This is a genomic window from Kitasatospora sp. NPDC004669 (assembly GCF_040609455.1).
Taxonomy (GTDB): Bacteria; Actinomycetota; Actinomycetes; order Streptomycetales; family Streptomycetaceae; genus Kitasatospora.
The window spans coordinates 57,672-108,642 of record NZ_JBEXKB010000030.1 but is presented as its reverse complement, the minus strand read 5'-3'; the positions used below and the strand labels follow the sequence as shown (position 1 = coordinate 108,642).

General features: G+C 75.2%; 37 protein-coding genes and 2 pseudogenes (1 of these 39 running past the window's edge). 23 read left to right on the top strand and 16 right to left on the bottom strand.

Features of this window, described 5'->3' with window-relative positions:
• Positions 1-130 precede the first annotated feature (130 nt).
• Positions 131-1,597, bottom strand: coding sequence for an LCP family protein (locus ABZW30_RS24430; protein WP_355673306.1), 1,467 nt, complete (start codon positions 1,595-1,597; stop codon positions 131-133).
• A gap of 379 nt (positions 1,598-1,976) precedes the next feature.
• On the opposite strand from ABZW30_RS24430, the gene ABZW30_RS24425 reads away from it, so the two are divergent.
• The 3 genes and pseudogenes from ABZW30_RS24425 to ABZW30_RS24415 all read left to right on the top strand — a co-directional run bounded on the left by ABZW30_RS24425 (position 1,977) and on the right by ABZW30_RS24415 (position 2,938).
• On the top strand, positions 1,977-2,351 hold the full coding sequence (locus ABZW30_RS24425; RefSeq protein WP_355673305.1) for a hypothetical protein: 375 nt from the start codon (positions 1,977-1,979) through the stop codon (positions 2,349-2,351).
• A gap of 85 nt (positions 2,352-2,436) precedes the next feature.
• Positions 2,437-2,520, top strand: a pseudogene (locus ABZW30_RS24420) (hypothetical protein); the annotation flags it as partial.
• 58 nt (positions 2,521-2,578) lie between these two features.
• Entirely contained in the window at positions 2,579-2,938 is a 360-nt protein-coding gene (locus ABZW30_RS24415) for a PLP-dependent transferase (RefSeq protein WP_355673308.1), read from the top strand.
• 109 nt (positions 2,939-3,047) lie between these two features.
• Here ABZW30_RS24415 and ABZW30_RS24410 read toward each other — a convergent pair whose 3' ends face one another.
• Complete coding sequence (locus tag ABZW30_RS24410; RefSeq protein ID WP_355673304.1) at positions 3,048-4,793, bottom strand: GAF domain-containing SpoIIE family protein phosphatase; 1,746 nt, start codon at positions 4,791-4,793, stop codon at positions 3,048-3,050.
• 353 nt (positions 4,794-5,146) lie between these two features.
• Between ABZW30_RS24410 and ABZW30_RS24405 the strand changes: the two genes are divergently transcribed.
• Positions 5,147-6,367 carry an ROK family protein gene (locus tag ABZW30_RS24405; RefSeq protein WP_355673303.1) on the top strand — a complete coding sequence of 407 codons (1,221 nt, stop codon included), beginning with the start codon at positions 5,147-5,149 and terminating at the stop codon, positions 6,365-6,367.
• Between the two features lie 16 nt (positions 6,368-6,383).
• Here the strand turns inward: ABZW30_RS24405 and ABZW30_RS24400 are convergent, their stop codons facing one another.
• Positions 6,384-7,559 (bottom strand): S1 family peptidase, encoded by a 1,176-nt coding sequence (locus tag ABZW30_RS24400; protein WP_355673302.1) that lies wholly within the window; start codon positions 7,557-7,559, stop codon positions 6,384-6,386.
• Positions 7,560-7,850: 291 nt separating this feature from the next.
• Here ABZW30_RS24400 and ABZW30_RS24395 point away from each other — a divergent pair, with 291 nt between their 5' ends.
• The gene (locus ABZW30_RS24395; protein ID WP_355673301.1) at positions 7,851-8,354 is read left to right on the top strand and encodes a hypothetical protein; all 504 of its coding nucleotides are present in this window, start codon (positions 7,851-7,853) and stop codon (positions 8,352-8,354) included.
• 1 nt (position 8,355) lies between these two features.
• On the opposite strand, the gene ABZW30_RS24390 is transcribed toward ABZW30_RS24395, so the two are convergent.
• The 5 genes from ABZW30_RS24390 to ABZW30_RS24370 form a co-directional block, all read right to left on the bottom strand.
• Positions 8,356-9,006 (bottom strand): transcriptional regulator, encoded by a 651-nt coding sequence (locus ABZW30_RS24390; protein ID WP_355673300.1) that lies wholly within the window; start codon positions 9,004-9,006, stop codon positions 8,356-8,358.
• Positions 9,007-9,126: 120 nt separating this feature from the next.
• Entirely contained in the window at positions 9,127-9,525 is a 399-nt protein-coding gene (locus ABZW30_RS24385; RefSeq protein ID WP_355673299.1) for a hypothetical protein, read from the bottom strand.
• 115 nt (positions 9,526-9,640) lie between these two features.
• Positions 9,641-10,204, bottom strand: coding sequence for a DUF6817 domain-containing protein (locus tag ABZW30_RS24380; RefSeq protein ID WP_355673298.1), 564 nt, complete (start codon positions 10,202-10,204; stop codon positions 9,641-9,643).
• Positions 10,205-10,275: 71 nt separating this feature from the next.
• Positions 10,276-11,151, bottom strand: a complete 876-nt coding sequence (locus ABZW30_RS24375; RefSeq protein WP_355673297.1) for a 2-dehydropantoate 2-reductase — start codon at positions 11,149-11,151, stop codon at positions 10,276-10,278.
• An 89-nt stretch (positions 11,152-11,240) separates the two neighbouring features.
• A complete protein-coding gene (locus ABZW30_RS24370) occupies positions 11,241-12,491 on the bottom strand; it encodes a hypothetical protein (protein WP_355673296.1) in 1,251 nt (416 codons plus the stop codon).
• Between the two features lie 58 nt (positions 12,492-12,549).
• On the opposite strand from ABZW30_RS24370, the gene ABZW30_RS24365 reads away from it, so the two are divergent.
• The 7 genes from ABZW30_RS24365 to ABZW30_RS24335 all read left to right on the top strand — a co-directional run bounded on the left by ABZW30_RS24365 (position 12,550) and on the right by ABZW30_RS24335 (position 21,366).
• Positions 12,550-12,774: an IPT/TIG domain-containing protein gene (locus ABZW30_RS24365; protein ID WP_355673295.1), complete on the top strand. Its 225-nt coding sequence runs from the start codon at positions 12,550-12,552 to the stop codon at positions 12,772-12,774.
• Positions 12,775-12,854: 80 nt separating this feature from the next.
• Positions 12,855-13,268 carry a MarR family transcriptional regulator gene (locus ABZW30_RS24360; RefSeq protein ID WP_355673307.1) on the top strand — a complete coding sequence of 138 codons (414 nt, stop codon included), beginning with the start codon at positions 12,855-12,857 and terminating at the stop codon, positions 13,266-13,268.
• The gene (locus ABZW30_RS24355; RefSeq protein WP_355673294.1) at positions 13,265-14,719 is read left to right on the top strand and encodes an MFS transporter; all 1,455 of its coding nucleotides are present in this window, start codon (positions 13,265-13,267) and stop codon (positions 14,717-14,719) included. The genes ABZW30_RS24360 and ABZW30_RS24355 overlap by 4 nt, the downstream gene beginning before the upstream one ends.
• A 162-nt stretch (positions 14,720-14,881) precedes the next feature.
• The gene (locus ABZW30_RS24350) at positions 14,882-16,048 is read left to right on the top strand and encodes an AAA family ATPase (RefSeq protein ID WP_355673293.1); all 1,167 of its coding nucleotides are present in this window, start codon (positions 14,882-14,884) and stop codon (positions 16,046-16,048) included.
• Positions 16,045-16,491 carry a hypothetical protein gene (locus ABZW30_RS24345; RefSeq protein WP_355673292.1) on the top strand — a complete coding sequence of 149 codons (447 nt, stop codon included), beginning with the start codon at positions 16,045-16,047 and terminating at the stop codon, positions 16,489-16,491. The genes ABZW30_RS24350 and ABZW30_RS24345 overlap by 4 nt, the downstream gene beginning before the upstream one ends.
• A gap of 103 nt (positions 16,492-16,594) precedes the next feature.
• Positions 16,595-18,262 (top strand): hypothetical protein, encoded by a 1,668-nt coding sequence (locus ABZW30_RS24340; protein ID WP_355673291.1) that lies wholly within the window; start codon positions 16,595-16,597, stop codon positions 18,260-18,262.
• Complete coding sequence (locus ABZW30_RS24335; protein WP_355673290.1) at positions 18,262-21,366, top strand: bpX6 domain-containing protein; 3,105 nt, start codon at positions 18,262-18,264, stop codon at positions 21,364-21,366. The genes ABZW30_RS24340 and ABZW30_RS24335 overlap by 1 nt, the downstream gene beginning before the upstream one ends.
• A gap of 57 nt (positions 21,367-21,423) precedes the next feature.
• On the opposite strand, the gene ABZW30_RS24330 is transcribed toward ABZW30_RS24335, so the two are convergent.
• Positions 21,424-22,218, bottom strand: coding sequence for a TioE family transcriptional regulator (locus ABZW30_RS24330; RefSeq protein WP_355673289.1), 795 nt, complete (start codon positions 22,216-22,218; stop codon positions 21,424-21,426).
• A 96-nt stretch (positions 22,219-22,314) separates the two neighbouring features.
• Here ABZW30_RS24330 and ABZW30_RS24325 point away from each other — a divergent pair, with 96 nt between their 5' ends.
• Positions 22,315-23,460 (top strand): erythromycin esterase family protein, encoded by a 1,146-nt coding sequence (locus ABZW30_RS24325; RefSeq protein WP_355673288.1) that lies wholly within the window; start codon positions 22,315-22,317, stop codon positions 23,458-23,460.
• Between the two features lie 7 nt (positions 23,461-23,467).
• Here ABZW30_RS24325 and ABZW30_RS24320 read toward each other — a convergent pair whose 3' ends face one another.
• Positions 23,468-24,412, bottom strand: a complete 945-nt coding sequence (locus ABZW30_RS24320; RefSeq protein WP_355673287.1) for a LysR family transcriptional regulator — start codon at positions 24,410-24,412, stop codon at positions 23,468-23,470.
• Between the two features lie 72 nt (positions 24,413-24,484).
• Here ABZW30_RS24320 and ABZW30_RS24315 point away from each other — a divergent pair, with 72 nt between their 5' ends.
• The 9 genes from ABZW30_RS24315 (at position 24,485) to ABZW30_RS24275 (ending at position 40,590) form a co-directional block, all read left to right on the top strand.
• Positions 24,485-25,138 carry a maleylpyruvate isomerase family mycothiol-dependent enzyme gene (locus tag ABZW30_RS24315; RefSeq protein ID WP_355673286.1) on the top strand — a complete coding sequence of 218 codons (654 nt, stop codon included), beginning with the start codon at positions 24,485-24,487 and terminating at the stop codon, positions 25,136-25,138.
• Between the two features lie 190 nt (positions 25,139-25,328).
• Positions 25,329-26,420 carry a PP2C family protein-serine/threonine phosphatase gene (locus ABZW30_RS24310; RefSeq protein WP_355673285.1) on the top strand — a complete coding sequence of 364 codons (1,092 nt, stop codon included), beginning with the start codon at positions 25,329-25,331 and terminating at the stop codon, positions 26,418-26,420.
• 416 nt (positions 26,421-26,836) lie between these two features.
• Complete coding sequence (locus ABZW30_RS24305; protein ID WP_355673284.1) at positions 26,837-28,204, top strand: MFS transporter; 1,368 nt, start codon at positions 26,837-26,839, stop codon at positions 28,202-28,204.
• A 67-nt stretch (positions 28,205-28,271) separates the two neighbouring features.
• Positions 28,272-29,543, top strand: a complete 1,272-nt coding sequence (locus tag ABZW30_RS24300) for a non-ribosomal peptide synthetase (RefSeq protein WP_355673283.1) — start codon at positions 28,272-28,274, stop codon at positions 29,541-29,543.
• Between the two features lie 186 nt (positions 29,544-29,729).
• On the top strand, positions 29,730-32,816 hold the full coding sequence (locus tag ABZW30_RS24295) for an amino acid adenylation domain-containing protein (protein ID WP_355673282.1): 3,087 nt from the start codon (positions 29,730-29,732) through the stop codon (positions 32,814-32,816).
• 73 nt (positions 32,817-32,889) lie between these two features.
• Complete coding sequence (locus tag ABZW30_RS24290) at positions 32,890-34,065, top strand: acyl-CoA dehydrogenase family protein (protein WP_355673281.1); 1,176 nt, start codon at positions 32,890-32,892, stop codon at positions 34,063-34,065.
• Positions 34,066-34,092: 27 nt separating this feature from the next.
• Positions 34,093-35,895: a non-ribosomal peptide synthetase gene (locus ABZW30_RS24285; RefSeq protein ID WP_355673280.1), complete on the top strand. Its 1,803-nt coding sequence runs from the start codon at positions 34,093-34,095 to the stop codon at positions 35,893-35,895.
• 73 nt (positions 35,896-35,968) lie between these two features.
• On the top strand, positions 35,969-37,768 hold the full coding sequence (locus ABZW30_RS24280) for a non-ribosomal peptide synthetase (RefSeq protein WP_355673279.1): 1,800 nt from the start codon (positions 35,969-35,971) through the stop codon (positions 37,766-37,768).
• The gene (locus ABZW30_RS24275) at positions 37,765-40,590 is read left to right on the top strand and encodes a condensation domain-containing protein (protein ID WP_355673278.1); all 2,826 of its coding nucleotides are present in this window, start codon (positions 37,765-37,767) and stop codon (positions 40,588-40,590) included. The genes ABZW30_RS24280 and ABZW30_RS24275 overlap by 4 nt, the downstream gene beginning before the upstream one ends.
• 282 nt (positions 40,591-40,872) lie before the next feature.
• Here ABZW30_RS24275 and ABZW30_RS24270 read toward each other — a convergent pair whose 3' ends face one another.
• From ABZW30_RS24270 to ABZW30_RS24260, 3 genes and pseudogenes are all read right to left on the bottom strand, one after another.
• Entirely contained in the window at positions 40,873-42,195 is a 1,323-nt protein-coding gene (locus tag ABZW30_RS24270; protein WP_355673277.1) for a VWA-like domain-containing protein, read from the bottom strand.
• Positions 42,192-43,411 (bottom strand): annotated as a pseudogene (locus tag ABZW30_RS24265) (MoxR family ATPase). The gene ABZW30_RS24270 and the pseudogene ABZW30_RS24265 overlap by 4 nt, the downstream one beginning before the upstream one ends.
• An 89-nt stretch (positions 43,412-43,500) precedes the next feature.
• Positions 43,501-44,862, bottom strand: a complete 1,362-nt coding sequence (locus ABZW30_RS24260) for a hypothetical protein (protein WP_355673276.1) — start codon at positions 44,860-44,862, stop codon at positions 43,501-43,503.
• A 344-nt stretch (positions 44,863-45,206) separates the two neighbouring features.
• On the opposite strand from ABZW30_RS24260, the gene ABZW30_RS24255 reads away from it, so the two are divergent.
• The gene (locus ABZW30_RS24255; protein WP_355673275.1) at positions 45,207-45,890 is read left to right on the top strand and encodes a polysaccharide deacetylase family protein; all 684 of its coding nucleotides are present in this window, start codon (positions 45,207-45,209) and stop codon (positions 45,888-45,890) included.
• A 116-nt stretch (positions 45,891-46,006) separates the two neighbouring features.
• Here ABZW30_RS24255 and ABZW30_RS24250 read toward each other — a convergent pair whose 3' ends face one another.
• The 3 genes from ABZW30_RS24250 to ABZW30_RS24240 form a co-directional block, all read right to left on the bottom strand.
• Positions 46,007-46,501, bottom strand: a complete 495-nt coding sequence (locus ABZW30_RS24250; RefSeq protein ID WP_355673274.1) for an anthrone oxygenase family protein — start codon at positions 46,499-46,501, stop codon at positions 46,007-46,009.
• Between the two features lie 181 nt (positions 46,502-46,682).
• Positions 46,683-49,496, bottom strand: a complete 2,814-nt coding sequence (locus ABZW30_RS24245) for an RNA repair domain-containing protein (protein ID WP_355673273.1) — start codon at positions 49,494-49,496, stop codon at positions 46,683-46,685.
• Positions 49,496-50,971, bottom strand: partial view of an RNA ligase family protein gene (locus ABZW30_RS24240; protein ID WP_355673272.1) — the 3' portion only. The gene runs 276 nt beyond the window's last position; 1,476 of the gene's 1,752 nt are visible here — the last part of the coding sequence; its start codon lies off the right edge, out of view; it ends in the stop codon at positions 49,496-49,498. The genes ABZW30_RS24245 and ABZW30_RS24240 overlap by 1 nt, the downstream gene beginning before the upstream one ends.

Here is a 50,971-nt window from a genome sequence, read left to right as displayed (position 1 = left end):
GCCTTCGGCGCCACCCGCCGGGCCGGCGGCAAGGCGGCCGACGACCCGCAGCTGGCTGCGCTGGTCGCCTCCGGAGACCGCGGACCTCGGTCCGCGGGCGCCCCGCTGTCGTCCGTTCCGCGGTCGCGGCTCAGCCGTAGGAGATGTTGGCGCAGGGGTCGTCGTCCGCCGAGCGGGCGGTGCCGCTGACGCTGGAGGGCAGCGGGGCCGGGGCACCGGGCGCCGAGGCGGCGGGGGCCGGGTTGGCGGCGGCGAAGTCGTGGCCGACCACCACGCTCAGGCCCTTGCCGCCGGGCTGGACGGTCGCGCCCGGGAAGAGCTTGGCCACCGCCTCGGCGGCGGTGCGCTCGCCGGTGCCGTACTCGACCACGGTGGTGCTGCGGGGCTTGCCGGGCGCGTTGCCGACGGTGCTCACGGTGTAGCCGGCGCCCTTGACGGTCTCGGCCGCCTTGCCGCCGACGCCGGACTCGCCGGTGCTGTTGAGCACGGCGACCTTGGTCTCGGCGTTCTTGGCGTTCGCGCTGGGGGTCGGGGTCGCCGCGGCGGGCGGGGTGCTGGGGGCGGCGGTGTCGGGGGCGTCCGGGTGCTGGGCGCTGGCGTCCTGGCCGTCGATGGTGCGGTCGGCCTTGAGGGCGGCCCAGAGCTCGTCCACGTCGGGGTGGACCAGGGCGACGCGCGGGCCCTCGTACCGCCACGGGGCGGTGATGAACTTGATGTCGTGCAGGTCCACGTCCTTGATCGACATGGCGAAGGACATCAGCTTGGCGGCCGAGCCGAGGTCGGGGTCGACGGTCAGCGACTTGGTCGCCGCGTCGGCCAGCGGCAGCAGGGTGGTCGGGTCCATGCCCTGCGACTTGACCTGCTTGATGAGGGAGGAGAGGAAGGCCTGCTGGCGCTTGGTGCGGCCGATGTCGGAGCCGTCGCCGATGCCGTGGCGGACCCGGACGAAGTCCAGTGCGGACTGTCCCTCCACCTTCTGCTTGCCCTTGGCGAAGATCAGCTTGCCCTTGTGGCCGAGGTTGGGGTTGAGGTCTCCCTCGTGGATGTCGTTCGGCAGGCAGACGTCGACGCCGCCGACCGCCTTGGTCATGGTGGCGAAGCCGTTGAAGTCCACCACGATGGTGTGGTCGACCCGCAGGTTGGTGAGCTTCTCGACGGCGTTCTGGGTGCAGGCCGGGTTGCCCTGCTCGGTGTTGCCCACCGCGAAGGCGCTGTTGAACATCACATTGGTCTGTTCCTTGGTCCACTTGCCGTTGGGGAGCTTGCACGGCGGGATGTTGACCAGGGAGTCGCGGGGGATCGAGATGCCGACGGCGTGCTTGTGGTCGGCGTAGACATGCAGCAGGATCGCGGTGTCCGAGCGGGCGCCCTCGTCCCCGCCGCCGCCCAGGTCGCTGTTGCCGTTGCCGCGACTGTCGGAGCCGATCATCAGGACGTTCACCGGGGTGCGGCCCTGGGCGTCCGGGGCGGCGGCCTCTGGGCGGTCCTTGCTGAGGGCGTCGCGGTCGAAGGTGGTGATGTTGCTGTTCAGGCGGTAGTAGAGGGCGCCGCCGCCGATGAGGAGGAGGGAGGTGCAGCCGGCTGTGACCCAGAGCACCTTCTGCTTGGTGCTGCGTTTGCGCTTGGGTTTGGCCCGGCTCGTCGGACGGTCGTCCGATATGTCCTTGTCTGTGGCGGTTTTCCGACCTGCGGCCCGTCGCCCGCCGGGGCGGTGCGGTGAATTCTCGGCTTCGGGGGAACCCCTGCGACCCGACACGGCGTCATCCTCCACAGTTGCCACGGAACCCCCGTTGAAGCGGTGGATTCGCGTGGCCCGGGGTCGGAGCCGATCCGGGCAGGCCCGTCGCTAAACTTTTACACCGCTGTAGAACTTCAGAGGAGCATACTAAGCGTAGATGAGAAAATCACTGGTCAGGCCAGGGGAACCGGTCGACTGTGACTCATCCGCGCTGCTCCGGACCTGTACGAGGAGCACGATGACTCACCGGATCGCACGTTCGATAGCCGGCGCCCTGGTGGCACTGCTGGCTGCCGTGGGCCTGAGCGCCGCGGCATCGAGCGCGACGGCGGTGGCCGCACCCCGGACCGTCGCGGCCGCCGCCGCCCCGGGCACCGCGGCCGTCGCGGGGGGACCGGTTGCCGCGAACGCCGCCCAGGGCGTCCGTTCCGAGGCGGCCGCGCCCGCCTTCGCCGCGCACCTCGCGGCCAAGCAGGAGAAGAAGAAGTCGGGCTTCTTCGCCAAGCTCGGCAAGTTCCTGCTGGTCGTGATCATCCTGATCATTCTGTTCATCATCCTGGTGATCTGGGGCATCATCCACCTCGTGAAGCGGATCTTCCGCCGCAGTCGCTGACCTGCGGCAGCCGCTGACCGGTCGAGCCCGAGTGGCCCGGTCCAGGTGCCCCCTTCGGCGCCCGGACCGGGCCACTCGGCCGTGATTGGCCCTGTCCGGGCCGGGCGCCAGCGCGGACCCGTTCGCCGCCTGGCCGACCCTGCGGGGCCTGCAGACCCTCGCCCTGCGGGTCCGCCGCCACTGCGACACCGCCCTGGACCTGGCCACCCGCCTGGCCGCCCACCCGCCTGGCCGCCCACCCGGCGGTCTCCGCCGTCCACTATCCGGGCCTGCCCACCCACCCCGACCACGACCGCGCCCGCCGCCTCCTGCCGGACGGCCACGGCGGCGTCGTCGCCTTCGACCTGTCCGGCGGCCGCGAGGCGGCCCGCACCTTCACCGAGTCCGTCGGCCTGGCCTCGCTGGCCCCCTCGCTCGGCGGCGTCCACACCCTGGTGCTGCACCCGGCCAGCGCCTCCCACCGGCAGCTCTCGGACGCCGAGTTGGCGGCGGCGGGCATCGGCCCGGGGACGGTGCGGGTCTCGGTGGGCATCGAGCACCCGGAGGACCTGTGGGCGGACGTGGAGGGGGCGCTCGCGAAGCTGTGAGGGCCGCCGCGACGGCGGTGGGTGCGGGCGGCGGCGCCGACCCCCGCCATCCGGTCCTCGAGCACCTCGGGGCGCGCGCAGTGGAGGTCCTGGCGGCCGGCTGAGGTCCTCAGCGAACCTTGGGCCGGGCCGCGAGCAGGGCGATGTCGTCCTCGGCGGCGGGGGCCGGGGGCGGGGCGAGGGAGTGGAGGACGGCGTCGAGGAGGTCGTCGAGTTCGCCGGTGGCGGGGAGCCGGAGGGCGGCGAGGCGTTCCAGCGAGACGTCGATGTCCTCGCCGCGGCGCTCGACCAGGCCGTCGGTGTAGAGGAGCAGGGTCTGCCCGGGGGTGAGCGGGTGGGTGGCCTGCTCGTAACCGCCGAGGCCGGTGCCGAGCGGCGGTCCGGTGGGGACGCGCAGAAGTTCGGTGGGGCGGTCCGGGGTGACCAGGGCCGGCGGCAGGTGGCCCGCGCTGGAGAGGGTCCAGCGGCTGCGGCCCGGGTCGGCGAGTACCAGCAGGCAGGTCGCCGGCCGGGCGGAGTCGTTGGCGGAGATGACGTTGTCGAGCTGGCGCAGGATGCGGTGCGGGGGCAGGTCCATGCCGGCGATGTCGCGCAGTGCCGCGCGGTAGTGGCTCATGTCGACGGCGGCCTCGACGCCGTGCCCCATCACGTCGCCCATGGCGAGCAGGGTGCGGCCGAAGGGCAGCCGGACCGTCTCGTACCAGTCGCCGCCGACCACCGTGGCGCTGCCGGAGGGCAGGTAGCGGGAGGCGAGGGAGAGGTTCTGGTGCGGGTTGCCGGGTTCGCTGAGCAGGGCCCGCTGCAGTTCCAGGGCGATGCCCTGGGAACGGGTGTAGCGGCGGGCGTTGTCGATGCCGGTGGCGGCGCGCGCGGCGAGGTCGCCGAGTAGGGCGGCCTCGTCGGGGGTGAAAGCGGGGGTGGCGGTGGTCCGGCCGAGGGTGAGCAGCCCGACGACGCGGCCCCGGGCGGCGAGCGGTAGCACGAGGAGCGAGGCTGCACCGGCCGGGCAGGCGTCCTCGGGGGCTGGCTCGGCGAGTACGGTCACCCCGCACGCCAGGCTGCGGGCGGCGGCCGAGCCTTGGCGGTGGCGGACGGACTCGCCGGGGCGGGCCAGTTCGGCGACGGCTTCGTCCAGTGCGGGTACGGCCCGTACGGCGGCGCGGTGCAGCCGCTGGCCGCCGCCGCGGCCGGGGCGGGAGGGTTCGGCCTCGGGCGGCAGCACGTCGACGACGGCGAGGTCGGCGAGGCCGGGCACGGCGAAGGCGGCGAGTTCGGCGCAGGTGGTGTCGACGTCCAGGGTGCTGCCGATCCGTTCGGTGGCGGCGTCGAGCAGGGCGAGCCGGGCGCGGGCCTGTTCGAGTTGGCGCAGCTGCTCACGGGCCGGGTCGGGGTCGTCCAGCACGACGACGATCACACCGGTGGTCCGCCCGGCGTGCCGCAGCGGTCGGTAGCGCACCCGCAGGCCGGGCGGGACGGGGGAGCCGGCGCCCTCGGGGCCGCCGGTGACCTGCTCGCGGTCGTGGCCGTCGGCGAGCAGTCGGTGCAGGGCGGCGGCGGCCCCGGCGAAGGCGGTGGTCTCGGCGGTGCGGCCGAGCAGGTCGGCGCGGCGCAGTCCGGTGACGGCGGTGAAGGCGGGGTTGAGGTACTGCCAGCGCAGCCGTTCGTCGAGCAGGGCGACGGCGACCGGGGCGGCGGCGAGCACCTCGCGGAGCAGGTCCGGGTCGTCGTCGCGGTGGTCGCCGCCGGTGACCGGGCCGAGGCTCGCCGCGAGGGACGCCGTGGTCGCCGCCAGGGACCGGGTGTCCGGTGCCGCGGGTGGGGAGCCCTCTGCTCGCTTGCCGTGCCGGGAGTGCATAGGCCCATGATCACGCGCCGGGGCGCGGCACGCCCACAACAGGGTGAAACCTTGACCGGCCGGAGACGCCGTCGCCGAGAGCGAGCTAGTTGCGTGCACGCACACACACTTCTTGAGTGCGTACACATGCACATAGTCGCATCGGATCCGGGACACCGCCCGGAAGCCAGGAGGAGAAGCCCGTACGAGGCGTACTGCGCGGCCGGGTTCGCCGTCGAGGGCTTCATGGAGTCACTGGCCCCGCGGCGCCGGGTGATCACCGGTCATACTTGGGCGGCGGCGCTCGGCACCGGACGCCGCGGGCCGTGCCGGGCCCGCCCGACCGACGCCGTAGCAGCAGACCAGAGGTGCCGATGAGCCCCCACCAGCCGACCAGTCGTCCGGCGGCCGGGGCCCCCGGGGTGCCGTGGAACCGGCAACGGCTGCGTAGCAACAACGAGTGGCTGCTGCTGGAGCTGCTGCGCACCGGCGGCGGCTCCTCACGTGCCCAACTGGCCCGGGACACCGGCCTGTCCAAGCCCACCGTCTCCGCCGCCCTGGCCGAGCTGGAGCAGGCCGGGCTGGTCCGCGAGGCAGGGAGGCTGGCCCCCGAGCGGGGCCGTACCGCCGTGCTGTACGAGGTCGACCCGACGGCCGGTCATGTGCTCGGGGTGGACATCGGCCGGGCCCGGCTGCGGGTCGCGGTCGCGGACCTCGCCGGTACCGTCGTCGCCTGCCGGGACGTCGCCAACCGCGGCCGGAGCGCCAATGCCGTCGCGGACGCCGTGGTGGCCGCCGCGCGCGACGCGACCGCCGAGGCGGGCCTGACTGCCGCGGACATCGTGCACGCGGTGATCGGCACCCCGGGCGTGTGGGACGAGGGACGGCGCGGTGTCCGCTACGCCACCAGCCTGCCCGGCTGGGGCCGGCCGGGGCTGTTCGACCGGATCGGGGAGGGCCTGGGCACGGCCGTCACGGTGGCCAACGACGCCAACCTCGCCGCACTCGGCGAGTACACCCTCGGCGCGGGGCGCGGCAGCCGGATGTTCGCCTACCTGCTGGTCGGCACCGGGCTCGGGGCCGGCGTGGTCAAGGACGGCGAACTGCTGCTCGGCGCGCACGGCGCGCTGGGCGAGATCGGCCTGGTGCCGCTGCCCGCCCGCCCGGGCGAGCCGGCCGCGACCATCGAGCAGGAGGCCGTGGCCGACGCCGTGGTGCGCGCCGCCCGGGACCTCGGGCTGACCGGGCCGGGCGGGAGGCAGCTGACCGCCAAGCAGGTCTTCGAACGGGCCCGGGCCGGCGAGGACGCTGCGGTCCGGGTGGTGGAGCGGGAGGCGGAACGGCTCGCCTACGCCGTCGCCGTGCTGTCCGCGGTCCTGGACCCGGACCTGGTGGTGCTCGGTGGCGGCATCGGCGGCAGTGCGGACCTGCTCCTGGAACCGCTGGAGCAGGCCCTGCACCGCCTCGCCCCGATGCGTCCGACGCTCGCACCGAGCCTCCTGGGGGAGGAGGCGGTGCTCCTCGGCTCGGTCTCCACGGCGCTGGAGGCCGCCCGCCCCGAGGTGTTCGAACGCCTGACGGCGGGGCTGCGCTGACGACCGGTCGGTGGGATCAGCCGGTGGCCAGGGTCAGGCCGTAGGTGCTGAGGATCGGGTTGACCGGCTGGAAGTAGGTCTCACCGCCCGAGGTGCAGTCGCCGGAGCCGCCGGAGGTCACGCCCTGGGCCTGGTCGCCGGAGATGAACGACCCGCCGGAGTCGCCCGGTTCGGCGCAGACGTCGGTGCGGGTGAGGCCGTAGACGCTGCCCTCCTGGTAGTTGACGGTGGCGTTCTGCTCCTCGACGGTGCCGCAGTGCCAGCCGGTGGTGGAGCCGGAGCGGCAGACCGAGCCGCCGATCGGCTGCTCCGAGGAGCCGGCCACCGTCACCGTGCCGCCCGCGTAGTCGCTGACCTGCGGCTGGGCGGTCCAGCCCGGGTCGGCCGCGACCCATGAGTAGTCGTTGCCGGGGAAGGTCGATCCCTGGAAGGCACCGATCGAACTGCCGTCGGAGGCCGTGGCGTTGGAGCCGGGCTGGCCGCAGTGGCCGGCGCTGACGAAGCCGGGCCGGCCGCCCTGGGTGACCGGGAAGCCGATTGAGCAGCGGGCCGCGTTGTCGATGTAGTAGGCGTCCCCGCCGCGCAGGTCGGCGAGCGGCTTGGGCGCGGCGGTGGCCCGCTCGACCCGGACCAGCGCACGGTCCACGCCTGAGTGGTTCAGGAAGGTCTCGGTGCGGGCGTCGTCGGCGGATCGCACCACGACGGTGTTGGCCCGGACGTCCACGTACCAGACAGGGGTGGCCTCGGGTGCGGCGGCGTCGGAGGCGCGGTCGAGCGCGTCCTTGGTCCGGTTCAGAGCCGTGAGCGCGTGCCGGACGACGGTGGCCCGGCCGCCGTGGGCGGTGATGGTCCGGGCGGCGGAGGCGTCCGTGGTGGCGACCACCAGCTCGGCCTGCGGACCGTCCACCCAGGCGCCGGCCCAGCGGTCGCCGAGCGCCCGGGTGAGCGCGCCCTGGACCTCGGCGGCCCGGCTCTCGCGGGCGAGCCGGTCGGCGGCGGCCTGCGGGGCGAGGCCGAGGTCGCGCTGCATGGCGTGCAGCAGGGCGGGCGAGGCGGCGGCCGTCCGGGTGGGGGCGGCGGCCAGGGCCGCGGCTATGGACGGGTCGTCAGCGGTGGCGCTGACGGCGGGGGCCGCGGTGAGTGCGACGGTCGCAAAGGCGGCGGCGACCGCGAGCGCACGGAATCGGAGCATGGGGGATCTCCTCGTTCGGTGTGGGGGTTGCCGGAACCGTAGCGATCCGCGCCCGGTGGCCGGAACATGTCATAACGCCCCGCGCTACGGCGCTATACCCCTGCGCGCGTGCGGATGCTTAGGGGCTCCGCGGTCGTGTCGCGACGGAGGGTGACGGCAGTCCAGGGGTGATTGCGCCCGGTAGTCGGAAGATCTCGATCTGCCAACGAGTGGGGAAACCGTGCGTGCGGCGTGTGCGGGGTCTGCTTGAATCGCACGCCTCATCCAAACGGAACGGAGCGTTCTCCTCCCATGCCTTCACGGATACCCGGCCGCCGCCGGGCGGCCGGTCTGGCCGGTTTCGCCGGACTCGTCCTCACCATCGGTCTGACGCTGACCGGTTGCGGCCCGTCGTCGGCCGACGACGGGGCCAAGGCCTCGTCCTCGCCGACCGTCGCGGCCGGCCCGAGCGCGGCCACGCCGACGGCCCCGGCGCCGCCGGCCGCCGCCACCCCGGCCGCGACCGACCCGGCGCCGCCCTCGACCGTCGCGCCGCCCGCGGCCCCGCCCACCCATCCCCAGTCGACTCCGCCCAAGGCGCCGCAGCCGAAGGTCACCACCGCGCAGCCGCCGACCGACCCGGAGCACACCGTGGCAGTGGGCGGGGGGCCGTGCGAGATCCGCTCCAGCGCGGGCAACTGCTATGCGGCCGGGCAGTTCTGCCGGAACGACGACCTGGGCAAGAGCACCCACGACGCCGGCGGGCGGGTGATCTACTGCCGTATGGTCAGCGGAAAGCCGCACTGGCAGGCGTGAGTCAGCCGCTCAGGGTGTCCCAGAACAGGTGCTCGTAGGCCTGGAGCAGCAGACCGTACTCCCGGGCGGTGGCCAGGGTTCGTTCGTCCAGCGGGTCGGGCCCGAGGGCGTCGGCGGCCCGCTGCTCCAGCTCGGTCGCGGGCTGGGCGAAGAAGTCGAAGAACGCGCAGGCGCCGTCGGAGAGGCCGTAGCGGTGGCGCAGGGCGTGGGCGACGGTGGCGCAGTAGCCGCCCCAGGCCGCGAAGTTGGCCACCATGGCGGCGGCCGCGGCGGCGGGCCGGCTGTTCAGGGCGAGCCAGGCGAGGTAGGCGGGGTAGGCCTGGCAGCCGGGAAGCGGCGGACGGGCCGCCATCGCCCGTTCGTCGAGGCCGCAGGCGGCGGCCAGGGCCGGCAGGGTGCGCAGTGCGGCGCTCTCGCCCTCGGCCAGGGTGGCGAACCAGGCGCCGAGCGGCCGGTCGGCGCAGCGGGTGGCGAGCAGCAGCAGACTGCGCCGGTCCGAGGTGATGATCCGGTGCTGCTGGGCGGTGAGTTCGCCCACCGTGGTGAGCGGGGCGGTGCCCTCGGTGAGCGTCGCGACCAGCGCCGGGGTGGTGTCGCCGGGGGCCAGATCGGCGCGCAGTCGCTGGATCTGGTCGAGGATCGGATTGTTCACCGGTGCCTCCGGGGTGCGGTTCGGTCCGGTGCCCATTCCTATCGCTTGGCGGCTTCCGGGCGGCGGCGACAGGCCGGGAGCGTCGGATGCCCGGCGCTCCCGGCCTGATCGCAGTGGTGGTCAGGCCCCGGCGCAGGCCTTGGTCAGATCGCCGGCGGCGTCGCCGATCGGCCCGAAGTCGGGCTGCCTGCCCTTGGAGACGGCGTCCGCGGCGTCGCCGGCGGCCTTGGACAGCTTGTCGGCGGCGGCGTCGACCTTGCCGCCGCCGTCGTGGCGGATCGCCTTGGCGTCGTCGGCGATCTTCTTCAGGGCCTCGACGGTGTGCTTGCGCCGGCTGTCGTCGGTGATCTGGCCGACGTTGAGTGCCGAGTCGGTGAGGTCCTGGACATCGCCGGTGAGGCTGATCGCCCGCTTTCCGCAGTCGAGTGCCTGGTCGGCGTTCTTGCACGCGGTGAACAAGGGGGCCGCCACGAGTAGCGCGACTGCGGCGACGGCCAGGCGGTACGGCTTCTTTGTCATGTCTTTATCCCTCCCGTCCTCAAGAACGCCCGGCCGCGGTGCGGCGGTTCCGGTGCGGCGAGTGAACGGTCGGCAAATCCTGGACCGATGAGAAGTGATGACGCTTCGTCACATCTCATTGCGGGCCGATCCGGTCCAGACAGGCCTGCCAGGCGGCGGCGGGCAGCAAGTCCCGGACGCGGGCGAAGAATTCGTACAGGCTCGGCCCGTGGCGCTCGGCCAGTTCGGAGTTGTGGGTGAGTACGTCGAGCTCGTTGGCGACCGTGATGGCCAGGAAGGCGCGCAGGTCCTCCTCGGGCGGGGTGTGGTCGTCCCCGGTGAACCGGTCGTGGAACAGCGGTTGTTCGTCCCGGCCCAGGCGGGGGTAGACGGCGGCGCGGCCGCAGCTGGCGTACAGGTAGACCAGCGCCTCGGCGCGGTGGCCGACGAGCTCGACCAGGGTGTCCCGCTCGTCCAGCCCGAGCAGGGCGCCGTCGAACCCGTCGGTCCCGTACGCGGCGTGGCAGAGCCCGGCGGCCTGGACGGCGGAGTCGGTGCCCCACTCCGCCAACAGTGCCGCCACCCGGGCCAGATGTTCCAGCAGGGTGCCGCCCGGATGCGGGATCCGGTCGGCCTCGTGGGCACACAGGAAGTCCTCGATGTGGCTCCACGCGGGAGCGCTGCGGTGGTCGGCTGACATCACCTCAGGAGTTCTACTCGTGGAGTCAGCCGCCCCGCAACCGGAATCGCGGGGTCTGCCGGAAGTGTTCGTCAGGCCAGCTCGCGCACCAGCCGGGCGATGGTCGGGGTGTCGACGCCCTGCGCCTCGGCGGCCCGCAGCACGGCACCGCCGATCGCGTCGAGCTCGGTCGGGCGGCCCGCCTCGACGTCGCGCTGCATCGAGGACCTCATCGTCCCGGGGATGCGGTCGAAGGAAGCGAGCAGGGTCTGCGGGTCGGCCGGGGCGCCCACCGCCTTGGTGATGGCGGTGATCTCGTCCAGCACGGCGAGGAGTTCGGCCCGGTGCTCGCTGCGGACGACACCGATCCCGTCGGCGTGCCGGGTGGTCAGCAGGGCGAACGGGGCGAGGAAGGACAGCTTGCTCCAGAGCATCGCCGTCTCGTCCTCGCGCAGGGTGACGTCCAGCCCGGTGTGCCGCAGCTGCTCGGCGAACTCCTCGACCGAGGCCGCCAGTTCGATGGTGGCGAACGGGCTGGTGTGCTCGATCCGGCCGGGCGCGGTACGGGTGGCCTCGACCCGGATCGTCCCGGCCGTGACCCGGGCGGCGGGGTAGCGCTCGCGCAGCAGCGCCATGTGGTCGAGGCCGTTGAGCAGCGGGACGACGATCGCCCCGCCGAGGACGTGCGGCGGGATCCGGTCGAGTGCGGCGGTCAACGCCGTCGCCTTGACGGTCACGAAGACGGCGTCGACCGGTTCGTGCAGCTCGGTGGCGGCCTCCACCCGGGTGGTGAACTCGCCGAACTGGGCGCTGTCGACGTGCAGGCCGTCCCGGTTGAGGACGGCGGCGGTCTCCTCGCCGGCCAGGCAGACGACCCGGTGGCCGTCGCGTGCCAGCAGGCCGCCGATCAGGCCGCCGACGCCGCCGGGGCCGAGTACGGCGACGGTGAGGGGGGTGGTGGTGGACATGGTGACTCCTTCGGCTGTCTGTGGAGGCCTTGGACAACAGGTGGATCGGGTGCGGCTATGGATTGGGTGCGGCTATGGATTGGGTGCGGCTACACCGCGACGTCCCAGAAGAAGCGGCCCTCCAGGCCGTCCGGGCTGAGGAAGCCGAAGCCGTCGCCGTAGTCGAAGTCGAGGAAGAACGGATCGTCCTCCTCACAGGCGTCCGAGAGGGAGAAGAGGTACCGCCAGTCCGGGCCGACCTCGGCCCGGCCGCTCGGGAAGGAGGGGATACCGCCGAGGTGGTCGTGGACGTGCGGGCCGTCCGGGAACGGGGCCTCGGGGCCCTCGCCGCGCAGGTACCGCTGGAAGGCGGCCCGTCCGTCCATCGACCGGTTCAGGTCGGCCGACAGCGGCACCAGGTCGAGGTGGAACTCGACCGGGGTCCGCTCACCGCCGGGCTCGCGCCGCCAGAGCGTACGTCCCCGCGTGCCGGGAGGGCCGATGACGGCGAAGGGAGGGATCCGCCCGCCAGGCTGGATGAGCAGCAGGCCGTCGCCCGCCTCCGGATCGCGGCCGCCGATGGGGGCGTCGTCCGCGGCGAGGAAGAGGTAGGCGAGCCGCGGCTCCTCGCCCGGGACGGGGAACTGGCCGATGAACACCAGCGGTTCACCGGTGGTGGGGGAGAGCGGCCAGGCGGGTTCGGCCAGCCAGTAGGGCCGGCCGCCGAGCTTGGGGACCGGGGCCGTGATCGGCTGCCCGGCCCGGCGCGGGGAGAGTTCCAGACGGGGGAGGAAGGCGGCGTCGTGCGGACCGGTGGCGGTGCCGGTCGGGTACGTCGTTACGCGGTGGCCCCGGGGGGCGGTGCTGTGGAGGGAGGCGTGGTCGAAGTGGAAGGGCGGCTGGCGGCGCGGCTTCCGGCCGGGCGCCAGGGGCGGGCGGTGTCGGACGTGCCGGGACAGGTGAAGGGTGTCGTACCGCAGACTGCCGCCGTCACTCGGATCGGGCACGGGCAGGCCCTCGGCGCGCAGCGCCTCCACCAACTCGTGGGCGGGCCAGCCGAACAGATCGATCCCGTGGTACCCGACCGGGCAGACGGGCCGGTCGTCGTTCGGGTTCCGGCCCACCGTGACGCCCTGTAGGCCGTCACCGTCGCCCGAGGAGAGTGTGACCGCCACTCCGGGCAGCTCGAAGCCCAGCGCCCAGAGGGAGCCGCAGACGAAGGTGGGGCGCACCCCGTCCGGCAGCAGCCCGCCGTGCGGGGCCAGCAGCGCGCGCACCTGCGCCTCGGTGACGCCGAAGCGCAGTTCGGGCAGTGGGGCCGGCAGACGGACGCCGTGGCCGGGCAGCAGGTCGATGGTCACCTGATCATGATCCCTCCTGGGCGGGTCGAGGGGAGCCCGTTTACCGAGGCCGGACGCGATGGGGCAGTTCGCCTATGGCGGACCCGCACCTGTGGAGGTCGGTGCGGTCGGCCCGACCGGCGGAAAGGTCGGTACCCCGGTCACCATCGGCGGATCGGGCTTCGCCGATGGCGCCACCGTGCACTTCAAGGACAGGGCATCCGATTCGGTCGCGTTCGTCTCCACGAAAAATATACAGCGAGACTGGACAGTCCAGACTGATGAAATTACCGTGGAACCGTGACCGAGAAGCGAACCTCTCCAGCCGCCCTCGAAACCCCCGCCGACCCCACGCATCCCGTCGGCCCCGCGGACTCCGCGGCCGTGGCCGCCCGGGAGCTGCGTGCCGTCTTCAGCCGGCTGCGCCGTACCCTCCTGGAGAAGATCCAGGGCGCCAGCGATCTCACCCCCTCCCAGACCGCCGTGCTCAGCAGACTGATCGGCGAGGGCCCGGCCTCGCCCAGCGCGCTGGCCGCCGCCGAGCGGGTCCGTCCGCAGTCCATGGCCGCCACCCTGGCCGCACTGGAGGAGCACGGGCTGGTCGGGCGGCGGCCCGACCCCGAGGACGGACGCCGCCAGCTGGTCAGCCTGACCGAGGCGGGCCTGGCGTGGATCGCGGACAGCCGTCGGGCGCGTGAGGAGTGGCTGGCCCGGGCCCTCCAGGAGGAGTTCACCGAGGCCGAGCGGGCCGCCGTGCTGGAGGCGCTGCCGCTGATCGATCGGTTGAACCGGCGATGACCGGCCCGTCGACCCTGCTCGCCCGGCTCCGGGGCCGCCGTCGGTCGCCGGGTGGTCAGCTGCCCGAGCGTCACGATGAACAGCCCACCCCGGGCGGCGAGTTCAACCGTCGGCTGCTCGCGCCGATGGTGCTCGGTTCGGTGCTCAACCCGATCAACTCCTCGATGATCGCGGTGGCCCTGGTCCCGGTCGGCGCCGCCTTCGGTGCGCCGCCCGCCGAGACCGCCTGGCTGGTCACCGCGCTCTACCTCGCCACCGCCGTCGGTCAACCGGTGATCGGGCGGCTGGTGGACGACTACGGACCGCGCCGGCTCTACCTGGCCGGAACGGCCCTGGTCGGTCTGGCCGGAGTGCTCGGTGCGCTGGCACCCTCGCTCGGGGTGCTGGTCGTCGCCCGGGTGCTGCTCGGTCTCGGCACCTCCGCCGCCTACCCCGCCGCGATACACCTCACCCGCAGCGAGGCCGAGCGGACCGGGCGGAGCAGCCCCGCCAGTGTGCTGACCGTGCTCGCCGTCGCCGGTCAGACCGTCGCGGTGATCGGTCCCACCCTCGGGGGTCTGCTGATCGGGCTCGGCGGCTGGCGGACGGTCTTCGCCGTCAACGTCCCGCTGTCGCTGATCTGTCTGGCGCTCGGCGCCGCCCGCCTGCCCGCCACGGCGCCGCGCCGTGGCCGGGAGGACCGGCTCGACCACGCCGGGATCGCGTTGTTCGCGATCCTCCTGCTGACGCTGATGCTGTTCGTGATGAAGCCCCGCACCGCGCTCTGGTACCTGCCGGTGCTCACCGTCCTGGCCGCCGTCGGCTTCGCGGCGCGTGAGACGCGGACCCGCAACCCCTTCATCGACCTGCGGGCGCTCGCCCGCAACCGTCCGCTGATCGCCACCTATCTGCGCCAGGTCCTCGGCAGCACCGGCACCTACGCCTTCCTCTACGGCTACACCCAGTGGCTGGAGGAGGGCCGCGGCCTGAGCGCGGCCTCCGCCGGGCTGGTCCTGCTGCCGCTCTCGCTCACCGGCCTCGCGTCCGCCGCCGTCACCGGCCGCAGTGCGGCCGTGCGTGGCAAGCTGGTGGTCGGATCGGTCTTCCAAATGGCCGCCTGCGCCGCCCTGTTGCTGCTGGGTTCGACCAGTGGAGTCGCACTGCTGATCGCCGTCGGCGTACTGGCCGGCATCCCGCAGGGGCTGATCGGACTCGGCAACCAGAGCGCCCTGTACCACCAGGCCGACCCGGCCGCCATCGCCTCCGCGGCCGGGCTGCTGCGCACCTTCATGTACCTCGGCGCGATGGCGGCCTCGGCGGCGAACGCCGCCTTCTTCCCGGACGGCGCCACCACGGCCGGGCTGCACCACCTCGCGCCGTTCATGCTCGGCGGTGCGGCCCTGCTCTTCGTCGTCATCCTCCCCGACCGCTCGCTCGGCCGGGTGGGAACCGCTGCCGTGAAACCGAACTGACGGAGAGTGATTCCCGGTCGACCGCTACCGCACCCATGAGGGCCCGGACGGCCGGTACACGATCGCCCTGCACCGCTCCGGCCGACGCGGCGAGGCCCTGGAGGCCTGCCAGCGGAAACCCGCTGGTAGGCGCCGCCCGGGCCGCCGTAGACTCCCGTGCTCGTGACCGAGACCATCACCACCGCCCCGCCGCCCGGCCCCGCCGCCGCCCCGCCCTCCGACGCCGAGCTGATAGCCGCCGCCGTGGCCGCTGCCGGAAGGGGCATGGTCGGGCGCGAGACCGTGGCCGAGGTGGTGGCGTTGTGCGCGGTCGCCGGTGAGCACCTGCTGGTGGTCGGCGCCCCGGGTACGGCCAAGTCGGAGGCGGTCCGGCGGGTCGCGGCGCAGCTCGGCGGCCGGTACTTCGAGTACCTGCTCGGCCGCTTCACCGAGCCCAACGAACTGTTCGGCCCCGTCGACCTGCGCCGACTCCGGGAGGGGCGGGTCGAGTTCGAGACCACCGGAATGCTGCCCGAGGCCGAGATCGCCTTCCTGGACGAGATCTTCCTCGGCTCCACCGCTGTCCTCAACACCCTGCTCGGCCTGCTCAACGAACGGGTCTTCCGACGCGGCCGCACCACCCTCGCCAGCCCGCTGCGGATCTGCGTCGGCGCCGCCAACCACCTGCCCGAGGACCCGGCGCTGGCCGCCTTCGCCGACCGCTTCCTCGCCCGGGTCTTCGTCGAGCCGGTCGCGGACGCCCGCCTGGAGGAGCTCCTGGAGTCCGGCCGCCGCCCGGCCGCCCCCACCGCCACCGGAGACCTGCTCGGCGCGCTCGACCGGCTGGCGGTCGCCGCCCGCGACTGCGACCTGGACGCCGTCACCCCGCTGCTGGCCACCGCCCTGCGCCGACTGCGGGCGGCGGGCGTGCCGATCAGCGACCGACGCGCCGTCCGCTCCCAGAACCTCGTCGCGGCCGCCGCCGTCCTCGACGGCCGCACCGCCGCCTCCGCCCGCGACCTGTGGGTGCTCCCGCTGATCGCCCCCACTGCCGACAGCCAGACCCTGGCCCGCGAGACCCTGGCCGATCTGATCGACCAGGCCGCCAACCGCAGCCTGACGCACACCGCCGAGGAGCTCTCCCGCAGCACCGCCGCCCGCGCCGAACGGCTGATGCGCACCGGCGCCGCGCTGCTCGCCGAGCACGGCGGGCTGCCGGACGGTCCGGACTCCCGGCTGCGGCTGGAGGCCGTACTGCGCGAGATCGACGCCGGCTTCGACCCGGCGGACCTGCCGGCACCGCTGGCCGGCATCCGGGCGGGCCTGGTCGCGGTGGTCGCACCCTCGTGACCCGTGTTCCGCTCCGCTGGGAGCGCCGCGAACCCCCGCTGGAGGCCGTGGCCGTGCTGGCCCTCGGGCCTGCGGTCCCCGTCCTCGCGGCCGCGGCGCGGTCCCGGATTCAGTCCGGTCGCCGACTCGCGGTGGCGGCCGACGAGGGTGCGCTGCTGGTCCTCGGCGAGGTGGCGGACCTGCCGTGGGCCGACGGCGCCCGCTACCTCGGCTCGGAGGGCGGAGTGCTGGTACCGACCACGGCCCGCCCCCAGCCGTCGGCCGCGCTGTGGCGGGCGGCCCTCGGGGCGACGGAGGAACAGCTCTGCGTGCTGGTCCCCGGGCACGCGCTGGTCACCGACCCGCCGGCGCCCGGCTGCGACCCGACGGGGCTGGACCCGTACCTGGGCGGCGCGGCTCAGGAGAACGGCATCACCGCGTCCGAAGGAGGACCGAGCGCATGATCGACCGGACCGAGCACCGCGAGAAGCGCCATGACGAGCCGGAGGCCGCCTTTCTCGCGTCCTCGGACGAGCAGCACCGGCACGACGGCAACGGAGCCCCGGCATGACCACCGCGCTCGCGCCGTGGGCCGCGACGCTCTCCGCGCTCACGCCCGAACTCGCCACCGCGCTGGGCCCGTTGCTGCGTCGCCTGGACGCGCTGATCGGCGAGCGTGAGTTTGTCGCCGGGGCCGAGGGGGAGCCGGACGGGTACGGCGGGCTGGCGCGCAGCGGGCGGCCGGAGCAGCTGCTGCCCTCCGAGTGGCTGCTCGCCGAGGAGGTCCCCGAGGAGTTCCTGCGCCGCTGGAGCGACAACGAACTGCTCCACCTGGCACCCGAGTTGAACGAGCCGGTCAGCCGGGGCCAGGTCGTCGCGCTGGTGGACGCCGGCCCGGCGCAGGCGGGAGCCGCCAGGCTGGTCCAGTTGGCCGCGCTGCTGGTACTGCACCGACGCGCCGCCGCCCACGGCAGCGAGCTGCTGGTCGGCGTGCTCGGGGATCCGCCCGGGCAGCTGATCGGCGGCGACCTCGCCGAGCTCCTGCCGCGCTGGCTCAAGGCCCGGCGGCACGGCGACCCCACCCCCGAGGACGTCCGCTACGCGGAGCGGGCGCTGGACGCCGCCGCCCGGACCTGGCTGCTCACCTCGCCTCGCCTCGCGGCTCAACTGCCCGCCCGGAGGCGGACGGTGTCCAGTGAGGAGGCCTCCTGGAGCGCCGACGGGGTCGGGCAGGTCCGGGTCCGGGTGAACGGCGAACCGGCCGTGGAACTCCCGCTGCCCCCGGCGAGGATCGCGGTACGGACCCTGCGCGGCGCCGAGTTCGGCAACTCGGCGGACCTGAGCGCGCCGCTGCCCGGCATCGGGGGCGCGCTGCCCGCCTTCACCACCGGCGCCAGCACCCTGCTCGCCCGGGGCCGGGAGTCCTCCGTGCTGATCGCCCTGGGACTGGCGGGCGGTGGAGCCGTCGACGGCGCCGCGCGGCCGCGCCGCCACCAGCTGCCCGGCCCGGTCGTCGCGGCCGGACGCCAGGGCGGGCGGCTGCTGGTGCTGTACATCCACGCCGACCGGCTGACGCTGCATGTGAGCGGCCGCGCGCTGGGCGACCCCGACCGCTACAAGGCCAGGACGGTGGACGTCGACCTGCCCAGGACCGGCTCCGCCGAGTTCGCCGAGCTGATGGCACAGCCCGTGCTGCCGCTGGTGCGCGAGGGCGACGACCTACTGCTGCCGCTGGCCGGCCAGTGGCGGCGGATCGCCCCCGGTGGCCGGGTGGGCACCGACGGGCCGGTGGTCTCCACCGAGGGTGGGCGGCCGTTCTGCCGGGCACGCGAGCCCAGGCTGTCGGCCACCCCGGTGCCGCGCGCGGCGGCCGAGGCGGAGCACCTGGTGCACGGCGCGGGCTCGGTCGGCTGGTCCGCCGACGGGCGGGAGTGGGAGGTGCGCGGCATGAACGGGAGCCGGCGGATCGTCCTCGGGGACGGGGCGGCCGAGGTGATCGGGCTGGTCGAGGACGGCACCGAACCCGTGCTGATCACCCGCACCACCGCCGCCGGGCTGGTCCGTTCCGTCCGCGCCGACGGCGTCCGGACGCTCACCGGCCTGTCCGGCGGCTCGACCGCCCCCGCCGTCCACCCCCGGCTGCCGCTGATCGCCGCCGAACCGCGCCCGGGCCGGGTGGTGGTGGCCCACGCGGTCAGCGGGCGGTCGCACGCTGTGATCAGGAGCACCGACTGATGAGTTCCTCCGTGACATCGCCCGTCGACGCGGTCGGGTTCGTGCTCGACGTGCCGGTGATCGGCGCCGCCGAGGCGGCCGAGCGCATCCTCGCGCACTGGCAGGACGGCGCGCGGCTCTCCGAACTGCCGGACGGTCGCTGGCTGTTGACCCTGGCCGAACCGGTTCGGACCCGCGTCGACCGCGCGCCCGGCGAGCCGCTGCGAGCTGCCGGTGGGGCACTGGTCGCGGCCGGGGCGTCGGGCGGCTCCTCGGGTGAAGTCGCCCTGGCTGTCGGTGGTGTGACGGAACGTCATGTCATGTCCGGGCTTCGCGCTTTGGACCCGTCGGACTGGCTGGACCTGAGCGGCCTCACCCTCCACCGGCTGGCGCCGGTCGGAACCCCCGTCGTGGCGGACACGGCCGAGACCGACCTCCCGCGCCCGCCCGCCATGGACCTGCGGGCCGCGGCCGGCATCGCCGAGCCCAGCGAGCGTGCCGGACGGCTGCTGGGCGAGCGCCGCGGAACGGCGGGGCGAACGCGACCGTCCTGGCAGCTGCTCGTCGTCGGCGTGGTCGTGTTCCTGGTGCTCTACCTCGCGCTGACCACCTACGACAGGTCCACCACCGTCCCGATCATCATCCCGGTCGGCATCGGCGCGTTCGTCGGGCTGTCGGTCGCGCCGTACGCCCGAACCCGGAGCAGCCGTTACGGCCGTAAGGGCCGGACCGGCCGAAGCGTCCGGACCGGCCGAAGCGTCCGGACCGTCCGGAGCGGGCTCGCCGAGGCCCGTCGCGGGCGGGTCGCGGCCGCGACGGCGCAGCGACCCGCCGGGGGACGCGAGTGGTGGTCCTTCTTCGTCCCCGCCCTCCTGTGCCTCCTGTTCGGCGTCGCCGGGCTCATCACCACGGGATTCGCCGGCGGACTGCTCCTGCTGACGCTCCTCGGGGCCTGCGGGGTCGCCGTGTCCGTGCTGCCGCGGATCCCCGTCGTCGCCGAGCGCGCCCGCTCCGCCCAGGAGGAGCGGGTGAAGGCCGCCCGCGCCGCCCGGCGGGCGCAGGCGGCCGCCCGCAGAGCCGGCTCCGGAACCGCCCCGGCGCGGCAGCGCCCGTCCCGGCGCCCGCGCGGACAGTGGCTGGCCATGCTCGCCCTGCGCACCCCCGTCGGCCCGCTGTTCCAGGAGCGGCACGTCCGCTACCTGGACCAGCTCACCCGCTCGTTCCGGCGGCGCCGCTGGGAGGACGCCCTGCGCGACGCCCTCCCGCTGGCCGAGGGCACACCGCGGTCGGGGCTGCTGTCCTTGCGCCTGCCCGACCGGTACGCGGGCGAGCTGCGGCCCAGCCCGCAGGAGCGCGGCGGGACGCCGATGGCCTCGCCGATCAGCGGGCCGACCGTCCACCAGCTCCTCACCGACCTCTACCGGGAGGCCGCCGAGGCACTGGAACGGGAAGGGCGGATCGACGAGGCCGCCTACGTCCTCGCCGACCTGCTGGCCGCGCCCGCCGAGGCCGTCGCCCTGCTGGACCGGCACGGCCGTTCCACGCAGGCCGCCGAACTCGCCGAGGGGCGCGGGCTGGCGGCGGAGCTGGTGGTCCGGCTCTGGTGGCGGGCCGGTCAGCGCGAGCGGGCCGTACGGATCGCCCAGCGGCGCGGCGCCTTCGCCACCGCCGTCGAGCGCCTCACCGAGACCGACCCGGCGGCCGCCCGCGAACTGCGCACCGCCTGGGCGGAGCACCGCCGCCGGGCGGGCGACCGGCTCGGCGCGGTCGACGCCGCCTGGCCGGACGAGACGCTACGCCCGGGGCTGGTCGGCGATCTGCGGGAGGCGCTGGAACTGGGCGGGGCGGCGCGCGGTCGCGCCCTGGTCCACCTGCTGGCCCTGGGCGAGGACGTCACGGAACCCGTGCGGGCACTGCTGGCAGCCGAGGCCGCCGAGCGCGCCGAGGGCACCGACGGGTCGGGCGCCGAGCGCGCCGCCGCCCTCACCGCCCTCGCCGACCTGCGGTGCGCCGACCCGGTCCTGGACCGTGAACTCGCCACCGCCGCCGTACGCTCCCTGGTCCGCACCGACGGGCTCGCCGGACACCGCGACGCGCGCGGCGCCGCCGCCGTGCACACCCGGCTGTCGAAGCGCGCCGACCCGCTGGTCGCCGCCGACCTGGCGCAGCCGCGACCCGCCCGAGCCGGCGGCGGCCCGCTGCTGGTCACCGCCGCCGACCGCCCCGGCACCCTGCCCGTCCTGGACGCGGCCCGCCTGGACTCAGGAGCCGTGCTGGTGGCCTGCGGCCAGGCGGGCGTCCGGCTGGTCGGCCCGGACGGCCGCACCCGCGCTCGCTGGGATGTGCCCGCCGACCAGCTGGTCCTCGCCGACCACGGCGGCACCGCGCTGCTGGTCGCCCGCTACGGCGAGGTCCGCGAGCTGTTCCGGCTCGACCTCGCCACCCGCAAGGTCGAACGCTGGACAGCGCTGCGGGTACGTCAGCTCGTCCCCTCCTACGACGGCCGCCACCTGCTCGCCGTCGACCAGGACGGCATCGCCGTGCTCGACACGCTCACCCCGCGCCCGACCGTCGTCCACCGCGAACTCGGCGGCGACCAGGTCACCTTGAGCCGGATCGCCCGCACCCCCGACAGCTGCGCGGCCCTGGTGCGCACCCGGGCCGGCGCCCACGCCGCCGAACTGACCGAACTGTGGCGCTGGGACCAGCCGGGCTGGGAGCTGCGCGCCCGTACGGCGGTCAACCCGACCGACGCCGTCGGCGCCGCGACCCTCGCCGACGGACGCATGCTCGCCGCCGCACCCAGCGACACCCCAGGCCGGAGCGTGCTCCGCTGGAGCGGCAGCGGCACGGCCGAACAGACCGTCCCCGGCCGGGTCGTCCTCGCCGCGGACGGCGCCCACTGGCTGTTCGCGTCCCCGTCCGAGGGCGGCCTGCGCGTCACCGTCGGAGCGGCCACCGGCGCCGCCTTCACCGCCGTCGTGCCCGGGGCGGCGGCCACGCCGATGGGCCTGCGGGCGCACGGCGGCGCGATCACCTGTTGGCACCGCACCGGCCGGGTGCTCGCGGTCAGCGCGGACGGTACGCGGCTGCTCGCCAACCTGCGCGTCACGGTGGCTCGGTGACCTGCTTCAGGGCTGTGCTCGTCCGTCGTGCGAGTAGGCTCCGACCCCGACGCGCGGTCAGGGCCGAGCCGGTTCCTCCGCCGCCGGGCACAGCGCCCCGTCGCAGGGGTGTGGAGCCGCCTGTCGGGCGGGGTCTCCTCGGCGCTGTGCGAGGCCGCCGGTCCCGAGGGCGAGGTAGGCGTCGAGGCGGGTGGCGGCGGTGAGCATCGCGCGGCCGCGGGTGGTGAGGCGGTGGTGCCAGGCGTCGAGGGCGTCGGCCAGGGAGTCCGTTCCGCCCGCCGTGCGGACCTGCTCCAGCACGGTGGCGATGTGGGGCAGTGGGTAGCCGCCGCGGCGGAGGAGATGGGCGAGTTCGGCGTCGCGGACGTCGTCGGGGCCGTAGCGGCGGTGGCCGGTGATGCGGTCGCGGGGTGGGGTGAGGATGCCGGCGGCCTCCCAGGTGCGCAGGGTGGCGGGGGTCAGGGCGAGGCGGTGGGCGAGGTCGCCGATGCCGAGCGGGCCGGGGACGCGTGGGGGTCGCACCGTGGGCTCGGCCGTCAGGTGGTCGACGGCTCGGCGAACGGCGGTGAGGGTCTCGCGGTCGCGCAGGAGTCGGGCGTGGCCCTGGTCGACGGCGGTCAGGGCCTCGTCGAGGCGGTCGGCGTGGACGGCGGTCATGATCCGGCCGCCGGTGGCGTGCCCGTACGCGGCGACCAGGGCGAGGTAGGCGCGCAGGGCGGCGGCGTGCGGTTCGGTGTAGATCCGGTAGCCGCTGGGGGTGCGCTCGGCGGGCGGGAGGAAGCCGTCGCGTTCGTAGTTGCGGACGGCCTGGGTCGAGAGGCCGTGTTCGCGTGCGAGGTCGGCGGGGCGCATGGTGGTGTTGGCCTCTCGTTTGAGACTTTTCCCCGTGGTTGAGGGGTGCTGTCGCTGAAAGTCTCAACCGAGCCTTCAAGGATACGCTTGAGGTCCATGAGTCAGGACATCCGAGACTTCCTCACCCCCTCCTGCGAACTGCTGGCGCTCGGCGAGCCGACGCACCAGGAACCGGCCTTCGGGCGGGTCCGCAACGAACTCTTCGCCCGACTGGTCGAGCGGGGCTACCGGTCGATCGCCCTGGAGACCGACCGGGTGGCCGCGCTCGCCGTGGACGACTACGTCCAGGGCGGCCCGGGCACCCTCGACGCGGTGCTGGCCGAGGGCTTCACGCACGGCTTCGGCACCCAGCCCGGAAACCGCCGACTCGTCGCCTGGATGCGGGAGTTCAACCGCGACCGGGAGCCCGGGGAGCGGCTGGCCTGCCACGGCTTCGACATTCCGACCGAGAACACCATGGCCCCCAGCCCCCGCGGCTATCTCGAACACGCCCGCGACTACCTCCAACTCGATGTCGACATCGCGGCGTTGACAGGCGAGGACGAGCGTTGGAGCCGCGAGGAGGCGGTGCTGGACGCGGCGAGCTCGCCCGGCGCCACGGCCGAGGCCGGGACGCTGCGCCGCGTCGCCGACGACATGCTGATCCAACTGTACGTACGGGCACCCGAGTTGATAGCGGAAGGCTCGCGTGCCGACTGGCTCCGGGCCGGGACGCACCTTCAGGCCGGGATCGGGCTGCTGCGCTACCACGCGCAGGCCGCGATCCAGGGCCTCGGGCCGAGCGACCGGGTGGCCGGCCTGCTCGGGCTGCGGGACGCGCTGATGGCGCAGAACCTGCTCGACATCCGCGCCGTCGAGGCCGAGCACGGGCCGACCCTGGTGTTCGCCCACAACCTGCACCTCCAGCGGGCCCCGAGCAGTTGGGCGGGAGGGGCGCTGGACTGCCGCTGGAACGGTGCGGGCCGCATCGTCGGCCCGCTGCTGGGCGAGCGGTACGTCTACGTCGCCGGGAGCCTCGGGCGCAGCGAGGTGCTCGGCTTGGGCGAGCCGGCGCCCGGGACGTACGAGGCCCTGCTGCAGAGGCCGGACAGGGCATGGGGGTTGGTGGCGGCCTCGGCGCTCGGCGAAGCCCGTGCCCGTACCGACACGGCCCCGCAGCAGGGCTACCTCTTCGACCGTTCGACCCTCCTCGGGGCGGCCGCCGTGCTGCACATCGGCGATGGCGCGGCGGCGGCCGGGTAGGGGTTCGTCAAGGTCCCGGGTAGGCGGCGCGCAGGTGGTCCAGCAGGGCGGCGGTCGGCGGTGCCGGCCGTCGCCCGCTCGGCCAGGCCAGGGCGATCCGCACGCGTGGGACGGGGTCGGTGAGCTGCCGGATCCGAAGGTCGGGGGAGGGCCCCGGGTCCGGCAGCACCGCCACGCCGAACCCGTGCGCGGCGAGTTCGGCCAACTGGGGTGGGGCGGCGGCCTCGACGGTCACGGTCGGGCTCGCCCCCACCTCGGCGAGGGCGCGTTCCAGGGCCGTCCGCAGGCCGGTGCCGCGCGGTGTGCTCACCAGGGCGTGCCCGGCGAGCGCGGAGACGGGCAGGGGAACGTCCTGGGCGGCGGCGAGCGGATGCTCCTCGGGGCACACCGCGACCAGCGGTATCTCCAGCACGGTGTGCAGGTCGAGCCCGGTGAGGCTCGTCCAGCCGTCGTCTCCCTCCTGCCCGCGCGCGGCGGTCGGCAGGCCGATCACGGCGAGGTCCAGCCTGCCCTCACGCAGAGCGGCCAGCATCCGCGCGGTGGTGTCCTCGGCGAGCGAGAAGTCGATGCCGGGGTGCTCCTGGCGGAAGGCGGCGAGCGTGGTGGCGAGCCCCGGGAAGGTGCCCAGAGCGGACGGCGGGGTGAGCGCCGCCCCGGCGACCATGCCGAGCCTCACGTGCCCGCGCCGCAGCCCGCCGAACTCCTGCGCCGTCTGCCGGGCGGCCGCCGCGGCGGAGAGCGCGGCCCGGGCGTGCGGCAGCACCGCCTCGCCGACCCGGGTCAGCCGGACGGTGCGGCCCGAGCGATCGAGCAGCGGGTGCCCCAACTCCCGCTCCAGCTGCCGGATCTGGGCGCTCACTCCGGGCTGGCTCAGGTGCAGCAGTTCGGCCGCCCGGGTGAAGCTGCCGTGCTGGGCGACGGTGACGAAGTACTGGAGCTGCCGGAGTTCCATAACTGTTGATCATAGGTGGCAGAACTGCCCGGTCTTGGACGTGCGGACGGCGGGCACTGCAGGCTGAGGGCCATGGAGAGCGTGCGGCAGGACCAGGGTGTGGAATGGATCCGCGAGCAGATCGCGGCGGAGCGACGGGAACTCGCAGGGGTGTTCACCGGCTTCACGGCGGAGCAGTGGAACTCGCCCTCGCTGTGCGACGGTTGGCGGGTGCGGGAGGTGGCCGCCCACGTGAGCACCGGTTTCCGGCACTCAAGGGCTCGGACGGCCTGGGAGCTGGCCCGCTCCGGCGGGAACATCCATCGGATGGCGGACCGCGTCGCCCGCCGGGACGCTGCCGCCCTCACCGACCGTGAGCTGTCCGCCGCCCTGGCCGACCACGCGCGGCACCCCTGGCGGCCCCCGGTCGGCGGCCGGATCGCGGGTCTCGCCCATGACGCGGTCCACGGCCTAGACATCACCGTGGCCCTCGGGATGCCCGCGCGCCTTCCGCTGCCCCGCGCCGCCGCGCTGCTGGGCGCGGTCTCGGCGCGGAGCGTGCGCTTCTTCGGTGCCCGGCTGGAGGGTGTGCGGCTGCGGGCGACGGATGTGGAGTGGTCGTACGGGGAGGGGCGCTCGGTGGTGGAGGGCCGGGCGGAGCACCTGCTGCTGGTGGCGTACGGGCGGCGGGTGCCGCGCGGGCTGCTGGCGGGGGAGGGGGCGGAGCGGTTCGGGTGGGGTCGGTAGGGGGCCGCGCGGGGCGCGAGCAGTACTACCGTACGTAGCTGAATGGCCACTCCTCGGGGGCGGCCCCCGGTCCGCCCGTCGCGTGGGTTCCGTCGTCCCTTCCGCCGCCTGACCTGCGCCCGCCACCCGGCGTGCCTACGATCGGAAGCACCCCTTCCGAATGCATGGCGAGACGGAAGTCAGGTCGCCGATGGCCCCGAGGTCCGCGCAGTGGCCGCCGTACGTGCGGGTCGCGCCGTGGTTGCTGATCGCCGGTGGGCTGGTGTGGAACTCGCTGGAACCGGCCTCCTACTGGGGTGATCCGATGCTGGCGGCGGCCGCCGTACTGGCGGGTGCGCTGCTGACGCTGCGGGACACGGTGGCCGTCGGGGTGGCGAACGTGACCGGGATCCTGCTGGTGTCCGCGCAGGACGGGTCGATCGGGACCCGGGCCGGCTATCTGGAGCTGTTCAACACGCTGTTCGCGGCGCTGCTCGGGGTCGGGGTGAACCGGGTGGTGTCGCGGCACGGGCGGCGGCTGGCCCGGGTGCGGTCGGTGGCGGAGGCGGCGCAGCGGGCGGTGCTGCCGGAGCCGCCGGGGCGGGTGGGGGAACTGGAGGTCGCGGCCTGTTATCGGGCGGCCCAGGACGAGGCGCTGATCGGCGGGGACGCCTACGCGCTGCAGGCGACCCCGTACGGCGTGCGGGTGCTGATCGCGGACGTGCGGGGCAAGGGGCTGCATGCGGTGGGGGCGGTGTCGGTGCTGCTGGGCGCGTTCCGGGAGGAGTCGCACCGCGCACCGGACCTCGGTGTGCTCGCCGACGCCCTGGAGCACTCGCTGACCAGGGAGAGCGCCCACCTGGGCGAGGAACTGCGGCTGGAGGGGTTCATCACGGCGCTGCTGGTGGAGTTCCCGCCGGGGGAGGCACTCGCGCGCACGCTGGACTGCGGGCACCCCGGGCCGTACCTGCTGGGCGGTGCGCCGACGGTGTGCCGGTGGGACGCGGCCGACCCGGGGCTGCCGCTCGGGATGGGAGCCCTGGGCGTGGCGCGGCCGGAACCGGAGACCCGGCCGCTCCCGCCGGGGTGCACGCTGCTGCTGGTGACCGACGGGGTGACCGAGGCCCGGAATTCGGCGGGGGAGTTCTACGACCCGGTACTCGGGCTGGCCCCGCTCGGTCCGTTCGCGGGGCCGGGGGAGGTGCTGGACGCGCTGGTGGCGGACGTGGCGCGGTGGACGGGTGGGCCGCGAGACGACGACATGGCGGTGCTCGCGGTCACCCGCCGAATGACGACGGGGTGACCGACCGAACGGACACGGGGTGACCCGCCATAGCGCACGCCGGGGCGCCGATCAGTCACATGCTTCACGGCTCGGCTCGGTCACGCGAGTATCACGATGAAGTTACGGAAGGTGGGTACTCCATGGAATCCGGCCAAGTTGAGTGACGTCCTCCGGTGGCCGGAAACCGGATGTCCGAATATCGGACGGTGAAATGGACCACTGCTCCCGTAGGCGGTGTGGGTCCCCTGTCGGGCCGCGCTGCCTTGGTCGACGGGCGGGTGCGGCGTCGCGGCGGATCGGCGCCGGGGCATAAGGGGCCGTATGGGAGGCGCAAGGCAGGTCAGGGCAGTGGCGGGATCCGGCCGACCTGCGGTTCGTCCGGAAACGGTTCCGCCGGTTGCCGCGTATCGAAGAGGTGGCCGAGAGTCGCATGGATGAACGAGACGCTTCGCCCCCGCCAGGCCCGTCTGCTGGACCACCGCGACTTCCGGCTCCTGTTGGCCGGAGCCGCGGCGGCCCAGACGGGCAGTCAGGTCACCCTGGTCGCCCTGCCGTTGGTGGCGGTGGTGGTGCTCGACGCCACACCGTTCGAGGTCGGCCTGTTGACCGCCGCCGAGACTGCCGCCTTCCTGCTGGTGGGCCTGCCCGCCGGGGCCTGGCTGGACCGGATGCGCAAGCTCCCGGTGCTGATCCGCGCCGACGTGGTGCGCTGCATCGCCGTCGGCTCGATCCCGCCGGCGGCGGCGCTCGGGGTGCTGACCATGCCGCAGCTGTACCTGGTCGCGCTGGTCACCGGGGTGGCCACGGTGTTCTTCGACGTGGCCCACCAGTCCTTCCTGCCCGCCGTCCTGCCGCGCGAGCGACTGGTCGGCGGCAACGGGGCGCTGGAGACGGTCCGGTCCTCGGCGCAGATCGCCGGGCCGGGCCTCGGCGGCGGGCTGGTCCAGCTGCTCGGCGCGCCGCTCGCCATCGTGGCGGACGCCTGCGGCTACCTCGCCTCCGCTCTGCTGCTCGCCCGGATCCGGGTCGAGGAGGCGCGGCCGGAGCCCGAGCCTGGGCGCTCGCTGCGGGCCGAGGTGGCCGAGGGCGTGCGCTTCGTCCTCGGGCACCCGCTGCTGCGGGCGATCGCCACCGCCACCGCCGTTTCCAACCTGTTCGCCGCCGTGCTGATGGCCGTGCAGACGGTGTTCTGGGTGCGGGTTCTCGACCTGTCGCCCGGCGCCATCGGCGCGCTGCTGTCGGCCTCCGCCCTCGGCGGACTGGCGGGCGCGCTGTGCGCGGGGCAGCTGTCCCGCTGGGTCGGGCAGGCCCGGCTGATCTGGCTGTCCACCGTGGTGACCGCGCCGTTCGCGGTGCTGTGGCCGCTGTCCGAGGGCGGCGCGGGTGCGTGGCTGTTCGGTCTGGCCGCGGGCGTGGTGCTGTTCGGCGCGGTGGCCTACAACGTCGCCCAGGTGAGCTTCCGGCAGAGTGTCTGCCCGCCCGAGCTGCTCGGGCGGATGAACGCCACCATGCGCTTCCTGGTTTGGGGCACCATGCCGATCGGCGCCCTCGGTGGCGGGCTCGTCGCCGACCGAGCCGGGCCGCGCGCCGCCCTGTGGCTCTGCGCGGCGGGATTCCTGCTGGTGCCGGTGCCGCTGCTGCTGTCGCCGCTGCGGCGGATGCGTGACCTGCCCAAGGCGGAAGCCGGGGCCGCCGTGACCGCGGAGGTCCAGGGTGCTGCGGCCGCGGTAGCCCAGGACGCCCAGGAGACCCAGGACGCCCGGAGCGCCGAGCAGCCCGCTGCGAGCCCGACCACTTCGTGACCCCTGACCCCTGACCCTGCCCCTCGACCGAGCACCCGAGCCGAGACCGGAAACCGGAGACCGTTCCGTGCACGCCAGCATCACCGCCGCCTACCTCGCCCGGTACCGCTCCGCCGCCGCCGACTCCCCGGTGGAGCTGCTCCCGCTGACCGGCGCCCAGCGGCGGTTCCTGATCACCCGACGACTCGCGCCGCTGACCCGCTCCGACATCGTCCCGCTGTTCTTCGCCTACCCGCGCGGCACCCTCGACCTGGCCCGGCTGGGGCGTGCGGCCGCCGCGGTCGCCGCCCGCCACCCCGCACTGTGCGGCGGCTTCGCGACCGTACGCGGTACACCCGTGCTGCGGGCCGGCGGGCCCTCGGTCGAGGTCGCCCGGATCGCCGTCGCACCGAACGGAACCTCCGGCGGCGGCGCCGAGGCGGCGCTGCGCGCGGCCCTGCTGGACTGGCCCCTCGACGGGCCCGCGCTGCGCCTGATGATCGCCCAGGAGCCGGACGGAGAAGAGGAGTTGCTCGCCCTCGCGCTGGACCACGCGGCCTGCGACGAACAGTCCCTCGGGGTGCTCGTCGGCGAACTCACCGAGGCCTACCGGCGGGATGAGCCGCCAGCTCCCGGCCCTGACCCGCAGGAACTGGCCGATTTCCGGGAGGCCGTCGAACTCCAGCTGGCCGCCGAGGAGGCCGCCGCCGGCGAGGCCGCCCAGGCCCACTGGGGGCGCCGGCTCGGCGCCGTCACCGGGGCCGGCGGCGGCGCGGCCACGGCCACCGGGATGCTCACCGAGCGGCTACCCGCCGCCGAGGGCGCCGCCCGCAGCGCCGTCTTCCCCGCCCTGCTGGACGCCGTCGGCGCCGCCGCCCAGCGGCTGCACCGCGCGGACGGCCCGCTGGCGCTCGGCTATCCGTGGGGCGGCCGCCCGCCCGGCGCGCCCGCCGCGCTCGGCTGTTTCCTCAACACCCTGGTGCACGCCGTGCCGACGCAATCCGCCGCCGACCTGGAGACGCTCTGCGACGACTGGTGGGACGACCTCGACCACGCCGGCACCCCCTTCGACGAGGTGGTGCGCGCGGCCCGCGCCGCCGGCTCCCTCTGGTCCGGCGCGCTGGACGCGATGCTCACCCTGGAGGACCTCCAGCGGCGCCCGCCGCTGGTGCTCGGCGGCGTCCCCGGCCGGGAGGTCCACCTCGCCGGACGGCCGCTCGCCGCGCCGCTGGCCGTCGCCGCCGCGCACGGCGACGAGCTGCTGGTCCGTCTGGCCTGGGACAGCGAGCGTTTCCCCGCCGCGGACGCCGAGGCCGCCTTCGAGCAGCTGCTCGCCGTGCTGCGCCACCACCTCTCCTAGGCCCGGCCCCTCCAGCAGGCCACCCGTTCCGACAGGCCAGTCCCTTCCGACAGGCCAGTCCCTTCGAACCTCGGGCCGCACCCTCACCCCGGTACGGCCCGGCCCCCACCGGCCGCCGCGGGACCACCCCACACCTGCGCCCGGCCACCGCAGTGCCAACACGCCCACCACACAAGGGAATCACCCATGTTCGCACTCTCTCCCTCGCAGGAGATCGTCTGGCTGCACGAGCAGATGCTGCCGGGCAGTCGCGCCTACAACTTCACAGCCGTGCTCGACCTGTGGGGCACCCTCGACCGCGACGCGCTGCATGCGGGCCTCGCCGCCGTCCTAGGTCACCACCCGGGCCTGCGGCTGGAGTTGGTCCCCCGAGCGGAAGGCCTGCCTGGCCAGCGGGTCGCCGAGAACTGCCAACCGGTGCTGCGTCACAGCGACTTCACCGCCGAGGCCGACCCGGAGGCCGCCTTCCGCCGGCTGCTCGCCGCCGAGGCCGAGGAGCCGCTGGACACCGAGTGCGCCCCGGTGCTGCGCTGGCACCTGGTCCGACTCGGCGAGGACCACCACCGGCTGATCCACGTCGAGCACCACCTCGTCCACGACGGTCACTCCTTCGCCATCCTGCTGCGCGACCTGTTCACCGTCTACCGCGCCCACGTCCTCGACCAGCCGTACGAGCTGCCCGCCGCCCCCTCGTACGAGCAGCACGCCCGCCGCTCCGTCGACCCCGACACCCGCGAGCGCGATCTCGCCTTCTGGACCCGGGAGTTGGCCGACGCCCCGCGTGAGGTCACCCTTCCCGGGCTGGCCAAGCCGGGCGTCGAGCGCCGCCACCGCGGCGGGCAGCTGCGCCAGTCGATCGGGGCCGACCTCGCCGAGCGGCTGCGCGAGCGCAGCAAGGCCGACGGCCACACCCCGTTCAGCACCCTGCTCACCCTGTTCGCGGAACTGTTGCGCCGCCACAGCGGCCACCGCGAACTCGTCATCGGCACCGCCGTCGGCAACCGGCCGGAGGGCTTCGAGAGCACCGTCGGCATGTTCGTCAACACCGTGCCGCTGCGCCTGCGGCTCGACCCGGCCGCCCCCGGCACCGAAGCCGTGGACGAGGCCACCGACGTCCTGTTGCGCGCCCTGCCGCACCAGGACCTGCCGGTGCAGGAGCTGACCCGCCGCCTGGGGCTGCACACCGGCGGCGCCGACAACCCGCTGTTCAACGTGATGTTCAGCGCACACGACGCTGCGCTGCCGGACGTCCAGGCGCCCGACCTGGAGGTCTCGCTCTACGAGGGCTTCAACACCGGCACCACCCGCTTCGACCTCGACCTGGTGCTGCTGCCCGACGACCGCCGGGTGGTCGGCGAGAAACACGGCGCCGCCGGGATGACCCTGGTCTGGGACTACGACGCCGACCTCTTCGGCGAGGCCGGGGCCGTGCTGCTGGCCGACCGCCTGCTGGAACTGCTGCGCAGCTACCTCGACCGGCCGCAGGCGCCGCTCGCCGAGCTCGCCCCCGCGGCCGAGGCCGAACCTGCCGTCTCGGTCACCCCGGCCGGGCTGGACCCGGCCGCAGCCCACGACCCCACCGCGCTCGCCCTGCTGGCCGGCGCCGAGCGGATCAGCTACGGCGAACTCGACCGCCGCGTCGGTGAGTTGACCGACCGGCTGCGCGCCGCCGGGGTCACCCCCGGCCAGCCGGTGGCCGCCGTGCTGCCGCGCGGCACCGACAGCGTGGTCGCCCTGCTCGCCTGCCTGCGCCTCGGCGCCGTCTACGCGCCGCTGTCCACCGAGGACCCGGCCGCCCGGCTCGGCCTGCTGCTGGAGCGACTCGCCCCCGCGCTGGTCCTGGCCACCCGGCAGAGCGCGCTCGCACTGCCCGCCGAGGGCGTCACCCCGGCGCTGCTGGACGGCCCCGCGTTCCCGAAGGCCGAGCCCGCAGCCGTGTTGGAGGGCGCCGCCTACGTCATCCACACCTCCGGCTCCACCGGTGTGCCCAAGCCCGTCCTGGTCGGCCGTGAGGCGCTCGCCGGGTACGTCGCCGCGATCGCGGCCCGCTACGAACTCACCTCCACCGACCGGGTGTTGCTGTTCGCCCGGCCGTCCTTCGACGTGGCGCTGGAGGAGGCGCTGCCCGCCCTCGCCGTCGGCGCCGCGCTCGTGCTGCCGCAGCGCGAGGTGCCCACCGGGCCCGAGCTGGTCGCCGTGCTCGCCGCCCGCGGCGTCACCGTCGCCAACCTGCCGACCAGCTACCTGCTGGGCGTGCGCGAGGACCTGCGCGAGGCGCTGCGGGACGGCCGTTGGACGCCCCGGCTGCTCGTCCTCGGCGGCGAGCGCCTGCCCGCCCGCGCGCTGACCGGCCTGACCGAGTCCACCACCGTGCTCAACGCCTACGGCGTCACCGAGGCCACCGTCACCTCCACCGTCCACCGGGTCACCGAGGCCGACGTCGCCGAGGACGGCGAGATCCCGCTCGGCACCGAGATCGACGGCGTGCGGATCCACGTCCTGGACGAGACCCTGCGCCCGCTCCCGGCCGGCTGTGTCGGTGAACTCGTCGTCGGCGGCCACCTGTTGGCCGAGGGCTACGTCGGCCTGCCGGAGCCCACCGCCGCCCGCTTCACCACCGTCCCCGCTCTCGGCGGCGCCCGGGTCTACCGCACCGGCGACCGCGGCTACCGCGACACCGAGGGACGACTGCGGTTCCTCGGCCGCGCCGACAACCAGGTCAAGCTGCGCGGCCACCGGATCGAACTGGAGGAGATCGAGGCCGCCGCCTCCGCCGAACTCGGCGGCCGCTCCTGTGCCGTGCTGCTGCACACCGACCCGCAGACCGGCCCCCGCCTGGTCGGTTTCCTGGAGGGCGCCGACCGCCCCGACCAGGCCGCTCTGCACGCGGCGCTGGCCCGCCGGCTGCCCGGCGGACTCGTCCCGGCCACCTGGACGGCCGTCCCCTCGATGCCCACCCTGCCCGGCGGCAAGCCCGACCGCGCCGCCCTCGCCCGGCTCGCCGACGAGACCCCCGAGCAGCAGGAGAGCGCGCCCAGTGCCTTCGCCGACCCCGGCCAGGAACTGATCGCCGCCGCCTGGCGCGAGGTGCTCGGCCACGACCGCTTCACCGCCGACTCGCACTTCTTCGAGGTCGGCGGCCACTCGCTGCTCGCCGCCCAGCTGGCCGCCTTCCTGGAGCCGCACCTGGGCAGCCGCCCGCCGCTGCGCACCCTGTTCCGCCACGCCGTGCTGGCCGACCAGGCCCGCGTCCTCGCGGGGGGCTCCAAGTGAGGGAGCGGAGCGAGCGAACCATCAAGAGGCGCGCGTTTCGCGAAGCGACCGCCGAGCGCAGCGAGGTGAGCGCATGAGCGCCCCGTCCGCCGTCCTCGAAGCCGGCCACCGCGAACTCGTCGACGCCTTCGAGAGCTTCGTGCGCCGCGAACTCGTCCCGCTCGCCGCCGAGTTGCCGGAGACCGCCGACCAGGTCCCGGCCGACCTGCGGGCCTATGTGCGCAAGCGCTCCGCCGCGCTCGGCTTCTACGCCGGGGACTACCCCGAGGAACTCGGCGGCGCCGACATGCCGTTCACCGCCGTCGTGCTGCTGCACCACGCCGCCGGGCGCAGCGGCTGCGTGCTCGCCCCGTACGCGCTGGCCGGTTCCGACGGCCCCAGCCCGCTGCTGCGGCACGGCACCCCCGAGCAGATCGAGCGCCACCTCGTCCCGCTGGTGCGCGGCGAGCAGACCCGCTGCCTGGCGCTGACCGAGCCGCAGGCCGGTTCGGACGCGTTCCGGCTCACCACCACCGCCGTGCGCACCGGTGACGGCTGGGTGCTGAACGGGCGCAAGACCTTCGTCAGCAACGCCGAGCACGCCGGGATCGCGCTGGTGGTCGCCGCCACCGACCTCGGCGACGGTGCCGGGCCCACCGCCGGGGCCACCGCCTTCGTGCTGCCGATGGACCAGCCCGGACTGCGGATCGGCCAGCGCTACGAGGGCATGTCCGGCGAGCCGCTGTTCGAGTTGCTGCTCGACCAGGTCAGCGTCGGCCCGGAGGCCGTCATCGGCGGCGAGGAGGGCATCGCGGCGGCCACCGCCCTCGCCATGGACAGCCTCTCCCGCGGCCGTCTGGTCGTCGCCGCGATGTGCAACGGCATCGCCGAGTACGCGCTGCGCGCCGGCGTCGAGTACGCCCGTGAGCGGCGCGCCTTCGGCCGGGTGATCGGCGAGTACCAGCACGTGCAGGAGCACTTGGTGACCACCCGCGCCGAGGTGGAGGCGTCCAAGCTGCTCACCCTCGCCTGCGCCCGACTGGTGGACGAGGGCACCGAGGCGCCCGAGAACGCGGCACTCGCCAAGCTCACCGCCTCCGAGACGGCGGTGCGCGCCGTGGACCGCTCGCTCCAGGTGCACGGCGCCACCGGTTGGGTGCGCGGCCACCCGCTGGAGTTCCTGTACCGCTATGTCCGGATGACCACGATCATCGAAGGGACCTCAGAGGTCCAGAAGGTGATCATCGCCCGTTCCATGGGCCTGAACTGACGACTAGTCACTTATCTGGAGTCGATGATGGAATCCCTGAGCATCGGGCACGGCCGTCCGCACCAGGACGGCGGGGTCCTTGACCTGTTCACCGGCTGGGTGCACCGCACCCCGCACGCACCCGCCCTGATCGACGGCGAGCAGAGCTACAGCTACGCCGAGCTCGACCGCCTCGCCGACGCCGTCGCCGAGACCCTGCGCGGCCGGGTCGGCAAGGGCGACCTGCTCGGCGTCTGCCTCGGCCACTCGGCCGCGCTGGTCGCCGTCACCCTGGCCGCCGCCAAGCTCGGCGCCGTCCACCTGCCGCTGGGCCCGCGCCCGGGCGAGCGGCGGCTGCAGGCCGTCGCCGAGCAACTGCGGCCGGCTTGCCTGGTCGGCGAGCCGGGCGTCCTGCCGGCCGGCGGCGAGCGGCTGTCGCTGGACCTGCCCGCCACCGGCGCGGTGGAGGCCGTACTGGCCTCCGGCGACCAGGCTGCCGTCCCGGTCGGCACCCACTACGCGGTGCTGACCTCGGGCTCCACCGGCACCCCCAAGGCCGTCGCCGTCACCGAACCGGCGCTCGGCGCGCTGCTGCACTGGTACCGCGAACTGACCGGCCTCGGCCCCGGCACCCGGCACAGCCTGCTGATCGGGGTCGCCTTCGACCCGCACCTGATGGAGCTGTGGGCCGGCCTCACCTCCGGCGCCGCGCTGGTCGTCGCCCCCGAGGCCGTCCGGTGGGACTCCGGCGCGCTCACCGACTGGCTCGGCGAGGCCCGGATCACCGTCACCGTGCTGCCCACCCCGCTGGCCGAACCCGTCCTCGGCCGGCCCTGGCCCGCCGGGCTGGCGCTGCGCCACCTGACCGTCGGCGGGGACCGGTTGCGCCGCGTCCCCGGGCCGGACGTCACCGCGACCGTCCACAACGCCTACGGCCCCGCCGAGGCCACCGTCACCACCACCGTGCACACCATGGCGCCCGGCGGCGACCACGGGGACGGCGCGCCGCCGATCGGACTGCCCGTCCCGGGCGCGGTCGTCCTGGTCACCGACGAGCAGGGCCGCCCGGTGCCCAGAGGAGTGGCAGGCGAGCTGCGGATCGGCGGCCGGGGCCTGGCGGCCGGCTACCTCGACCCCGAGCTGACCGCCCGCCGCTTCGTCGAGGTGCCGCCCGGCGTGGACGGCATCGACCGGGTCTACCGCAGCGGCGACCGGGTCGTGATGCGCGCCGACGGCGTGCTGGAGTTCCACGGCCGCCTGGACGACCAGGTCAAGGTCAGCGGGGTGCGGATCGAACCCGCCGAGGTCGAGGCCGCCTTCGAGCGCGACCCGCGGGTACGCCGGGCCGTGGTCGCCGCCGAGGCCGCGGTGACGGGCGGCGCACGGCTGGTGGCCTTCGTCCAGGCCGAGGACGGTGCGCAGGTCGAGGCCCTGCTGGACGCGGTGCGGCCCTGGCTGCCCGAGCAGGCCGTGCCCTCGGCCGTCCGGCTGGTCGACCGCTACCCGCTGGACGCCAACGGCAAGGTGGACCGCGCGGCGCTGCTCGCCGCCGAGGCGCCGGTCGCCGTGGGCGCGGGGGGCTCGGGAGTCTCGGAGGTCGAGGAGGGCGACACCCCGGTCGAGCGCACCGTGCTGAAGCTCTGTCGCGAGCTGATCGGCCGCGCCGACCTCGGTCCGGGCGACAACTTCCTGGCGTCGGGCGGAAACTCGCTCGCCGCCGCCCGACTGCTGGAGTCCCTGGAGGGGGAGTACGGCGTGCGGCTGCGCGCCGCCCTGCTGCTGCGCCAGCCCGACCTGCGGGCGATCGCGCGGCTGGTCCAGGAGCGGATGCCCAGCACCTCGCTCGCGTAGGCCCTGACCGTCCACCCCGCCTGAGCACGGGCGCCCCGGCCTCGCCGCCGGGGCGCCCGGAAGGGAACCAGCCATGACGCTCACCGTCCCCGCCATCCCCACCGTCTCCACCCTCCCCGCCCTGATCGCCCGGCACGCCGAGCGGCACCCGAGCGCGCTCGCCGTGACCGACGGCTCCACCTTCCTCACCTACCGCGAACTCCTGGACGCCTCCGGCCGGTTGGCCGCCGTCCTCGCCGCGCGCGGGATCGGCCCCGGCAGCGCCGTCGGCCTGCTCTGCGCCCGCTCGGCCCGCCTGGCCGTCGCCCAGCTCGCCGTCTGGCGGGCCGGCGGCCACGTCCTCCCGCTCGACCCGGCCTACCCGCGCCCGCGCATCGCCGAGATGGCCGCCGACGCGGACGTGCGCCTCGTCCTCGGCGACAAGACGCTGCTCGCCGAGGTCGGACTGCCCGAGGAACGCACCCTGGTGCTGACCGAGCGCGGCACCGAGGCCACCGGGGAAACGGTGCCGGACGCCGCCGAGGCGGCCGCGCCCGCCCTGCTCTACTACACCTCCGGCTCCACCGGCCGCCCCAAGGGCGTGCTCGTCCCGCACGGCGCCGTCGCCGACCTGGTCACCGCCCCGGACGCGGTCGCCCTCGGCCCGCGCGACCGGGTGCTCCTCCACTCCACCGTCTCCTTCGACGCCGCCACCTTCGAACTGTGGGCCCCGCTCGCCCGGGGCGCCGCCGTCGCGATCTCCCCTGCCGAACGGCCCTCCACCGAGGAACTCGTCCGCGACGTCGAGCGGTTCGGCGTCACAACCCTCCTCCTCACCACCGCGCTCTTCCACCACCTGGCCGCCAAGCAGTCCCGGATCTTCGGCGTGCTGCGCACCGTGGTCGTCGGCGGCGAGGCGATGTCCGCCGAGCACGCCGGGGCGGTGCTGCGGGCCTTCCCGTGGCTGGAGCTGTGCAACGGGTACGGGCCCACCGAGGCCACCACCTTCACCACCCTGCACCGGGTCACCCCGGCCGACTGCGACAACGGTGCCGTCCCGATCGGACGACCCTTCGGCGACGCCCGTGTCCTCGTCCTGGACGAGCGGCTCGCGCCGGTGGAGCCCGGCACGGTGGGCGAGCTCTGGATCGCCGGCGGGCGGCTCGCCCAGGGCTACCTCAACCGGCCCGAGCTGACCGCTGAGCGCTTCCGTACGCTCCCGGGCCAGGGCCGCGCCTACCGCAGCGGTGACCTGGTGCGCCAGCGGCCGGACGGCGTACTGGAGTTCCACGGACGAACCGACGACCAGGTCAAGGTCCGGGGCTTCCGGATCGAACCCGGTGAGGTCGAGCACGCGCTGCTTCAGCTCCCCGAGGTCGCCGAGGTGGCCGTGGTGGTCCGCCGCGCCGGGCAGCCCGACGCCGCGCTCACCGCCTGCCTGGTCCTCGCCGAGGGCGCCCGACCGAGCGTCGAGACCCTGCGCACCCGGCTCGCCGAGCGGCTGCCCGCCCACCTGGTCCCCACCGCCTGGACGGTGCTCGACGTGCTGCCGCTCACCGGCAGCGGCAAGGTCGACCGGCGGGCGCTCGCCACCACCCCCGACCCGGCCGCCGCCTCCGGCCCGGTCGAGGCCGTGCTCACCCCGATCCAGCAGGCCGTCGCCGAGGCGTGGAGCCGCGCCCTGGAACGTCGGATCACCGACCCGGCCGCCGACTTCCTCACCGAGGGCGGCCACTCGCTGCTCGCCATGTGGATCGTCGACGACCTGCGCGAGGACCTCGGCGTCGAACTGTCCCTCGCGGACTTCCTCGGCCACCCCACCGTGGCGGGGCAGGCCGAACTGCTGGAGCGCGCCCTGCGGGCCGCCGACGACACCTCCGGAGCCGACCGATGAGCACCACCGACCAGAGCGACCTGTTGCGCCGCGCCCGCAACCGCCGCGCCGCCACCGCGCCCGGCCGCCCGGCGGCTGCCCCGGCAGCCCCGACAGGCCCGGCCCCGCTCTCCCACGCCCAGCAGCGGATGTGGCTGATGGACCACCTGGGCCAGGGCGGCGCCCTCTACAACGTCCCGCTCGCCACCCGACTGCGCGGCCCGCTCGACCCGGCAGCCCTGGCCGCCGCGCTCACCGCCCTCACCGAGCGGCACGCCGTGCTGCGCACCTGCTACCCCCGCCGGGGCGACCAGCCGTACCAGCGGATCGAACCGGCCGCCCCGGTGCCGCTGCCGATCGTGGACGCCGACGGCACGGACCGGCTCGCCGTCGAGGCCGCCCGGCCGTTCGACCTCGCCACCGGCCCGATGCTGCGCGCACTGCTGCTCCGGCACGGGCCCGAGGACCACACCCTGCTGCTGACGATCCACCACATCGCGGTGGACGGCGGATCGCTCCCGGTGCTCGCGGCCGACCTCGCCGCGCTCTACACCGCGGCTCGTGACGGCGTCGAGCCAGGGCTCCCGTCGCCGGGTATGCCGTACGCCGAGTACGCCCGCCAGGAGCGTGCCCGCGACGCCGAACTCACCGCCGCCGCCGACGCCCGCGCCGCCCACCTGGCCGGCGCCCGGCCGCTGCCGCTGCTGCGGCCCGTCCCGCCCGGCACCCGCGAACGCCGTGCCGCCCTGCACGCCGCACCGCTCGACCCCGCCACCGTCGAGGGACTGCGGCAGCTCGGCGCCCGGCACGGCGCGACGCTGTTCGCCGTCGTGCTCGCCGCCGCCTTCGCCACCCTGCGCACCGCCTCCGGGCAGAACGACCTCACCCTGGGCTGCGCCAGCGGCCACCGGGCCCGGCCCGAGCTGCGCCGGACCGTCGGCCTCGGCGTCAACACTCTCGCCGTGCGGGCCGAGCTGGCCGGGGAGGAGACCTTCAGCGAGGCGCTGGCCCTGGTGCGTGGCGCGCTGCTCGACGCGCAGCAGCACCACCAGGTGCCCTTCGACCTGGTGGTCGAGCGGCTCGGCGCGGCCTCGCGCGGCGCGGACGGCACCCCGCTGCTGTCGGTCAGCTGCGACCTGGTCCAGCCCGTCACGCCGCTGGAACTTCCCGGGCTGGCCGCCGAGAACATCGAACTCGACCTCGGGCTCGCCAAGTTCGGCCTCGCCCTGCTGCTGGAGGACGGGCCGCAGCCGCGCTGCCTGGTCCAGCACGACCGGGACGCGCTGGACGAGACCACCGCCGCGCGGTTGCTCGACGCCTTCGCCGCCGTGCTCGACGCGGTGGCCTCGGACGCCGACCTGCCGCTGTCGGAGCTGCCCGGAAGCCGTCTGGTCGCCGCCCAGCACCCGCTGGTGGAGGCGCTGTTGGCCGACCCGAGGGTGGCCGAGGCGGCGGTGGTCGAGGCCGCCGGCGGTCCGCCGCTCGCCTACGCCGTGGTGCGCGGCCCGGTCGCCCCCAGCGGCAGCGACCTGCGTTCGGTCCTGCGACGCGGCCTGAATGCTGCCGAACTCCCGCTCGCGATCACCCTGTTGGACCGGATCCCGCGCACCGTGGACGGCGCCGTCGACCGAGACCGACTGCCCGGCGCCGCCCCGGCCGGCGCCTCCGCGCGACCCGGCCCGCTCGACCTGGTCCGCACCGCCTTCGGTGAACTGCTCGGCAGCGTCCCGCCCGCCGACGGCGACTTCTTCGCCCTCGGCGGCCACTCGCTGGTCGCCGTCCAGCTCGCCGAACGCCTGCGCACCCGCGTCGGGCTGCCGCTCACCGGTCTCGACATCCTGGAACAGCGCACCCCGCGCGCCCTCGCCGCCCTGCTCGCCACCCGCGCGGACGAGCGCCGTGCCGCCCTCGCCCGGACCGGCGCCCACACCCGCACCAGGCCCCGCACCGGGACCGTGCTGCTCACCGGTGCCACCGGTGGTGTCGGCGCGGCCGTACTGCAGGAGCTGATGGCCCAGGGCCGCCCGGTGCGGGTACTGGTCCGACCGGAGTCCGCACACCTGCCGACCCTGCACGGCGCCGAGATCGCCGAAGGCGACCTGGCCGACCTGGACAGCCTCCACCGCGCGGTCAAGGGCGTGGACGCGGTCATCCACTCCGCCTGCACCTTCACCGAGCACGCCACCGACCTCGCCGCCATGCGCGCGCTGCTGGACGGCTGGTCCGGCGGGCCGTTCGTGTTCGTCAGCAGCATCGACGCCTACGGACGGCCAACCGGCACGGACGTCGCCGAGGGCGGTCCGAGTGGCGCGCCGGTCACCGCCTACGGGCAGGCGAAGCTGGACTGCGAACAGCTGCTCTTCGAGGCCGCCGAGGCGGGCGGACGCGGCCCGGTCACCGCCGTGCGCGCCCCGATCGTCTGGGGCCCGCAGCAGCGCCTGCGCGACCAGCTCCGCTGGGGCTCCACCGGCGAGCTCTACCAGGCCGCGCTGGCCGGCCGGCCCATCGCCCTTCCCGCCCCGGCCCCAGGCGGGCGCGACACCTGGAACGGCGCCGCCTGGGTGCACTCGGCGGCCCTTGCCCGCGCCCTCGCCGCCTGCGCGGTGCCCGCCCACCCCGCCGCCGGACGCGTCGTGAACGCGATCAGCGGGCACGTCTCCTGGGCGGAGTTCACCACCGAGCTGATCCGGCTGCTCGGCTCGGAGAGCACGCTGGACCAGCGCCCCGACGCCGACCCGGAGCTGCGCCGCCCCTGGCACTACCGGGCGGAGACCCTCGCGGTCGCGCTCCGGCCGGAGCCGGGGGAGGACTGGCGCACCGTGCTGGCGGCCATGGTCGGCTGAGGCCGGCGCACGCGGCGGAGGAGTCCGGCACCGGACTCCTCCGCCCGGCTACCGCAGCTGCCGCAGCCGGGGCGCTGCGGTGTCGCGGATCCGCCGTAGGGCTCCCGGTCCGCGGCTCCGGCCGACCCGGTCGCGCTCGCGCTCGTGCTCGTGCTCGTGCTCGTGCTCGTGCTCAAGGGAACGTCCTCCGTGTTCGTACCGCCGCCGCTGCGCGTCGGAGTGCGGCGGGACCGGACGCGTCCGCCGCACCGGTCGCGTCGGCCGGGAGCCCACCCGACCGCCTCAGTCGATGGTCACCACCCGCGCCCACGCGGGTGGCGCGTCCGGCCGGTAGTCGGGGTTGGCCTCGTTGTACCGCACCGGCCTCCGGAACAGGCCGACCACCGTACGACAGGACGGCGCGACCTCGGGCCAGGGAGTCTGCCCGTCCGTCAGCACCACGACCACGTCCGGCTGCGGCCGGGTCCGCAGCGCCGCCGCGAAGCCCGTGCGCAGATCGGTGCCCCCGCCGCCGATCAGGGAGATGCCCGCCGCCTGACAGATCGGCTGGACGGTCTGCGCGGCCGCGTCACAGGACAGGACGGTGACCTGGTCGTGACGGCCGCCGACCGCCCGGCCGATCGCCGCGACCTCCAGCAGCGCGCTGCCCAGCTCGTCGTCGGAGACCGACCCCGAGGTGTCGATCACCACCGAGACGCACGGCGGGCGCCGCCGCAGGCTCGGCAGCACCACGCCCGCCAGGGCGGTCGAGCGGCGGGCGGGCCGGCCGTAGCTGTAGTCCCCGCCCGAGCCGGGCCCGGAGACCGCCGAGCGCATCGCCGCGCCCAGTAGTTGGCGCCAGGGCTGCGGCGGGTGGAACGCCTCCTCGGCCCAGCGCCGCCAGCCCGCCGGCGTGTCGCCGGGGCGGGCCCGGATGCCCTCGGCGACCCGGAAGCGGACGGCGTCCCGCTCCTGCGGGGTCAGCCCGTGGGCGCCGTCCGGCCCCAGCTCCCAGGGGCGGTCCACGCCGTCGGCGCCGCTGCCGCAGTCCAGCCAGGCCAGGCCCGGTTTGCGCAGGTCGAAGCCGAAGCCGCGGAGGTAGTCCTCCATCAGCTGCCCCTCCGGCAGGTGGAGGCGCTTGGGCGTCAGGGCGCCCACGGGGGTGACCAGCCCGTCCCCGTACGCGTCGTCGTTGATCTCGCAGTCGGCGGCGATGTTCATCCGCAGCCGGTCGTGCCGGCCCTTCAGCCCGAGGTCGCGGGCCAGCCGGTCGCTGCGCCCGTGATGGTCGCGCAGCAGGTGCGACACCTCGTGCACCCACACCGAGGCCAGGTCCTCCACCTGGGTGCGCTCGACGAAGGCCGGGGAGGCGTAGCAGCGCCAGTAGCGGTCCACGGCCATCGTCGGCACCTGCCGGGACTCCACCAGGTGCAGGGCGAACAGCGCGGTCGCCAGGTAGGGGCGGGCCCGGACGGCCTGCAGTCGGGCGGCGTACAGCTTGTCGAGGTCCAACCGGCCGGCCTGCGGCTTGATCTGCCAGCCGGCGTCCAGGGGCGTGGGGGCCGGCCTGGCGACCTTCGGCCTGATGCGCCCGCCGACGTCCAGCGGCGTCGCGCCCGCGTTCATCGGCGGGTCTTCGCGTCGGCCCGGGCGGCGGCGAGGTCGGCCCGCCGGGACAGGGCCACCGTCGAGGCCAGGTGCTCGATCGACTCCGGTACCTCCCAGTCCTCCCGCGCAGCGAGGCGAGCGAGGTGGCCGGGACGACCAGCACATCCGGCGCGCCGGTCTCCATCGCCCGCACCAGCAGGGCCCAGGCCGAGTCCCACCTCGCCCGCTCCGGCCGATTGCGTACCGCGGCCACCACCCCGTCCAGCACCACCTGGCGCAGGTCCCCGCGCTCGGGCAGCACCGCGTTCGCCGGGTCGGCGAGCAGCTTCTCCGGGTCCGGCAGGTCCATCCGGTCCATGCTCGCCATCAGCTCCAGCCCCGGACCGTCCCCGACGGTTCCCCGGACCAGCAGCGACAGCACCTCCCGGGAGGAGCCCGCCGCGGTGGCGAAGGCGATCAGCCGCAGCGTCATGTCCCAGCTGCGCGGGGACGGCCAGGCGCCACCGCGCCGGGTCTCGGTGGTGGGCAGCCGGTGCACCAACTCCGGCCGGGCGGAGAGCAGTTCACACACCGCGCGGCGGGCGAGCGCGACCGCGGCGGGCAGCTGCGCCGGATCGAGCTGCGGAAGGGTGGCGACCGGCCACACCCCGCCGAGGCCGCGCACCACCACCTCGTGGTCGTGCACCCACTGCAGATGGACGAACCGGTTGGCCAGCGGCGGGCTCAGCTCCCACCCGTCGGCCGCCGAGGAGCGCGGGTTGGCGGCGGCCACGATCCGTACGCCGGGTGGCAGTCGGAGGGCGCCGATGCGCCGCTCCAGGACCAGCCGGAGCAGTGCGGCCTGGACGGCGGGCGGCGCGGTGGACAGCTCGTCCAGGAACAGCAGCCCACGCCCGGCCCGGACCAGGCGCACCGCCCAGTCCGGCGGGGCCAGCGGGACGCCCTGCTGTGCCGGATCGTCGCCGACGATGGGCAGGCCGGAGAAGTCCGAGGGCTCGTGGACGCTGGCGATCACCGTGGTGAGCGGCAGCTCCAGGGCCTCGGCGAGCTGGTTGAGGGCGGCGGTCTTGCCGATTCCGGGCTCGCCCCAGAGCAGGACGGGCAGGTCGGCGGCGACGGCCAGGGTGAGGGCCTCCAGTTGGATGTCGGCGCGGGGCTCGGTGCTGGTGTCGTTCAGCAGGGTGAGCAGCTCGCGGGCGACGTCGAGCCGGGCGGCGGGGGCGTGCGTGGGCATGGGTGATCACCTCGGGAAGTCGGAAGCTCGGGAAATCGGAAGCTCGGGAAATCGGAAGTAGAGGGGCTCGGCAGGGGTTCCGGCAGGCTTCAGCGCGTGCGGGTGCGCGGGTTGCAGCGTGGGCTGCACTGCGGGTTGCAGCGCGCGGCGGTGTACAGGCCGCAGCGGCGTCGGCACGGACGCCGGCGGAACGGGAAGCCGTCGGGCCCCGGGTCGGTCAGGCCCGCCCGGTAGAGGCCGTAGGCCATCCGACGCTTCGCGGCCGCCGTCAGCTCGTCCTGCAACGGGCCCGGGCGAAGTACCGCCCGGGGGCCGAGCAGGTCCTCGACCAGGGCCAGCGCCCCGGCGGTGTCGCCGTGGTCCAACCGCTCGCGCACGCCGGCCAGTTCGGTCGGATTGCGGTGCGCTTGGTCGACGGCCCGCAGGCAGGGCAGTGGGGTGCCGGACAGCGCGGCGAGCAGCTCCTCGCGGCGTAGCTGGGCCGGGTCGTGGTCGAGCGGGGTGAGCACCCCGTCGACCACGGCGATCCGGTGCCGGGCGCCGCGACAGTCCACCAGCCGTTGCGTGGGCGGTGGTTGGAGCGTCCGACTCGGCTGGTGCCCGGGCGCGAGCGCGGCCGCGACCAGTGGGTGCAGCCGCTCCGGCTCGATCGCGCCGCTGTGCAGCAGGTCGAGGTCGGGCAGCGCCCAGGTCGCCGCGTCGGGCAGCAGCGGCAGCGCCTGGAAGTTCCCGGCCGCCTCCGCGGCGGGTTCGCCCGCCCTGAGCAGCACGTGCCGCCGACGCCCCAGCCGCACGACGACGGGTCCGGCCGGGCGCCCGTCGGCGCGCAGCAGCAGTTCGGCCTCGGCGGCCCACCGGTCGACGGCGCAGCGCGGCGCCGGCGTGCCGAGTCCCTCAGCCTTCTGGGAGCTCGGCGGACCGACCCCGGCGCGCAACGCCAACTCCCCGCTCCGGTCCGCGTCCCACAGGTGCCGGTGCAGGTCGTAGCGGAACCGGCGGCTGGGATGCGGGTGCGGATGCCGGGGCCCGCCGTCGTCGTAGCCGTCCCAGAGCGCGAGGCTGATGTGCTGCCCGTGCGCCGCCCAGGCGGGTGGCGTACGGACCACCAGGGACACCGGCCGCTCGCCCGGGTAACGGGCCAGCGTCATGGTGAGCCCCGGCCGCAGCAGCCCGTCGGGGGCGGTCCTCGGCAGGTGCCAGCGCAGCAAGTCCGGTGCCAGGCGGCGCAGATCGCTCCGCACTCGGTCGGCGATCTGTTGGCCGTGGGCGCGCGAGACGTCCCGCAGCCGGAACTCGACCTCGACGTTCGCCGCGGCGCAGGCCCCGGCCCAGTCGCCGACCCGGCGCCGCGCGGTGGCGGTTTCGATCATGGAGGGCGGCACGGCGTACTCGCGTACGCGCCGCCAGAAGGAGAGGTGGGAGTCGTGCCCGATCGCGGTGTGAGTGTTCATCAGCACTCACCTTGCGCGGACGGGCCCTCCGATCTGTGATCAGCGAGAGTGGTCATCGCCGGGGAGCATAGCGCCCCGCCGTCGCCGTCCGCCACACCGATTCGGCCCGCGACCGTCCGTCGGCGCTCAAGGACCGCTGGAGGGCAGGTCGACGTCGGCCCCCGGTGGATCGCGCCGGGGGCGCTCGGTCGTGCCCTTCCCCGCGCGGGGCGATCGTCGAACCCGGTCAACCCGCTGTTCGGCTGGCCGATTTCACCCCCTTTCGTCCCCGGGTGGGTCGCGGGGCCGTGGCGCTCGGGCGCAGACTGGTCCGTACGCGGGAATTCCGACCGCAAGGGGTAGGCATGGCCGTACGACCCGTCAGGCACAGGGCAGTTGGACGGATCCGGACCGCGATCGGCGCGCTCGCCGTCGCGCTGGTGGCGGGAGTGGCGGTCGGGGTGCCGGCCGCACCGGCGGAGGCGGCCGGGGGCAAGGTCGTGTACCTGACCTTCGACGACGGCCCCAGTCCCGCCTACACGCCGCGGATCCTGTCGATCCTCGACCGCTACGGGGTGCACGCCACCTTCTTCGAGATCGGCGAGAACGTCGCGGCCCATCCCTCGCTGACCAAGCAGGTCGCCCGCCAGGGGCACAGCGTGCAGAACCACTCCTGGTCGCACCCGGACCTGCGCCGGCTCTCCGCCACCTCCTTCAACGCCCAGGTGAGCAGGACCGATCAGGCCATCCGCGCCCAGACCGGCCGCGCCCCCAAGTGCCTGCGCCCGCCGTACGGCGCGGTCAACGGCACAGTGCGCTCCCGGGCGGCGGGGCTGGGCAAGCAGGTGGTGCTCTGGTCGGTCGACCCGGCGGACTGGTCCCGACCGGGGACGGGCGCGATCCAGTCGCGGGTGCTGAACAACGTCCGTTCGGGTTCGGTGATCCTGCTGCACGACGGCGGCGGCGACCGCAGCCAGACCGCGGCCGCGCTGCCGACGATCCTGTCCACCCTCAAGGCGCGCGGGTACAGCTTCGGGATCCTGTGCTGACCGCGCCATCCCGCCCTGACCAGGGGACCTTCGGCTGACCGGTCGACCCTCGGCTGATCGGGCAGGCGCAGACGCGAAACGGCCGGCCCGGTGGCCGGCCGTTGGTCGCGGGGCCGTCAGCTCTGCCCGTTGAGGATCAGCGCCCAGGCGAGGCACCCGAGCGCGGCGGTGCACAGTAGGGCTCGCAACACGTTGAAGCGCACCCACCGGGCCTCGAAGCGCCCGCGGACCGCCGCCGGGTCGGCGATCGCCTGCGGTGTTCCGGCGGCCGCCAACTCGTCGTTCATCGGGATGTTGACCGAACGGGTGACCCCGATCGCCGCCGCGTACAGCACCAGGGCGGCCACCGTCGCGGGCAGCACGTCATGGCCGTCCGAGGGCAGGTGCAGGGCCACCGCGGCCGCCGTGGTGAGCAGGGCGCCGACGAAGCCGAGCACAAACCAGCCGTTCAGGATCGCCACGTTGACGCGCTGCATGACCTCGATGAACGTCCGGTCATCGACCCGGGCGAGCGCGGGCATCACCGAGCATGCGTACGCGTAGAACAGTCCGGCGGTCAGTCCGCAGGTCAGGGTGGCCGCCACCAGGACGAGTGTGCGTGCCGTTTCCATCTTCGCAGCCCCTCTGTTCGGCATCCGCCGGGTGTCGGCCCGGTCCCCCGTGGGCCGATCATCCGGCATCCGGGCCGCTCGGGCCACCTCGACCGCTCACAACCGTCTCAAATGACAAACCGTCAAATGACGTCTGATTTCGGCCGAGATGGGGCGCGACCAGCCGGGCCGGGAACTCGGGCTAGACCGTCGGGACCGCGCCGCCCTCGGCGTAGTCCACCTGGACGCCCGCGAGGCCTCGGGCCCAGGCGGTGGTGATCGGGGCGAGCTGGGCGCGGGTCGGCGGGGCGGGACCGAGGCCGATGGGGAGGTGGGTGCGGCCGTCGCGGGTGCGGTAGGGGTGCGGCCAGGCGTGGAGGTGGGTGGCGCCGGCTTCCTCCAGGGCGGCGAGGAGGGCCCGGAGCCGGCCGCGGACGGCGCCCATGGACTCCTCGCCGGTGGTGACGACGGCCCAGGCGGCGTGGCGGCGGTGCAGCGGGGGCGGGGAGAGCAGGGCAGGCCAGGGGTCGGCACGCTCGGTGGTGAGTTCCCAGGCGCGGTAGAGCTCCTCGGTGAGCAGGTCGCGGGTGTCGGAGCTGACCTGGGTGGTGCAGCTGCGGACCGGGGCGGAGGGGGTGAGCACGGTCAGGGGTGCGTCGGGGCGGTCGGCCGAGCCGGCGGCCAGGCCGACGGGTCGGCGCCAGTCCCAGGACGCCCAGGTCTCGGCGAAGCGCTGGAACTGGTCGCCCTCAGCGGTGTCGTGCGCATCCAGGACGGTCCGCGCGGCCAGTACCGACCAGGCCAGCGAGGGTAGTTGGCCGAACGGCGCGGAATCCAGGCCACGCGCCCGCGCCCAGGTCTTGACTTCCCGGGCCAGCCGGACGAAGTCCCGGTGCCGGTCGCCGACCGCCGTCAGGATCGCCTCGGCGTCCGTGACGGCGCTCAGCGCGATCGCGGCCGCTTCGCCCAACTCGGCCCGCCGGGCGACGGCTTGGGCGGGGTCGAGCGAACCGGTGAAGACCACGACCAGGTCGACGGCGAGCCCGCCCGCCTCCAGCCGCAGCCCCGGCACCCGGGCGCCGCGCACCTCGCGTACCTGCCGCGCCTGCGGCAGCGCGGCCGCCACCCGGGCGCGGACGCCGGCCAGGTCGGCCGGGCCGGGCAGGGCCGCCACCAGGTCGAGGTCGCCGCCGTCCAACTGACAGCCCAACCGTCGCGAGCCGACGGTGTGGACCATACCCTCGGGCAGCGCGGAAGTGATCTGCGAGGCCAACTCGACGGCGACAGCGATCCGTTCGGCGGGCTCGGGCCGCAGCGAGACCACCGGCTCCTCCGGCGGCACCCGCACCTCGCCTGTTCCCAGCGAGACCACCGCCCGCGTCCGCATCGGCTCGCCGCCCCGCCGGGAGAGCACCACCAGCTCGCCCACCCGGGCCGAGACCCCGCTGAGCCGGGCCGCACAGTCGGCGGCCACCCGCTGCGGGTCCGTGCTGCGTCCGAGGGACAGGTGCGGGGTGTAGCCCTCGGCGCGGCCCCGGCAGCGGGGGAAGCGCCGTTCGAGGGCGTGCCGCAGGGCCGCCCAGGGCTCGGGGGAGGCGGCGGCCGGGTCCAGCCAGACGGTGGCGTCCTCGCGGTGGCCGAAGGTGTGCACGCCGTCGAGGCGGGCGGTGAACGGCGCGACCTCGGCGGCGGCCGCGCCGAGCAGCGGCAGGGCGCGGTCGAACTCGGACTCCGGGACGAAACCGAACAGCAGGTTGACGTGCGGGGGCCAGCGCCGCAGCTGGGGGTCGTACGCGGCGCGCAGCCGCTGGATCGGAGGCCACAGCTCCTTGGGCGGCAGCCAGGCGACGGCGGTGCGCGCGGTCGGTGCGGCGTCGAGCGTCTCCGCGGTGGAGCCGCCGCCGAGGGCGAGGTCCACGGCCACGCCGTAATGGTCGGAGGGGTGGAGCCCGTCCTCGGTCGGGTGGTCGCCGAGCAGGGCGGCCGCGGTGGCGCGGGCGCGGTCGGAGCGGAGCAGCACGCGGTCGAGGCGGCCGGCGCGGCCGGTGAGCGAGGAGACGGCGGCGAGCGGGTTGACGGTCGGGTCGAAGGTGGGGGTGTCGTCGGCCGGGCCGTGCACCTGGGACCAGGCGTCCCGCAGCCCGAGGGCCGCGGCCGGGCCGGCCGGGCCGGAACGTCCGTCGTTGAAGTCCCCGAGCAGCAGCAGCTCGCCCTCCACCCCGCCCAATCCCACGGCCAGCTCGGCGAGTTCGGCCTGCCGTCGGGCCGGGCCGTCCGTCGAGTGGTCGCTGGTCAGGTGGACGGCGGCGACGGTCAGCGGCACATCGGCGGTCCGGAGGGTGACGGCGATGACGGCCTTGTGCGGGCCGAGCCGGCGCCACCCGGCCTCCAGCGCCGGGAGGCGGCTGAGCAGCAGCAGCCCGTGGTCGGCCACGTCGGGGCCGGACGGGTCGGTGCCCAGCGTGTAACCGTCGCGGACCCAGGGCGCGGCCAACAGCAGGGCCACCAGGGCGGGTTCGACCTCCTGCAGCGCGATGACGTCGGCGTCGGCGGCCTCCAGCGCGGCGAGCAGCAGCGGCCGGCGGCGGGCGGTGTCGATCCGGTCGGCGTCGTAGCGGTCCCACAGGGTGTTCCAGGTGATGACGCGCAGGCTGTCCGTGGCGGCAGTGCGGGCGTCGGCGCCGGCATCGCCGCCGGGCTGCCAGCCGCCCTCCGGCCGCCAGACGTGCGGCGCGGTGGCGGTGAAGAAGGGGGCGGGCAGCCGGCGCGGCTCGGTCCGGTGTCCGGCCTCGGTGGTGTCGAGGAGGTCCACGCCGGTGGCGCGGTCCCAGACCCGCACACCGTCGGCCTCGACCCAGTGCACCCGGTGCCAGGGGATCTCGCCGGAGGCGGCGAAGGCCTCCAGCGGGACGCGCTTGGTGCGGTCGTCGCGCTGGCGCACACCCAGGGTGAACCGGGCCGGGTCGAAACGGGCGTCCCAGCGGATGCGCTGGCAGACCTGTTCGATGGGGCGCATCAGTCCTCCTCGGGGCCGAGTGTGTCGGGTGTGTCGGGCGAGTGGAGCGCACCCGCCGTGTCCTCCACGGTGCCACCCGGGCCGACGTACCAGGTGCGGTGGGCCTGGCCGGGGTAGGGCGGGCTGTAGCGGTGCAGCTGGGCCGTGAGCACCTCGGGCGGCACCGGGTGCGGTCGGACGGCGTTGCGGCGCAGCAGCTCCTCCTCGCCGACCAGCAGCACCACCTGGGTGACCAGGGCGTCGCGACGCTGTGCGATGGCGTGGACGTGGGAGCGCTGGTGGCGGTTGAGCGAGGTGGCGTCCCAGACCGCGGTGGCGGCCGGGTCGGCGAGCGCCTCGTCCAGCCGGTCCAGGGCCTCGCGCAGCACCTCGGGGTTGTCACGCTGGTCGGCGCGCGAGCCGCGGGCGGCGCGCAGGTCGTCCAGGCTGATCCGGGTGGCGGCCCCGGGCAGGGTGGCGGCGAAGGTGCTCTTGCCGCTGCCGGCCGGGCCGCTCAGCTGGACCAGTCGGGGGAAGCGGCCGTCCCGCCAGCGCCAGGAGGCGGCGACCGCTTCCTCGACGGTGGAGATCCGGCCGAGCGCGTAGGCCTCGCGGGCCTGCGCCCAGCAGCGGTCGGCGGCGTCGCGGCCGAGGTCGGCGAGCGCCTCGCGCAGGCCGGTGCGCAGCCGGCCGAGCGGGTCGGGGCCGAGCAGTCCGGCGTCCTCGGCGTGCAGGGCGGACCAGGCGACCTGCTCGCGCTCGGCCTGGCCGGGGGCGGCGGTCGCGGCCACCGCGTGCAGGACGCCGAGGTCGGCGGCGAAGGAGAGCCGGACGAGCCCGGCGCGGCGGTCCTCGTCCGGGTACGGCTGCTGCAGCCGGGGGTGCAGCCCGACCAGGTCGGCGACCCGCCGGGCCAGCGGCAGGCCGAGCCGCCCGGCGAGCCGCGGTGCCAGCTGCTCCCGGCAGGCGGTGCGCAGCGCGGTGGCGAGCACGCCGGCCAGCCGGGCGTCGCCGGTGCGGCCGAGTTCGTCCAGCCGGGCGGAGACCTCCGCCAACTCCTCCGGCGGGCAGCTCGGTTCGGACAGTCCCAGGGCCTCGGCCAGCAGCGGGAGTTCGGGCAGTTGGCCCGAACGCACCGACCACAGTGCGGCGTTCGGCCCGAGCCCGTTCTCCACCACGGCGGCGTGCATCCAGTGGGTGTCGGTGCGCACGTGCTGCGGGCGGACCCACTTGGCGATCCGCTCGCCGAACTCGGCCCGGGGGAAGCCCCGGACGGTTCGGACGACGTACCCCTCCTGTCGGTCGAGGTCCAGCCGCAGGGCGCGCAGCGCGCGTTCGTCGTAGCGGCCCCGCCACAGCACCCGGGGCGTGGGGACGCCGAGGTGGCGCAGGAAGCGGACGGTGCCGTCCCAGTCCAGGCAGTGGTCCTGGTCGGTCCAGACGGAGAAGCCGTAGAACCAGCTGTCCAGGTCGGTGTACGGGATGGAGTGCCGGGC

Bases quoted from the DNA above. Each gene is read 5' to 3' on its own strand.
- ABZW30_RS24395 (WP_355673301.1), top strand. From the start codon at position 7,851: ATGCCTTCACGGATACCCGGCCGCCGCCGGGCGGCCGGTCTGGCCGGT.
- ABZW30_RS24425 (WP_355673305.1), top strand. From the start codon at position 1,977: ATGACTCACCGGATCGCACGTTCGATAGCCGGCGCCCTGGTGGCACTG.
- ABZW30_RS24315 (WP_355673286.1), top strand. From the start codon at position 24,485: ATGGAGAGCGTGCGGCAGGACCAGGGTGTGGAATGGATCCGCGAGCAG.
- ABZW30_RS24375 (WP_355673297.1), bottom strand. From the start codon at position 11,151: ATGTCCACCACCACCCCCCTCACCGTCGCCGTACTCGGCCCCGGCGGC.
- ABZW30_RS24250 (WP_355673274.1), bottom strand. From the start codon at position 46,501: ATGGAAACGGCACGCACACTCGTCCTGGTGGCGGCCACCCTGACCTGC.
- ABZW30_RS24330 (WP_355673289.1), bottom strand. From the start codon at position 22,218: ATGCGCCCCGCCGACCTCGCACGCGAACACGGCCTCTCGACCCAGGCC.
- ABZW30_RS24405 (WP_355673303.1), top strand. From the start codon at position 5,147: ATGAGCCCCCACCAGCCGACCAGTCGTCCGGCGGCCGGGGCCCCCGGG.
- ABZW30_RS24245 (WP_355673273.1), bottom strand. From the start codon at position 49,496: ATGCGCCCCATCGAACAGGTCTGCCAGCGCATCCGCTGGGACGCCCGT.
- ABZW30_RS24380 (WP_355673298.1), bottom strand. From the start codon at position 10,204: ATGTCAGCCGACCACCGCAGCGCTCCCGCGTGGAGCCACATCGAGGAC.
- ABZW30_RS24385 (WP_355673299.1), bottom strand. From the start codon at position 9,525: ATGACAAAGAAGCCGTACCGCCTGGCCGTCGCCGCAGTCGCGCTACTC.
- ABZW30_RS24295 (WP_355673282.1), top strand. From the start codon at position 29,730: ATGTTCGCACTCTCTCCCTCGCAGGAGATCGTCTGGCTGCACGAGCAG.
- ABZW30_RS24325 (WP_355673288.1), top strand. From the start codon at position 22,315: ATGAGTCAGGACATCCGAGACTTCCTCACCCCCTCCTGCGAACTGCTG.
- ABZW30_RS24280 (WP_355673279.1), top strand. From the start codon at position 35,969: ATGACGCTCACCGTCCCCGCCATCCCCACCGTCTCCACCCTCCCCGCC.
- ABZW30_RS24270 (WP_355673277.1), bottom strand. From the start codon at position 42,195: ATGAACGCGGGCGCGACGCCGCTGGACGTCGGCGGGCGCATCAGGCCG.
- ABZW30_RS24320 (WP_355673287.1), bottom strand. From the start codon at position 24,412: ATGGAACTCCGGCAGCTCCAGTACTTCGTCACCGTCGCCCAGCACGGC.
- ABZW30_RS24400 (WP_355673302.1), bottom strand. From the start codon at position 7,559: ATGCTCCGATTCCGTGCGCTCGCGGTCGCCGCCGCCTTTGCGACCGTC.
- ABZW30_RS24290 (WP_355673281.1), top strand. From the start codon at position 32,890: ATGAGCGCCCCGTCCGCCGTCCTCGAAGCCGGCCACCGCGAACTCGTC.
- ABZW30_RS24285 (WP_355673280.1), top strand. From the start codon at position 34,093: ATGGAATCCCTGAGCATCGGGCACGGCCGTCCGCACCAGGACGGCGGG.
- ABZW30_RS24255 (WP_355673275.1), top strand. From the start codon at position 45,207: ATGGCCGTACGACCCGTCAGGCACAGGGCAGTTGGACGGATCCGGACC.
- ABZW30_RS24410 (WP_355673304.1), bottom strand. From the start codon at position 4,793: ATGCACTCCCGGCACGGCAAGCGAGCAGAGGGCTCCCCACCCGCGGCA.
- ABZW30_RS24365 (WP_355673295.1), top strand. From the start codon at position 12,550: ATGGGGCAGTTCGCCTATGGCGGACCCGCACCTGTGGAGGTCGGTGCG.
- ABZW30_RS24335 (WP_355673290.1), top strand. From the start codon at position 18,262: ATGAGTTCCTCCGTGACATCGCCCGTCGACGCGGTCGGGTTCGTGCTC.
- ABZW30_RS24260 (WP_355673276.1), bottom strand. From the start codon at position 44,862: ATGAACACTCACACCGCGATCGGGCACGACTCCCACCTCTCCTTCTGG.
- ABZW30_RS24305 (WP_355673284.1), top strand. From the start codon at position 26,837: ATGAACGAGACGCTTCGCCCCCGCCAGGCCCGTCTGCTGGACCACCGC.
- ABZW30_RS24310 (WP_355673285.1), top strand. From the start codon at position 25,329: ATGGCCCCGAGGTCCGCGCAGTGGCCGCCGTACGTGCGGGTCGCGCCG.
- ABZW30_RS24340 (WP_355673291.1), top strand. From the start codon at position 16,595: ATGACCACCGCGCTCGCGCCGTGGGCCGCGACGCTCTCCGCGCTCACG.
- ABZW30_RS24355 (WP_355673294.1), top strand. From the start codon at position 13,265: ATGACCGGCCCGTCGACCCTGCTCGCCCGGCTCCGGGGCCGCCGTCGG.
- ABZW30_RS24275 (WP_355673278.1), top strand. From the start codon at position 37,765: ATGAGCACCACCGACCAGAGCGACCTGTTGCGCCGCGCCCGCAACCGC.